Here is a 57,671-nt window from a genome sequence, read left to right on the forward strand (position 1 = left end):
GAAAAAGAATGCGAAAACTGCCAGGGCTGCCCGTTTGCTAAAAAATGTAAAAAATCTCAAACAGAAAACATAACTATCAGAATAAATGAAGTACTTGAACACTATAAAGAGCTGGCACGCAGGAATTTTGCAACAAAAACAGGCGATACATTAAAACGACAACGGGGGTAGAAATTGAATCTTGTTTTGGGTATATTAAGATGAATAATAGCTTCAGACGTTTTAATCTAAAAGGTATATTGAAGGTCCAGACAGCATTTGGGCTTGTTGCTATGGCACATAACTTAAGGAAAATCTGTATCAAACTCCATAACCAGACAATGGTTACATAAAACCCAGCATTTTGACTAAAATGAACTCATTTTAACAATAATAAAATCAAACTAAAAGGATATAAAATCAAAATGATCATAAAAATATCCAAACAGATGTTTTTATGATCATTTTTACGAAAAACAGGCTGACCAAATTTTTACTTTTTGGTCAGCCTGTTTTATATACTAAAGCAGTTATTTTTTAGGAGCTGGAGCAGCTACCGGAGCTTCAGGAGCAGTAGAACCCGGAACGATGTCTAATAATTGAACATCAAATACCAGTACTGAGTTAGCTGGGATAACCGGAGGACTACCCTGGAAACCGTAAGCTAAAGTAGAAGGAATGATCAAGATAGCTTTAGAACCTTTTTTCAGGCTGCTGAAACCAACGTCCCAACCTTTAATAACCATACCTTGACCAACTGGGAATCTGAGAGGAGTCAGCGGACCAGGGCGCATAGTTGAGTCGGTGCTGGAATCGAATACTTTACCATTTAACAGTTTACCGGTGTAGTGAACAACAACGGTATCGCCTTTATTAGGGGTACCACCGTTTCCTTCTTCGGTAACGGCTACGTAAACACCTTCAGCGTTTTTGGTAGCTTTAATTTTGTTTTTCTCGAGGTATTCCTTGATGAGTTTCTCATCAGTAGCCTGCTGACCAGCAGCAGAGTATTTATTTTCTACGACGAAAGTGATTTTCAACTTATCGCCACCTTTACCGAATGGAGGGCGTTGCTGAGCAGGAATTGAATCCCAAGGTACGATGAAAGTAGCGCTATCGCCTTCGTGGAGTTGAGCGATACCTTCCATCAGATCGTACTTACCTTGAGGTTTGCTAACTACGATAGGGAAAGCAGCACCCAATACTTTGCGGGATTCGCCGATGATAGAATCATTCAAACGTTGGGTAACGTTTACAAAGGCAGTATCCCCTTCTTTCAGTTGAGGGCCACTTCCAGACTTGTGAACGATATACTCGATACCGCCCGGTGTCTTTTTAACACCTGTACCGCAGCTGGCTATCAGTAAGCCGAATGCAGCAGTAGCAACTAAAAACTGATTGTTTTTTTTCATTTGATTGTATTAGTAAATTGAAATACTGTGGTTATAGTTTATTGCAACAGATTTTCATTTTCTTCGATAGCCTTAATGAAGCGCTCAACAGTTTTTTCGAGCGGATCGGTACTACGGCCACCGGAAGCATTAAAGTGCCCACCACCATCAAAGTATTTACGAGCAAAAGAATTCACATCAAAATCGCCTTTTGAGCGGAATGAGAGTTTTACCTCGGAATTACGGTCAATGATCAACGCTGCCAATTTAATACCTTGAATTGACAGTAAAAAGTTTACCAATCCTTCCGTGTCCCCTGTTTGGAGGTCGAATCTTTTGAGATCGGTATATGGGATAGCGAGCATGGCGGTATTGTATTCATAGAATACTTCCATTCGGTTGAGCAGGCTATGACCCAGGAATCGCAGACGATTTTCCAGGAAGTTGTCGTAGATCGCCTGATGAATAACCTCATGCTTCAGGCCTTTGTCCATCAGATCTGCTACCATTCTGTGAACAGCAGCGGTAGTAGATGCAAAACGGAAAGAGCCGGTATCAGTAACAGTGCCTGCGTAGATACACTGTGCAATATCCAGGTTGATATACCGTTCATCTCCCAGTTTATAGATTGTTTCATAAACCATTTGGGCGGTTGAACTGGCGCTGGTATCACTGATTCCATAATCAAAAACCGGTTGAGGTTCCAGATGATGGTCGATCAAGATACGGATACAATTCAGTTTTTCAAGATATGGAGCCAGATTTTTTGTGCGGTAAAACGCATTAAAGTCCAGGCAAAATAATAAATCAATTCCATCAAGAGCCTGTAATGCTTTGTCTGTAGAGGATTCAAAGTCAATAACCAGGTCGGCGGCCGGCATCCATTTTAAAAAATCCGGAAAGTTGGTAGGTGAAATAACGGATACCTGATGACCTTTCTGAATAAGATAATGGTACAACGCTAAAGAAGATCCCATAGCGTCTGCATCGGGTTTTTGATGCATTGTTATCACCACTTTCTTAGGGGTCTCAAGTAAAGGTTTAATTTCCTCGATCGGCTTCATTAAAAAACTGTAATGTTAAGAGTTGATTTCCAACCACAAAAAGCGATTGAAACAAAAACGAAGTGCGAAGTTCTTCATTTGGTGTAGAATTTCAAAATTTTTTACAGCTAAAGAAAATGTAATTACTTTTGCGGCCTAATCTGTAATTCGGAATACAACATATATGAGCAACAGAACATTTACTATGATTAAGCCTGATGCAGTAGCAAACGGGCATATTGGTGGCATTTTAAACATGATCAATGCGGCAGGTTTCCGTATTGTAGCTATGAAAATGACCCAGCTTTCTTCTGCAAAAGCTGGTGAATTTTATGCAGTACACAAAGAAAGACCTTTCTATGGTGAGCTGGTCGAATTCATGAGCAGTGGCCACATCGTCGCAGCTATCCTGGAAAAAGACAACGCAGTTGAAGATTTCCGTAAATTAATCGGTGCTACTAACCCAGCTAATGCTGAAGAAGGCACTATCCGTAAAAAATATGCTGAGTCTATCGGCCGTAATGCTGTTCACGGTTCCGACTCTAATGAAAATGCTGCTATTGAAGGTGATTTCTTCTTCAGCGGTCTGGAAAAATTCTAATTCAAGAATTTAAATCATCAAGGGCTGACCATTAAGTATGGTCAGCCCTTCTTTATTCCCCTAAGTCGAGCCCCGGGCATTACTAATGGCTATATTATACTTTTCCTTAGTTCTGATTGCACCATCTCACCAAGTCATCATTTTTCCTTTTCGTTTGACATAATTGTTCCTCCCAAATTGCGAAATATGCTATCATTTTATTCATTCTTTTATCCTTAAATCAAATTATGAGATTTTCTCAAACAGAAAGAGTCAAATTCAATATATAAAATTGATAATAAACATTTTATATCTATATATCTAAAGTATCACTCCAAATAAAAGCCTACGTCTGCCAAATTGACCTGTACACCTAAAAATTTTTATAATACATCAATAAAAAAATAACTAAAAACGCCTTCCGATATATAAGATTCAATCGAAAATATCATCAACTTAATAAATTGATTTAAAATAAATTATGACCATTTAATTAAAGTATTCTATTAAGTAATTCAGATAGATATTTTTAATCAATATATCTTCCTGCATTTTTAGACTTTTCAAGCAAAAAAACTATCTTGCTCCCCTATGTGGGAATCATTCAGAACCTTATTTAAGAATTACCTTAGACTGGAAAAATCACTCTCCGATCATTCCATTCAAGCATATATCAGAGATGTTGAAAAACTGGAACAATACCTCCAGGCAAATGGCAAAGAAAAGTTAAGACCTCAGGATGTTACCCTGGAAGATCTTCAAAAATGTATTCACTGGATTTTTGAACTGGGCATGTCGGCCACTTCACAAGCAAGAATTATTTCAGGCATTAAGGCCTTTTATAAATTTTTGATGCTGGAAGACATGATCAAAGACGATCCCTCCCAACTGCTTGAAACTCCCCGAACCACCCGGAAGCTCCCGGATGTGCTGACCTTCGACGAAATTGAACAGATGATTGCAGCTATAGACCTGATTGAAATGGATGCCAAAGGCCATGAAAAAGTGAGCCTGGAAGGTCACCGCAATAAAGCCATACTTGAAACCATGTATAGCTGCGGTATGCGCGTGAGTGAAGTTACCAGCCTCCAGATTTCACAAGTATACCTTGACGTTAGTTTTGTAAAAGTGATCGGAAAGGGCGATAAGGAAAGGATTATACCCCTGGGCAGTGCTGCCAGAAAAGAGATTATACATTATCTCGAACGGGTAAGACCCCAATTTCCGGTAAAATACGGGGATGAGGATACGTTGTTTTTAAATCGCCGTGGCCGGGCTTTAAGCAGGGTCATGATTTTCCTGATTATTAAAGAATTAGCAGAAAAAGCTGGTATCACGAAAAATGTTTCTCCACATACATTCCGGCACTCATTCGCCACGCATCTGGTTGAAGGAGGAGCTGATCTGCGGGTAGTGCAGGAAATGCTGGGGCATGAAAGTATTACCACAACAGAAATCTACACGCATATCGACCGGGAGTTTCTGAGAGACACCTTAAGGCAATTCCACCCCAGGTTTTAAAAAGCAAACAGCTACCGTAGAACCGGTAGCTGCCCTTTTTGCTATATCGGGTACAAACAAGAGAGGATCATCTTGCCATTTCGGGGATTGGGTTTTTCGAACTATGACTTCTTTTACAATAAGCTTGGATGTGTTAATAGTCTAAATGTGTCACTCTTCTTTTTCCGTGTACCTGTTAACGTAATAATTTCTGTTAACCAATTCCCTATTTGTCCTGAAGCTTTCCTGACTCTCGAAGGCTTACAAATTATATTTAGCTGGGCACAGTGGCCTACATCTTTACGTTCCGGCATATTGGCCATTTTCTCGTCTTCCTCCCAGATAAGCTGACCTTTCTGATATATTTTAAAATAAACATCCGGGCCCATGTTCACCCTTTCAGAACTTATCGGCTGCAAATTGCCACTGCTTAAGTGTTGTCTGGAAAAATACAGGTAATACCTCCCAACTTCATTTGTAAATCCATGCCCGATTACCTGTCCGTTTATTGCATTATAGGCCTCTACCGACAAATCGGGTAGTCCGGGCCCGCTTTCATGATTTTTTACCAGGCCTGTAATTACCCATGCACCGGCATTTGCATAAATCTGTTGCCAGATATCTGCAGGTATTACATAGGCGTAAGCGCCAACATACCCCATAGTATTTCTCTTCCAATGTAATACCAGCCTGCTCAGGTGAAAATTTCTTGGCTTTGTGGCACCATTTTTACCAGGCAATTGATCCAGGCAGAGATCCAACTCCAGTTCTTCTGTAAACAGATGGATCTCTTTCCACGACACGCTGAAATTACCTTTGCTATCGAGCGTTGCTTCAGCCAACAACCTATCTGCCTTCATCAGCACCTCTTTCGCAGAAAGGGGTACCATATCGTTAAAAATGCCTTTGGAGGCTGGCCGTATCACCTGAGCAGATAACTCTGGCAGATAAATTCTGACCCGTGCATTCACTAAAGGCTCAACGCAATCATGGCCAATTAGTGCTGAAATGTTTCCGATTAATAGATAGCTCATAAATTAATTTTTTAAAAATGGGTTAACTCGCATTTTCTGATGAACTATACTGCATTTTACCAGTCATTTTCAAACAAGGCAGAAAGGCCTCAACGATAACGTTTTCCAAAGCTCTACATACCAGTTGGTTGAGTTACAAAGGTTGGGAAGTTTTAAAAAGGAGTCAAGCGTTAAAAACCTGAAAAATTACATTCCGTATTTCTACGCACGATGCCTGTGGTTCCACTATTACGGCTAAACGCAAAACTTATCATGCGTATAAATACGCAATCCGATGGGGGAAACACTGAATTATTATCTCATGAAACTGATGAAAACCAAGGATAAAACCAGTATGACCAAAGGGGAAGTATTTACCGCATCAACAAAAAATAATATAGCTATTAATAGATGAAGCATTGCAAGTGAATTAATTTATAATAATTTTAACGGCATAATTTAAAATACTAACCTCTATGAGCGAATCCAAAAAAAGACCAATTCCCGCAGATACGGGTGCATTTATTTCTTTAGAAGAAATGAATGTTTTAACAGACAATCATGATGCTGAATTTGCAGCTCAGAAATCCTTTGGCCAGCATGTTAAAGCAATTTGCTTTGGCAGAGACAAGATCATTGAGTTATTAGATCAGCCAGGAGCAGTAGCCCTGAGAATCTATTACGGTCTGAAAATCGATACAGATGGCGATGGAATCAAAGAAAAGAAAATGGTCCTGGTAGCTGTGGATGAAGAAGGAAATGATATTTTACCTCCAAGCGCGGAACAAGCTAAAGCAGCAGCTGCTGCCGGAATTCAATCCAAAGAGCTTTCTGCAAAAATCCTGGACGCAGGTGTACCGTGTCCAACATTTTGTTCCGGTGGTAAAGGAGGAAAGCTCTAAGACTGGACAAACGATTCTGGCAAATAAAAACATCTAAGTGGAACTTTTCAGAATATTAGTCTATGTAATGATGGGGATCGAAGCGGCGCTACTGATCCCCTTTACATTGAAGTTTAACTCGCTCGATAAGGCTGGCAGAAGTATTTATTATTATATTGTTAGTAGTATAATTTTTGCAGTAGGTGCCGATGTAATTGAATATCTCTCAGTAGGAGGCAATAATATGTGGTTCTTTGCCATTATGTATTTCGTTCAATTTCTCATTCTCTCCTATTTCTATCATATCGTCATCAAAAACAAAAAGATAAAAACAGTAATAAAAATATTGCCGATTCCTGTGTTGATCGTTTTTATTCTGGATTTATTTCACATCGAAGGATTTGAGAACTACAACTCCCTGTTCACGACCCTGCGCTCCTTCATTTTATTGATTTACGCCATTATCTATTTTCTCCAATTGCTTAATGATAATGAGTTAATTGAGAATGCTATTTTTATTAACTCACTCCCCAACTTCTGGTATAATGCCGGATTGTTTATCTTCCTTTGCAGCTCATTCCTTTTTTCTCTTAGTTATAACTATCTTGCAGCACATGGACCGGTACCTCCGGCAACGTTATGTATTACCTTTATTGGGGGTATCCTGGAAATGATCCTTTTTTATATTGGTCTCCTGAAAATAACTAAACAGAGAAAATGAGCTTTGGAGAAATTGTTATAATTGGTGCTATAGCAATGATATTACTCGGTGCGTTGGTGGTTGGACTTGTGATTTGGCAGCAAAAACTAGTAATACAGCATAAACTTACTATGCAGAATAAGGACTTGCAACTGCAGCGTGAACGCCTGATTTCAGTATTGCAAGGCCAGGAACAGGAACGCAAACGAATTGCAGAAGATTTGCATGATGAAGTTGGCGCCCAACTTTCTGTATTGAAATTAAACCTTGGAGGACTACAACCACTACTCAAAACTGGCAATGGTGAAGCCGAAAGACTCAAAGAAACCAAAGATTTTACTGATACAATTATTCAGCAGTTACGCTTTATTTCCCAAAGCTTACATCCACAAGCTTTAGAAAATCTGGGTCTTTCCCATGCGTTAGACTCATTCTGTAACTTAATGAATAAGAATAAACAAGTTCAGATAACCTTTAAGACATCAGACAGTGGACAGGCAATCGATAAAGACAAAGCACTGAATATTTACCGCGTTGTGCAGGAGCTTATCAATAATATCCTCAAACATGCACAGGCAAAAGCCGTTACAATTACTTACCAATCTACCCCCAATAATCTTACTATCACAGTGGAAGATGATGGTAATGGCGCTTTAATTAATTCGTTGGCCGATTCCCGTAAGAAAACTGGCAGCCTGGGACTTAAAAATATCGAGAGTCGTCTTAATATTATCAATGGAAATATTAACTTCACCCCAAGAACACCACAAGGTACTATTGCTACGATCAGTGTAGATAATTACCAATCAGTACAGAATAGTTGATACTTATGTTGTTTTATTACTAAATTGCCGTCCGGTTGTGTTGAACCCGTCATAACGACATGACTTATAGTAATTTATTTAAAATAAAATAATAGCAATCTGCTATAAACTGTCCACCTATGGCACACATAAAAGTGGCTATTGCGGATGATCATAAGATTTTTCGCAGCGGAGTAAGAAACACACTTACTCCTTATGATAACATCAAATTCATTTATGAGGCTGATGACGGTCTTCATCTTTTGCAACTTATGGAAAAAGAGTTGCCAGACGTTATTTTAATGGATCTGAAAATGCCAAACTTAGATGGTATTGAAGCTACCATTAAGGTAAAGGAAAAATATCCTGAGGTAAAAGTTATTATCCTTACCATGTATGAGGATGATAATTTTATTGTGCATTTAATAGAAAATGGAGCTAATGCCTACTTATTGAAAAATGCAGAGCCGGAAGAAATTTATGAAGCTATTTGCACCAGCCACGATAAAGGTTTCTACTTTAATGAAAACGTAAACCTGGCCTTGTTAAAGAAAGTTCTTCATAAAAATAAACAGCAATTCAAGCCAACTCTCAAGAACGAAATTCAACTCAACGACCGGGAACAGGAAGTACTTAAACTTATCTGTAATGAGCTTACCACTCAGGAAATCTCTGAACAGGTATTTCTCAGCCCTCGTACAGTAGAAGGTATCCGACAAAAACTTCTTGAAAAAATAAATGTCAAAAATAGCGTAGGATTAGTGTTATATGCTTTCCGAAACGGTATTATCGAATAAACTATGTACTGTAGTAATATCTAATATTTAAACCAGACCTTCAATTATGAGAACTATCAAAACTTTCGCTGCTACTGCAGGCGCAATGTTATTGCTCTACGCTGGTAGCACCCTGGCACAAGGAATCAAAATGCCTGCTCCAAGCCCTAAGCAAACCGTGAAACAAGACTTTGCCCTTTCTTCTATTGAACTGAATTATTCCCGTCCTCAAAAAAATGGACGTACTATTATGGGAGATTTAGTTCCTTTTGGTAAAGTTTGGAGAACAGGTGCCAATGGCGCTACTACTATCACCTTCGGAGAAGATGTAAGCTTCGGCGGTGTTCCGGTTAAAGCTGGTCAATATGGCTTACTTAGTATTCCTGGCGCTAAACAATGGACAGTTATACTGACTAAGAGCCTGGATGTAACCAGCCCTGCTGCCTACAAAGAAGAAAATGATGTAGCTCGCGTACAGGTAACTCCGGTTGCTTTGCCTTTTAGCCAGGAAAGCTTCTTCCTGGGCTTCGACAATGTAAAATCTAATTCCGTGGAATTAGACATCATCTGGGATAAAACTAAAGTTCCTGTAAAAATTACTGCTGATATAGATGCTAGCATTACTTCTCAGATAGAATCAGCTATGCAATCAGATAAAAAGCCTTACTTCCAGGCGGCAGTTTATTATTTCGAAAATAATAAGGATCTGACCAAAGCTGTAGAATGGATTAATGAAGCTACCTCTCAAACTCCTGATGCTTTCTGGGTTTGGTACCAAAAAGCACGTATCAATGCGAAAGCAAAAAATACATCAGCAGCAAAAGAAGCAGCTCAGAAATCAATCGAATTAGCTACTGCAGCTAAAAACGATGATTATATTACTTTGAATAAAAAACTTCTGGCTACTTTGAAATAATCATTTTTGGCCTAAATAAAAAAGGATGTCTCTACGCTGTAAAGACATCCTTTTTTTGTGGGTATAAAAGCCCCAATATTAAACAGCTTTTCTCGAAGCTAAAAATTGTTGAAGTATATACGCTAATAACAACACCAGCAAACAGCCGATAGCGTTTAGCCAAAGGAATGAAACCCCACCTGTCCAATAAATAAGTAATACTACAGCTTCCGAAACAATTGCTGCCCAGAAGGTAGCCGTACCTCCTACTTTCTTCATGTAAAAGGCTACCATGAAAATACCGAGTATTACACCATAGAACCATGAGCCCAAAACATTTACCACTTCAATAAGGCTTCCCAGGCTTCCTGCAAACTGTGCTACCACAATGCAAAACACTCCCCAGATCAATGTCCATAATTTGGAGATCTTCAGATAATGCTCAGGTGTGGCATGCGGATTATATATTCGCTGGTACACATCAATGACGGTTGTTGATGCCAAAGAATTCAATGCGGCTGCAATACTTCCCCAGGCTGCCAGAAAAATTATCGCAATCAATAATCCAACCAGCCCCTTAGGTAAACTATTTACAACGAAGTGAAGGAAAATATAGTTGGTGTCGTTTGTATCGGCATTCGGATCTGCTTTTTTTATCAATGAAATAGCAGAAGCTCTGACCTCCTGGGAACGGAAATCTGTTTCCTGCAAAGCCTTTTTGGCCTGGCCAATACTTTGGTGGTTGTTCTGTTCCAAAGCTGAAGCCAGATCCTTTACCTGTTGTTGTTTTATTTTTCCTAAATCGTCGTACTGCTTTTCCAGTTCTTTCAATGCCGTTCCCTGTTCCGTGTTATGAACCCTGGCCAGCTGAGCCTCATTAAAAAATATAGGTGCTCTGAAATACAGGTAAAATACAAATACCATGGCGCCTATCAACAAAATCACAAACTGCATAGGTACTTTTACCAGGCCATTCATCAACAGCCCCAATCGACTCTCTTTTACTGATTTGGCTGTAATGTAGCGCCCTACCTGGGATTGGTCTGTTCCAAAGTAAGATAATGCCAGGAAGAAACCACCAATTATTCCACTCCAGATATTGTATTTATCCTTCCAGTCGAATTTTGTGACGATTACATTCAGCTTATCCATTTTACCTGAAACCTGCAGGGCCTGTTTAAACCCAATATCTGCAGGAAGTAAATGAACAACCATCCAGCCTGCCAGGAACATTCCTGAGAAGATGATGATTAACTGAATGGTTTGCGTATATGCTACGGCCCTGGTTCCACCAGCCACCGTATAAATAATAAGCATCCCTCCCATTATCATATTCGTCCAATAAAGGTTCCAGCCTAATAAAGAAGAAAGAATGATGGATGGAGCACAGATACTGATACCTGTTGACAACCCTCTTTGAATCAGGAATAAACTTGATGCAAGAGTACGTGTCTTCAGATCGAATCGTTGTTCGAGAAATTCGTAGGCTGTATAAACCTTTAATTTATGGAAGATAGGAACGAAAGTGATACACAACACTACCATTGCTAGCGGTAACCCGAAATAGTATTGTACAAAGCGCATTCCATCCGTATATGCTTGTCCGGGTGCTGAGATAAACGTTATTGCACTTGCCTGTGTTCCAATAATTGAAAGAAGTACTATATACCAGGGCATAGATTGGTTATCCAGAAAATAACTCTCCATATTTCGCTGGCCCCGGCTTTTCCAAACGCCGTATAGGATTATGATGGTAAGGGTGCCTACTAGAACCACCCAGTCTAATACACTCATGAATAAGTTTTGGTGAAGCAATAAAAAAGCACAATCAGTAATAGCAACCAACCTATTACCAATACATACCAATACGTCCAGCTAGGAAATAAAGGTGGCTTTTCGTCTGTATTGTGTTTATTTTCCATATCTCTAGTCGTTAGAACTACCTCTGGTCCACATTCCGGAAGTTAATAATCCCAGTGCAATACCTATGATTAATCCAACATGTACACGCTTAATACTAATACCCAGCAGCAAGCCTATTGCTATACATAAGCCTGCTGCTATTCTTAAGCGAGGACGGTTTTGTTGATGCCTCTTTGCCATTTATCGCTTTTTTAAAGAGAGCAAGTTTACGAATAATCTATACGCGCCCGGTACTCCGGCAGGTAATTGTCTGAAAAACGACAATCCGGTATAAACATAATTTCCCTTGCCATATTCTGCTATCAGCGTAGAACCATCCATAGATGCTTCTCCTTTATCATTCATCTTAAATACTTTACTATAGGCTTTATCTACACCGGATGTAAAGTATAATCCTCTTTCCTGTACCCAGCCGCCGAAATCAGCATCTGTGATTTCATTTGGATAATGCAGTACAGCATCTTTAGGATTAATAAAGCTAACAGCTGCATTTTCATCCGTTACCCGATCTCTCGACAAGGAGAAAGGATAAGGACCAAGATCATTAATGACCAACGGACTGTTTACATTATACTGAATTACCAGGTTACCTCCATTATGCACATATTCCATCAGTTTAGGTTGCCAGTATTTCATACGTGCATTTACGTTATAGGCTCTTACACCGGTGATAATCGCATCATACTTGCTTAAATCGCCAGACATAATTTCTTTCTCACCTAATTCAGTTACTTCATAGCCTACCTGGCGTAAAGAAGCTGCCACCATATCGCCAGCCCCCGGAATATAGCCGAGCTTATTACCATTATGTTTCAGATTCACGGTAACCAATCTGGCCTCGGCCTGTGGGAATAATGTGATAAGAGGAATATGATCGTAACGGATCTGTTGCATATTTTGGGTATAGGTTTTACCCTCAGTATTCATAACAACAGTGAAAGTATCAGCTTTATTGGTGGTAACAGCTTTTGCCGGTTTAATGCTAAACTGTAAAGTCATTTCATCGTTTTTCTGAGCCAGATGAAACTCCTGATTATTATTTGTTGATATAAAGGATGCAGGTAATTTAAGTTGAATGGTTCCCTGCACATTATCTTTCATTGCCCTGAGCTTTACTGCTACAGTAGCAGGATTTGTATCTGTGAAGATATATACCTGGTTGGCCACATCCGCCACTACAGGAGGTGCAATGATAAGCGGCTGGTAGAGCTCTCCCTTAACAGGATCGGTATATTTGTATTGTAGCGGACGATCTATTGAGAAATCCTGTCCGTCGATTGTCAGATTAATTTTAGCCTGTAATGCCGGTATATTTTCAGGATTTCCTACCAGTAATGGATCTGGAATATTGTACATGCCATACGGATGCTCACCTTCCAGCCAATATGGTTGGGAGAAAGGAGTGTTAGCAGGAATGCCGAGAGTACGATTGATGGTAACCAGCTTATTATCTTCCAGTATCTGAGGAGCTGAAACGCCCGTATTTCCGGGAAGCATTATATTTTTTAGGGAAACCTTTACATCACTTCTGTTAATCATTTGCACGCTGGCCTCCATATTAGTTCCAGGAACCACTACAGGAGTAGTACTGTATGCTTCGGCCCAGATGCCTGCGCAGGCAAAAATCAGTTGATCTGTTTCCTTGAGTTTCTGCGTCCGCCAGTATCCCTGGGGTAAAGCTATAATTGCCTTTCTGATTTCCAGGAGAGCAGGTACAGACGCCGCAGGATTTTCCATATTATAGGCTACTAAGGCTTTATCTACCATTGTACCAATGGCAGCTCCGCCCTGGATACGGCTCCAGGTAGTATTTACACCGTCCATCAGCCCTGTTTTAGGAGTGCTTCCTTTAATAGTGAGGAAATACTCCTGTGAGGCGCCACGGGTTGCAGCAACTCCAAATCCCTGGCTTTTATGCTGGGAGCGACTTTCAGCGGCAATTTCTCCAAATCCCTTACCCAGAAGAGGATTAAAGGCACCTACATCCATTTTGAACTGGTCGTCGGCAGTAGTGTTGATAGAGCCAAAGTTAAAAGTATTCCAAAGTATGCGTTTTGCCTGCCAAACCTGTACATATTTCAACTGCTCAGGAAATCTTTTGGGATCAGCGGCAGCGGCATATGCTTCTTCCGCCAGCATTGCAGATGCGGTATGGTGTCCATGTCCGGCTCGGCTATCTGCCGGGAAGCGGCAGATAATTACATCGGGTTGAAATTTACGGATCATATATACCACATCTCCCAAAATCTTCTCTCTATCCCAGATGGTAAAAGTTTCAGCCGGATTTTTTGAAAATCCAAAGTCCTGTGCCCTGGTAAAAAATTGTTCTGCCCCATCGATTCTTCTTGCCGCCAGTAGTTCCTGTGTTCTGATTAACCCCAGCAATTCAGCCTGTTCGTTGCCTATCAGGTTCTGACCACCGTCTCCACGTGTGAGGGAGAGGTAACCGGTTCTAAAACATTTCTCCCTGGCCAGAAAACCTAATAATCGGGTATTCTCGTCATCGGGGTGGGCAGCAATATATAATACGCTACCAAGCGTATCCAGCTTTCTCATTTGAAGTCTGATATCAGCAGCATTCCAGACAGGAGATGGCTGTGCCCAGGCATAGTGGCTGAATAGAAATATAAACAGCAGTGTGGTATAGTGTCTTAAAACCATTAAACTTACGTGATTTACAGATTTTCAAAAGTAATAATTAATTGGAGGGGGAAAAAGGAAATATGATGAGCGATAAAAAAATAAAAGGTTCCGGCGATTTACCGGAACCTTCCTCTTTTTTCATAAGCAAAAACCAACCAGCATAAGTGCAAAAACCAATTATTAACAAAGGCGGTTTAGATTTTAATTATATCCTTCGTTCTGCTGGTTGCGAATATTGGGGTTAGCATCCAGTTCTCTTTGTGGAATAGGCTGAATGACTTTCGTACTTGGCCATTCCACAGATATTATTTTGTTACTCGCCAGATATTTGGTGAATGAACGTTTATTTCTTATCAGATCAAATAAGCGATGCCCTTCAAAGGCAAGCTCTTTGCGTCTTTCAAGCAGGATCAGATCCAGTAGCTTAGCTCCGGTAGCAGTAACAGGTATAGCATTTACATCTGCTCTTTGTACAACTATGTTTAAATCTGCCCTTGCCTTATCTTCCAATCCCAGATGTACTTCTGCTTCAGCCTTAATCAATAGCAGTTCAGCATAACGCATTACTTTAATGGCTTCTGCAAATGTTGTTACATTACTATATTTAGTAATAATATTCGCTGGGTTCTCCCCTCCGTTTCCTGCTCTTTTTCCTTTTGTTAAAAATCCCAGTCTTACATCCGAGCCAGAATAAATATTAAATACATCGTTGGTGGCCAATACATCACCATATCCTTCCTGGCTGTATATATAACTTAGTCCGTCTGTATTTCGGTTATCAACTGCGGTATTAATTATTTCAAATATTGTTTCACCGTTCCCAATCATTTTAAAATCATTCACTAATTTCTCATTCGTTAGTAAGCTATATTTCTTACTATTCACTACCTCTTCAGCTTTTTCGAGGGCACCATTCCAATCTTCTTTATAAAGTAAAACTCTCGACAGTAGTGCTTTAGCACTGTAAATATTTATTCTTCCTGATGAAAATGCACTACTACCACTTTTTTCAAAATTTGAAATTGCATTATTAAGATCAGAGATAATCTGGTTGTAAGTATCTTTTACATTGCTTCTGGCTGGAGATTGAACGGAATCTATCTTCGTTATTGTTACAATTGGAATTCCCAAATGTAAAGCTCCGGCTGTATAATTATAAGGTTGTGCAAATAATCTGCAAAGGTCAAAAAACACCAAAGCCCTTAATGCATAGGCTTCAGCAACAATCTTGGTAGCTTCAATACTATCCTCCTTTGCAGGTAGCAGCGAGATATGCGGACCATGAGTGATAATCATGTTGGCATTGGCAACAACACTATACATCAAATTCCAGCTATCGGTTGTATAGCTATCGTTGGCAGTAACAATGTACTGATCATGATTTCTATATCTGTTACTATTAATCACGCTGATGAATTCATTATCGGCACGTAAGTCGGGTAGCAATGGCATAGTGCGACCATAATAGTTTTCATTCTGCAATAATGAATACACTCCATTAATTGCAGAACGTAATCCTGGCAGCTCTTTAATGGCATCATGAGTTTCAGTTGACTGAGGAGGTTTTAGCTCCAAAAAACCTTTACTGCAGGCCCCAAACAAATAGGCTAACAAGATTATTACAGCATATTTGAACACGGTACGCATGAAATAATTTAAAAGTTTACATCCAGACCTACTAAAAATGTTTTAAATACTGGTGGCCGTTGATCATAATCTCCTGTTACAGGTACTTCCGGGTCCATAATCAGGTATTTATCTTTAATATAGGTCCAGAGATTATTTCCTCTTAAATAAACCTTTACATCATTGATTGCTGCTCTCTTTAACCAGGGTTGTGGCAAAGAATAGGCAATCATTAGATCTCTGAGCCTTATAAAGCTACCGTCATAAAGGAATCTGGAAGAAGCCTGATTACTTAATCCTGATTGTGTTCCGCCAAATACCACTTTAGGTACGTTGGTAATATCTCCTTGCTGTTGCCATCTGTTTTCGTAGGTAATTCGCGACATTTTTGAACTTCCTCCAAAACCACCGCTACCATCTGATTCCGTAAATGGGCCCCAATTATCGTATACTTTGCTACCCCAGTTATAGTAAATCTGAAAACTCAATTCAAAGTTTTTATAGCTGAGAGAGTTTGTAACACCTCCAAAAAATTTCGGTAAAGCACTTCCCTGGTTAAAGCGTTGTGCTTCCCCATAAACGTTGGTAGTTTTAGTTTTGGTGGCATCTTTATACCAAAGTGCTTCTCCGGTTTTAGGATCTGCCCCTGCAAATCCAACCAGGAAAAACTGGTAAAAGTCGCTGCCTACTTCTCTTCTGTAAATCAGGTTCGTAATTGGATTATCCAATTTGGTGATCACATTTTTAAGCGTAGAGAAATTGGCATCAGTTCTCCAGCTAAATTGACCAGGCGCCTTTGCAATGATATTTCGTGTTGAGATTGAAGCTTCGATTCCACTATTCTTCATTTCCCCGTTGTTTTTGAAAATGGTGGTCACTCCATTTGAGGATGAAACCGGTACATTCAGCAAAAGGCGGGAAGTTACTCTATTATAGTATTCCAAAGATCCTGATATTCTATTATTCAACACAGAGACATCTACTCCAATATTAAAAGGCTTGTTTTGTTCCCAGGTAAGATAGGGATTGGGGTATTGTGTGAGCACATACCCCGGGCCCCCATCATAATCATTTGCCGGACTATACAGCGACAAGGAAGCATAGTTCTCAATAGCCTGGTTTCCGTTGCTGCCGTAGCTAGCTCGTATCTTTAATTCCTCAATAAAATCTAGTTGTTGCAAAAACGGCTCCTGGTAAATATTCCATGCTGCGCCAACTGACCAGAAAGTCGCGCTTCTTCTCTGGTTACCGAATCTTGAAGAGGCATCTCTTCTGATTGAAGTAGTCAGGTAATATTTTTGTCTGAAATCATAGCTATTGTTCAAAAACAATCCTGTCAATGAATTGGCAGTAGCGAGTGAGGCCACCTTTTCGGGTTTTGAAGCATCTGTTAACTGTTTTAATCCTGGTAACAGATTTGAAGCTTCTGCTGAGTTTCCAGCAGCACTTGTTTTCTGGGCTTCATAACCGATGAAGGTATTAATGCCATGATTTCGCCAATGTTTATTGAATCTCACGATATTAGTAGCTACCCAATTATTCCAGAGGTTATTGCTGGCGGATACCCAACCATTGGTATTTCTGCCATCGCCAAATCCCGGGGCAAAAAACGAGTTGCTGCTTGCATAGTTAAGATCCAGGCTGATCATGGATTCCAATGAAATGAAATCGGTGATCATATATTTTGCGCCAGCACCGCCCAATAAACCGTAGATGCTACCTGTACGGGAAACATCATTCAGAACAGCTACCGGGTTGAAGGTGTTATTATAGCTGAAATCGTAGCTTCCATCGGGGTTGTAAATTTTCAGCCAGGGTTGTAAACGTACTAATGATCTAACCGGATTGGCCATCAGACCAACATCTCCTACGGCATTTGCTTTCTGATAATTCAGGGAAAGGTTGACGTGAAAAGATAATTTGTCTGTTGCCTTATTGGTTAGGTTCAATCGCCCTGTCATTCTTCGATAATCGACGCCGCGAAGGGCAGACTGAGAATCATAAAAACCTCCTGAAACGTAAAATTTTGTTCTTTCTGATCCCCCTGCTGCAGATAAATTGGCCTGTGAATAGGCTCCATGGCGGGTTAATACATCAATCCAATTAGTATTTACCGTAGTATCCACGCCTCTGGATTTCAATTCCTGCTGGAAGCCAGCTTCTGTGCTGCCATCGCCTTTGTTCATCCATCCTTCCCGCAGCAGTTCTACCATTTCCTTTGTATTTAAAGGGTAATTGGCTTTAGGAATAGTCAGTTGATTACTCCCTCTTTGTATGCTTGCGGAAATTCTGGTTTTACCGGCAACGCCGTTTTTGGTAGTAATAAGAATTACGCCATTAGCGGCTCGGCTTCCATAAATTGAGGCGGAAGCAGCATCCTTTAATACAGTGATAGAAGAAATATCGGCGCTATTGATACCTGCCAGGGTATTTACATTATAATCTGTGAGGCTTTCGGTAATCACCGGAACGCCATCAACAACGTATAAAGGAGCACTTCCGGCGGTAATAGATCCGATTCCCCGAATATAAACACTTGGAATGGAACCTGGTTGCCCTGAACCATTGGTAGATTGTAAACCTGGTACGTTACCTTGTAAGCTTTCCTGGAAGCTGCTACGAGGGGCTTTATCAAATAAAGCCGTACTAATTGTAGCAGCTGATCCTGTCAAAGAACTTTTTGTTTGCACACTATACGCCACTACTACAACTTCATTTAGCCCGTGTGCATCATCTTTCAGTGTAATACTGAAATTAGTATTGTTGTTGACTGCCACTCTTTGTTCTTCATATCCTATAAAGGAGCAAAGTAAAACGGCAGTACTTTGAGTTTCCAATTGGAATAAGCCATTATTATCAGTAAATGTACCTCTGTTTTGTCCGGCTATTCTGATACTAACCCCAGGTAATGGTTGTCCGGTTCTGTCTTTCACTTCACCTTTGACCAGGATGGTGGTGGATGATTCAGTATCAGGTCCTATAGCTATCAAGTTGGCAGACAGTTGTTTAAAAGTGAGCCCCGTATTTTTGAGTACAGCTTTTAAGACCTCTTCAGCCGGCACATTTACCATGTTGGCAGTTACCTTGTTATCAGGAAGTTGATCATTTCTATAGACGAAACGATAACCACTTTTAGATTCCAAGAGTTTCAGGAACTTCCCAAGCGGCAAGGCATCTGCATGCACGGTGATAGTTGAGCCGTTTTGCCCAAAAACGTCAACAGTGCAATGCAAGCAGGTAATAAGAATAAAAAAGGACACCAGTTTCATCATCGATACAACTTTTCCTATTGATTTTTTAAAGCAAGAGGATTACTTAATGTATGATTTTTTTCCATACATTTAGGTTGTAAAAGGTCATAAAACTACGACAGACTTACATTACCACGATAAGCTACTGCCGTTTTGATCTCAATGAAAGGGGGTAAATGTTCCAGCATTTGCCCTCTTTTCTCATTTTGAGCGGTATCGATTTGTTGTTTGTTTTTATTATTGCGTAATAAAAACATCATTTCCTTCTATTCTCCAATGTAATGATGTTGTAACCTTCAGTGCTTCAAGGACTTCCCTGAACGATTCGTTTTTAAATGTTCCGGTAAAGGAATATTTTTTCAGGTGGGAATCAGTGATATGTATTTTAATACCATACCAACTTTCCATCCTGGGAATAATTGTAGCTAATGTTTCGTTGTCAAATACAAGATAGTTGTCGCACCATGCAGTTTCATAAATTAGATTATCCTGAGTATTCCTAATATTTTCGATCCTGTAACTGGCTACTAGTTTTGTGGGTATAACCTGGTTAACGTTAGTAGTATGTTCCAGAATAATTTTTTGATTGGGCAAGAGTTTTACATTGTGTTCCTTACCATCATTAACAGTGATTTCCACGGCTCCGGTAATCAGGGAAGCTTCTGTAGTAGCGTCCTGATTATAGGCCTTTATATTAAATGAAGTGCCTAAAACTTTCAGATCCATTTTGGCGGTATGAATATAAAATGGTTTATCGGCATTTTTAGCTACATCAAAAAAGGCTTCTCCTTCAAGTGTTACCTCCCTGGTATCCTGATTGAATTTATTTTGATCGTAAGTTAAGCGGCTGCCTCCATTTAACAAAACTTCCGTACCATCGGGTAATTGTGCACGGCTTTTGGAACCATCCCTGGTAAAAATTGCGGCCAAAGCAGGCTTTCCTTCTTGTGGGAGGCGCTTATTTACTAACAAATAGGTACAATATCCACCTAACATCAATACCAGCACAGATAATGCAGCAACTATTTTAAGTGATCGTTTCTGAACTTTTTTAACAGGCAGGTTTTCTTCTACAAAAACCTCCTTCATTCGAAGCATATGTTTATCCAATGCGGCTTCTGTTCTATCTTCCCATTTGGCATCCGGCTTGGTGGCAGGCCAGTTACTGAGAACAGAAAGCTTATACCTGAGGTCCGGATCTTTCTGCAACAGCTCTTCCAATTCACGGAGTTCCCCCATCGTGGCCTCGCCCGATACCTTTCTGCCCATCAAAAGCCATATTCTTTCCTGTTCCATGTTTTAATACTTCAAAAGCATGATTATAATAGAAGGACAAGTAAATTTTAAAAATCTACTACTCCGCTTTCAACTTTTTTTTTAATTTTTTTTATTTCGTAAAGGTGAGATTGATGCTTTCACTTATTTTTTTAAGTGCCTGGGCCATGTGAACATCAATTGTATTGACAGAAATATCCAGGATCTGGGCTACTTCTTTATATTTTAAGCCGTCTTCCCTGATTAATTTGAAGATCATTTTTCTTTTAGGGGGAAGATCGTTGACGGCGGCTTCAATTCTTTTAACCATTTCTCCTGAAATATAGATCTGTTCGGGAGTTGCATGATTTACGCTAATATCTACTTCCAGGTTATCCAGACTGAAATGTTGGGTTTTGGCAGCTTTATTTAAATAATTGAGGGCAATATTTTTTGTGGAGACGTAAAGATATACTTTCAAATTATCTACCTGTAGAAGGCGCTCCCTATGTTTCCAGATGTTTAAAAATACATCTGAAGCAATTTCCTCTGCTGATTCCCAGGATTTTATGATAGAAAAGGCAAATTGGCTTAGTGGCTTATAAAATAACCGGAATAATGCCTTGTAAGCCTGTTCATCTCCTAAAGACCCAATACGCTCAGCCAGGAGTTGAATGTTAGCTTCTTCCTTCAAGTGATTTTAATTTTGGTTGAATATCGACACCTAAAGGTATATGTTTTCATGCAAAAGCGCAAGACTTGTACTACTGCGGGTATACTTCACTTTTTAAACATGAAATAGACAGCTCCTATCAAAAAGGCAAAAGACACAAGATAATTCCAGCGCAATGGTTCTTTCAGGAAAACAACGGCAAAGATGCTAAAAACCGTTAGGGTAATGACTTCCTGGATCGTTTTAAGCTGAAATCCGGTGAATCCTTCCTGGGCACCAAATCTGTTGGCTGGTACCATAAAGCAGTATTCAAAGAATGCAATTCCCCAACTTATCAGTATTACCTTCCATAGCGCAACATTTTGATACTTCAGGTGCCCATACCAGGCGAATGTCATAAATGAATTGGAAATAAACAGTAGAATGATGGTCCGCATTATAAATTCGGCAATTTTACGCGGACAAATATAGGAGAATAATAGACAGAAATAAAAAGGGAAGCCGATTAGGGCCTCCCTGCATCAAACCAATGGAGCTTCCATTTGGATGTTTTGTGTTGTTGGTTGCTATTACGTTGTTGTATGAACAATACTATTGTTCCAATTTAATTTCGCCGAGATCAGTAGCTTTGCCCTCTTCTACCTTCACATCCTTAATGATGGCGTTTTTATAAGGGCTCTTACCTAAAATTGTTACTGTGTAAGTGCCTGATTTGGCAGCAGGGATGGTAAATGTACCTTCAGATACGGCCCCTTTTAATTTTTCCTCTCCCAGAGCTGCTTCTACTTCAGCTGCACCATCTCCCGGAACTATTTTACCAGTTATAGTGCCTCCATCTGCCACTACTACAGCTGCAGTGTCTATAGCTTTTACTGCTGCTGAATCAACAGCGTTTGAAATACGGGCATCTGCGTTGTTAAAAGCAGAAAATCCAATTACCATAGCGGCTAAAACGAGTGTTCCTACAATTGATTTTTTCATGGCTTTCAATTTTTGTATGGTTAAAAAAAAATAATAATCTAATACCCACCGGCCCGAATCAGCATGATTTTTGTTAAATGCCTGTTCGTTGGTGGCTTATACTTAGAATACATCCGATAATTGGTTTACCATTAGTCAAAGAAATGTTAAAGTGAAAAAAAGTAGGAATACCATTTAGTATTTTAAAAATTATCTTCGCACCACGGAACAAATACAAACGACTAAGCAATGTTGCAATTGAGTAATGATGAAATCGTAAAAGGCATCAGGAGTAGAAATAAAGATGTATTTGAGGCTGTTTTTAAACAGTACGCCCCTTCCATGTATAATATAGCCGTTAAGTATGTACAGGATACAGATGAAGCTAATGACATGGTCCAGGATGTATTCCTCAATTTGTGGAAAGGTGCTGAAAACCTTGACGATCGCGCTCCGATCAATCACTATCTGGCACGGGCAACTGTGAATACCTGCCTGAATAGAATTAAAAAAGAACAGCGCAAAGAGGCCTATACGAAAGAACAATTACATCAAAACGTTCCGCAAACCGATACTACTACCCTAATCGAAACCAAGGAGCTGGAAGCAAAATATCTTTCGGCATTGGAGAAGTTACCCGAACAGTGCAGACGTGTTTTCGAAATGAGCAGAGGCAATGGCCTTACCCCCGCCGAAATTGCAAAACAACTCAATATTTCCATTAATACCGTATACGCTCATCTTACCACTGCTCTAAAGCGATTACGGGTAGATCTCGTCAATAAATCTTAAAGAAAAGATTTTTTTTAAAACCTCTAATGGTAACCATTAATTCGGTTGTATTACTAATAAGAAGCCATGAATAAGCATACAGACATAGACATTGTAGTCCGTTATCTGGAAGATCCGGAAAATGAGCAGCTAAAATCTGAGCTCAATGACTGGATTGAGCAGGATAGCGCCAACCTGGATATATTCCTGGATATGAAAGCAATGTGGCAAGGTGATCCATTGCCTGCTGCTTCCTCCTACGATACTCATGGCCAATGGCAGGAATTGAACAAGCAACTGGTTACCCCGGTTACTACCTCCACTCCTGCTTCAGCTCCTGTAGTGCAAATGAAACGCCGCTACTGGTGGGCTGCCGCTGCTGTATTACTGATTGCCGCTACCACCTGGACATTCTTCTGGCCTGGCGGATATCAAACTTTTGCTACCAACCAACAGCGCGACAGTATCCGACTTTCAGATGGCTCCATGCTCTATCTCAATGCCAATACACGCGTACGATACGCAAGAGAATTCGGTAAAAAAAGCAGAAATATTAAAATAGATAAAGGTGAAGCATACTTCGATGTTACCAAACAACAGGATGTTCCTTTTATTGTAAATACTCCTGAAGTAGCCATTGAAGTACTCGGTACTTCCTTCAATGTAAAATCTGAAAATAATACCGTCAAAGTCTTTGTTGAATCAGGAAAAGTAAGCGCCTCCTACAAAAAATCCAATAAAAAGGTGATTCTTACCCCAGGAATGGAAGCCTCTCTGAGACTGCATCAAAATGAAATTGATACCAAAACTTACAATAAACAAAATAATGTACTGGCCTGGAAAACCAGAACACTAACCTTCGACGATACATCATTATCTGATGTAGCCGCCGCCCTATCAGATTTTTATCAAATCAAAATAAAAATAGACAATCCTAAAGTTGCCGATAAAAAACTGTTTGCAACCTTCCCGGATCTGTCTTTGGATGAAGTATTAGACATTATCCGTAAAACATTACAAGTAAATATTACTAAAACAAATGACCTGGTAGAAATCTACTAATACGCGCCTGTATATATGCCGCAATTATTGCTACCGGCGCGTTATACCAATACCAGGTCTGGTTACGTGCTTTTCCTCCTTTTAGTTATTATCCTGGTATCTGTCGCATCTCCTCTTGCGGCACAACAACCTATTCCCACAACTAATAACATTACACTACAGTTTAACAATGCAAGTATTAAAACTGTAATCAGAGAAATAGAAAGACAAACCAATTATACTTTCGCCATTTCATCAGATGAACTTGAAAACCGCAGGGGTATTAACTTACACGTCAAAAATGCGTCTCTCCCTGAAGTCTTGCCCCGAATATTTCCTCCTAATAAGTATAAAGTAGAGATAAAAGATAAACAGATCATCGTTATTCCTCTGAATGAAATTGCAACAGCCCCTTCTATCAATATCAATACCGAGACGGATAACAGGAAATGGACGATTACAGGGGTTGTGACAGATGGTTCCGAAGCATTGAGTGGCGTATCTATCCGGGAAAAAGGCACCTCCAACGGAACAGCATCAGGAGAGAGGGGAAGCTTCAAAATAGCCGTTACTAATGGTTCCGCAGTACTGCAATTCTCTCTGATAGGTTTTGAAACAAAAGAAATTCCCGTTAATGATCGCAAAAATATTCAGGTACAATTGCAACCCGATCTGCATCGCTTAAATGAACTGGTAGTGCTCGGATATGGCTTGCAGAAACGTGCAAACATCACTGGCTCCATTGCGCAGGTAGATGGTGTCAGGCTCCGAAGCAGGCCTGTTTCAAATGTTATTGCTGCTTTACAGGGAACAGCCACCGGATTAATTGTAACCAGGAGTAACGGACAACCCGGCAGGGAGGGGTTTAATGTGCAGGTCAGAGGTGTTAGTGCCGGAAGTAGCACCCCCGTGATTGTTGATGGTGTACCCGGTTCTCTTGCTGTGCTCAATCCTGATGATATAGAATCGGTTTCCATTCTAAAAGATGCATCCGCAGCCTCCATCTATGGCGCCAGAGGCGCTGGTGGTGTTGTATTGGTGACTACCCGAACCGGGCAACCTGGTAAATTAAGAGTAGACTTTAATATGATGGGTGGCTTCGAAACTCCGATCAGGCTTCCTAACAGAGTTGCCTCCTACACAGCTGCTTCCATGCAAAATATTGCGGCTGTAAATGCAGGCCAACCCCCTGTTTGGCAGGATGCAGAGATTGAGCTGATGAAAACAGGCAATCATTATATCATTGATTATAACAATCCTGATTATTATAAATACTATTACAATTTCAACCAGCTTACTACTATCACAAAAAGTAAAACAGGTATTAATAATTACAATGTATCTGTAAAAGGCGGTGATAGTAGTCATCAGTTTTCCGCTTCCCTGGGGTATTTTGGGAGAGAAGGATTACTGGCCATTGGGCCGGATCGTACTCACCGGATCAATGCCCGGGTTAATTTAAACAATCGTATCTCCAAACATCTGAGCCTTGAAACCAGATTGTCTTATGCCAATACCAATACACTTTCTCCTTCACAAAATGTAGAGGGCCCCAATGGCTTACTGGCCGGACTTTACAGAGGCCCTGGAAATGTTCCGGTATATGTTCCCGGCACTAATCATTATACTGTAGAAAGTGCTCCTGTTTATGCAATATTGAAAGATGGTGGGAAGCGTGATGAGAAGAATAATTATATCGATGGAGTATTTACCTTACGAATCGATAGCCTGGTACACGGACTAACGCTCAGGGCTATATATAGTCCGCAAAATCATACACTGCGCGACGATCTGGGAAGAAATACCATCGAATTGTGGAACAGGGTTGCACCAGTTGGAGCTGTTCAGGCGAATAACATGCTTCAAAAAAATAAGCTGGTTTCAAATGCAGGTAATCTTCAATTCCTTGCTGACTATGATCTGAAAGCAGGTTTACACACCCTTCACTTCCTTGGTGGTTATACGCAGGAAACCTATAACACCACTCAAAATACCGACGCTTCCTATGAGGTTACACAGGCTGAAATAGATGGTTCCTATTTCAATAACCCTCCTGCCTATACGCAGATTTTAAAAGCAAGCGGTACTCTATCTTCTTTGTTTGGGAAGGTCAACTACAATTATGATAACAGATATCTGCTGGAAGCCAATCTGATTAGCGCCAGGCTTGCTCAATACAGCACTTCATTCAACGGAGGAAAAGAATGGCAGATTTTCCCTTCGTTTTCAGCCGGCTGGCGTGTAAATAATGAAAACTGGTTTAATCACCTCCTCCCGGTATTTAATGATTTTAAACTTCGCTGGTCCTGGGGTCGCTTAGGAAATGTAAACAGCTGGAATAGTATTCCAAATGATGAAAAGTATCAGATCTTTAGTTTTGATAACTATCTCCGTTTTCTTCCTTTTGCATATAAGAACCCGATTCCACAGGCCCATGGATGGGAAGATATTACTACCAATAACTGGGGATTGGATATGACCTTACTTAGGGGTAGATTAACTATAGCTGCCGACTATTTTACCAAGCGTAATACCAATATGCAGATTCCACAGTTATCTGCATCTACAGAAGGAGCTTTACCATTGAGATTTCATCAGGGAGAAATGAAGACCTGGGGATGGGAATTCAATATCGGTTGGAGGCAGGATAAAGGGCCATTTAACTGGTATGTAAATGCCAACCTGTTCAACAGTCAGAATAAGGTTTTGAATAATGATCATGTACAGCCACAGGCCGGTTGGAACCAGGGTATTGCAGGCTATCCCTATTCTTCTTTATTCGGCTACCTGACCGACGGTTATTTCCAGAGTAATGCAGAAGTACAGCAGCATGCATTTCAAAGCAGTCATACCGGTGTTGGAGATTTAAAATATGTGGATGTGAACGGAGACCATCAGATTAATCAGGCCGACCTGGTATACCTGGGAAGTACAGATCCTAAAATCGCATATGGACTGGAAGCGGGCTTTTCCTGGAAAGGATTTGATTTTACTGTGTTTTTCCAGGGAGTAGGTAATAGAAAAGTAATGCCTGATCCGCGATATAATATTCCATTCACTGGTACCTGGCAGCAACCCTGGGATATCAACCAGGATTACTGGACCCCGGAAAATCCAAATGCGCTGTTTCCAAGGCTATATTTAAACGATCAGCATAATACACTGCCGTCAGACCATTGGGTCATGAATGGGGCTTATATAAGGCTTAAAAACCTCCAAATCGGCTATACATTACCAGCTGGCTGGCTGAAGAAGATTTTTATTGAACATCTGAGGGTTTATTTCTCGGGGCAGGATCTCTGGGAAACTACCAAGATGAAGATCAAATACTATGATCCGGAGCAGGCTGGTGGTTATAACGGAAATTTATATCCCTTCTTCAGATCCTATACATTGGGATTGGGGGTTAGCTTTTAAATAAAAAAGGATTATTCACTGGTGTAAATAATCCTTTTCTCATATTCGCCGGAAATGACCTTGCCATAGATCGTTCGTGTCCAGCCATTTTCAAAGCCATGATTATTGGCGATCAGATAGCCTTTACCTGCATCGCGCTTTACAATTTTATGTGCATCTATGTAATGCCCCTTTACCTTACAAAATACGATGTCACCCACTTTATATTCAGGTGCAGCTATGAAGGTGAGTAAAGTTCCGCTTTTTAGGATAGGCAGCATAGATGTTCCAAAGGCTTTCATTTTACCAGTGCCTTTTTCCTGAAGCTCAGACCTGAGCCTTTCATACTTGTTCATTTGTTTATGAATTTTTAAATATAGGGATTGAAGAATTAGATAGATGATGGGGAGAGATTAACAAACGGGGGTTTAAAATATTTATAAAAACAGGCGGGTATTACCCCGCCTTAGATAGGTAGATTAACTATTCAACTAATGATCTTTTTCTTTCACCAGCGAGGAGATACAGCGCTGCCATTCTGACGGCCACACCATTTTCTACCTGTTGAAGAATGATAGATTGTTTTGAATCGGCAGCATCGGAGCTAAGTTCCACACCTCTGTTGATCGGGCCAGGGTGCATTACTATTATTTCTTTATGCAGGCTGTCGAGCAATGCTTTATTCACGCCATATGCCAGCGAATATTCTCTTAATGAAGAGAATAGTGGTGTATTTTGTCTTTCGAGCTGAATACGTAATACGTTGGCAACATCGCACCATTCCAGGGCTTCTCTCATATTGTAGGTAACATTTACCCCCAGGGCAGCAGCCATGTATTTAGGAATGAGGGTTGGAGGACCGACAACAGTAACTTCAGCACCGAGTTTTTTCAGGCAATAGATGTTAGATAATGCAACTCTGGAGTGCATAACATCGCCACAGATGGCGATTTTCTTTCCTTCCACAGTGCCTAATTTTTCTCTGATAGAGAAAGAGTCCAGTAAGGCTTGTGTTGGGTGTTCATTGATTCCGTCTCCAGCATTCAGGATAGGAACATCAATGTGTTTTGAGAGGAAATGCGGAGCTCCGCTGGCCGAATGTCTCATCACCACCATATCTACTTTCATAGACAGGATGTTGTTCACGGTATCAATCAAAGTTTCGCCTTTTGAAACGGAAGAGCCGGAAGCAGAGAAGTTGATGGTATCGGCACCCAACCTTTTCTCCGCTAATTCGAATGAAATGCGGGTACGGGTAGAGTTCTCAAAAAATAAATTTACGATGGTGGTATCTCGAAGCGTAGGAACCTTTTTAATAGGCCTTTGTAACACCTCCTTAAACTGGTCGGCTGTTTGGAAAATAAGCTCTATATCCTGACGCTGCAGATCTCGAATTCCGAGTAAGTGTTTTACAGAAAGTGACATTAATGTGCAAATATAAAGGATACAATCTGAATTCTGAAATTCGATTCTTAATCAATCAATATAACTTCATCTTTACCATCCCGTTCCTGCCATAATACCCTTACTTTTTGAGAGATAAGAGCATCTATGGTTCTGCCGGTATAATCTGGCTGGATAGGCAATTGTCTGCTGAATCTCCTATCTATCAGTGTAAGTAATTCTACCGAAGCGGGTCTGCCAAAATCCAGCATTGCATCGAGTGCCGAACGGATGGTTCTACCGGTATACAATACATCATCTATCAATACTACTTTTTTATTCTCAATAGAAAAGTCGATACTTGTTTCACTAGGTACATGCAACGTTTTACTTTGATTGAAATCATCGCGATAAAAAGTAATATCCAGTTTGCCATAATCGATATGTGCGCCTGGTAGTAATTTCATTAAAGCTTGATGCATCCTGCCTGATAAATAGATCCCTCTTGGCTGTAGTCCTATCAGCACCGTATTTTCAAACTGTAAATGGTTTTCTATTAACTGATGACAGAGCCTGTCGATCGTAATAGCCATTTGCTTGCCGTTTAGTATAGTTTTCAAAACACAATGTTTTAGGAGCCAAAAATAATGATTCTCTTCGTACTTTAGTGTCGACAATACCATCATATGAAAATATTCAAGTTATTAATTACTATGGCGGCCTTCTTTCAGTTCTGGAGCCCAGATGCGGATGCTCAGATAAAGGTGGGGGATAAAGTTCCTTCATTTTCACTTCCTGATCAGGATGGAAAAATGTTTGATATCAATACGGTGTTGGGTAAGCAGCCATTGGTTATTTACTTCTATCCGAAAGATGAAACCAGTGTTTGTACTAAAGAGGCCTGTTCGTTCAGAGACAATTACCAGGATTTTCAGAAATATGGAGCAAAGGTAATTGGGATCAGTTCAGATGATGTTGCTTCTCATCGCAAGTTTGCAGACCATCATCAGCTTCCGTTTACGCTTTTGAGTGATACTAAGAATGATGTCAGAAAATTATTTGGAGTGCCTAAAACCTTTATTATTCCCGGGCGTGTAACCTATATAGTAAACAAGGATGGAGTTGTGGTACATACCTTCAATTCAATGAAGGATGGAGAGAAGCATGTACAGGAGTCGCTCGATGCTCTAAAGAAAATGCAATAATTTTTTTTCTCGCAAAGCCGTTAAGATTTGTTTAAGGTTTTTAAGATCTAAAATATTATTTTTAGTCATCTCTTAAGCTTCTTTACGATACTTATGGCTTTGCGGGAAAAAGATCCATATTAAGTTGAATTATAATCTTCTAAGTTCTCTGAAAGAGGAGATTTCTTCTTTCAGGGCAAAGAGTTGCATCCCCCATATTAACCCCTGCACCAGCGCAAAGGCAACCAAAGCAAGAGAAAAAGAAACCTGCATGAAGCTACTACCCTGCTGCTGATTGGTAAGAGTAATTACACGAATCAGCATAATTAATCCGATTCCGAAGAATAAACCGGCTTTAATGCCTTTGGATTTCATTTCTTTCTTAAAAAACTGTTGAAAGGCTTCAATAGCGAGCGTAGAAGATTGTGGTTTAGGAACACCTGCATTTTCCAATCGTTGTTCCAAAACGGCTATTCTAAATTGCTTATGTCTTTCTGCGAAGTAGGTTTTAATTATTTCTGCCTCCATAATTCAGTATAATGGACCGCAAGGTACAAAAAAAGGCGATGGAATCCGCTTCCACCGCCTTATTATAAATCATGAACATTTACTAAGCTTCATTCAGGAAAGGATATCTGTAATCCGTTGCCGGTACAAAAGTCTCCTTAATGCTTCTTGCACTTAACCAACGGTAAAGGTTAAGCATGGAACCTGCTTTATCATTGGTACCGGAAGCGCGGGCACCACCAAAAGGTTGCTGACCAACAACTGCACCAGTAGGTTTATCATTGATATAGAAATTACCGGCACTGTTAACCAGCTTATGAGTTGCCAGTTCAACTGCATAACGATCCTGCGCAATAATTGAACCAGTCAAAGCATATTCAGAAGTGCTATCCACCAGTTTGATGGTTTCTTCGAACTGTTCTGCATCGTATACATAGATGGTCAGTACAGGGCCGAAGATTTCTTCACGCATAGTTACATACTGCGGATCGGTAGTTACGATAACCGTAGGTTCAATAAAATAGCCTGTAGCTTTATCATAATTACCACCAGCAAGGATTGTAGCGGAAGCATCCTTCTTTGCATTATCGATATACTTTGCGATCTTATCGAAAGAACGTTCATCGATCACAGCATTGATAAAGTTGCTGAAGTCTTCTGTAGAACCCATTTTCATGGTATTCAGTTCAGCCACCAATTTTGATTTTATCTGGTCGGCAAGATTGCTTGGTATATAAGCGCGGGAAGCGGCAGAACATTTTTGTCCCTGATATTCAAAAGCACCGCGTGCCAGGGCGATGGTAGCAACATCTACATCAGCAGATTTGTGTACCAGTACGAAATCCTTACCTCCTGTTTCACCTACGATACGTGGGTAAGTTTTGTATTTGTGGATGTTTTCACCGATCGTTTTCCACATGGTTTGGAAAACGCCGGTAGATCCGGTAAAGTGAATCCCTGCAAAATGAGGATCTGCAAAGCATACATCACCGATAACAGGACCGTTTGCATACACCAGGTTGATAACCCCGGCTGGTAATCCTGCTTCTATCATCACCTTCATGAATACCTGAGCAGCAAATACCTGTGTGTTGGCTGGTTTCCAGACAACAACGTTACCACACATTGCAGCAGAAGTTGGCAGGTTACCGGCAATTGCTGTAAAGTTGAATGGCGTAACAGCCAGAACGAAACCTTCCAAAGGACGGTACTCAACACGGTTGTGCACCCCAGGAGAGGAAATAGGCTGTTGGCGGTAAATCTGGCTAAGGAAGTGAACGTTAAAACGCAGGAAGTCTATTAATTCACATGCGCTGTCAATTTCTGCCTGGTAAGGGTTTTTACTTTGCCCAAGCATTGTTGCAGCATTGATATGATAACGATATTTAGTAGCTAACAGGTCGGCTGCGCGTAAGAAGATGCCTGCGCGTGATTCCCAGTCCATTGCTGCCCATTTTTCACGAGCTGCCAAAGCGGCTGCGATAGCATCTTTAACGTGAGAGGCATCTCCCATATGGAAGTGACCCAATTTGTGACTGATTTCATGTGGGGGGCGGAGATCTACTGTATTTCCGGTACGAATTTCATTACCGCCGATGTACATTGGGATATCGGCTACTTCAGCCTTAAAAGCGGCTAATTGCTTCTTTAATGCAGCTCGTTCGGGTGACCCTGGAGCATAAGATAACACAGGCTCATTAGCAGGCGCTGCGTATTCGAAATATCCTGTATTCATTGTAAGCTTAATTTATATTTATCGACCTGATTATCTGTATAATAAAATTATTCAGATAATCAGGCCAATAAAGACCACGAAAATATGTTTCCGCTGCAAAATTAAGGCATACGAGGCCTACAGGCTTATTAATAATTAGTCGATACTTATTAATTATTGTCCTCTTATTTCAGCATCCTCCTAATTATTGTCTTCTTCTTTCTGCATCATGAGATAGGCTTTGATAAAGCCGTTCAGCTCACCATCCATCACGGGCCCCACGTTTCCGACTTCAAAATCGGTACGGTGGTCTTTAATCATTTTGTAAGGATGGAAAACGTAGGATCTGATTTGGGAGCCCCATTCGATCTTACGTTTGCTTGCATTTGCAGCATTCTTGAGTTCTTCACGTTTTCTCAATTCTTCTTCATAGAGTTGAGATTTCAGCATGGTCAGCGCCTTTTCACGGTTTTCACCCTGAGTACGGGCTTGCTGGCATTCCACGATGATACCTGAAGGAATATGTTTCAGACGCACGGCAGTTTCTACCTTGTTTACGTTTTGTCCGCCCTTTCCACCGGAACGATAGAATTCCCATTCAAGATCTGCAGGGTTCACTGCGATCTCGATAGTATTATCTACTAACGGATAAACATATACGGAGGCAAAAGAAGTATGTCTGCGGGCGTTGGAATCGAAAGGAGAAATACGCACTAATCTGTGTACTCCGCTTTCTGCTTTAAGATGGCCATAAGCAAAATCGCCATCAAATTCGAGTGTAGCAGATTTAATTCCGGCACCATCACCATATTGGGTATCTATTTCAGATACTTTCCAGCCTTGTTTTTCGCCATACATACGATACATACGTAACAGCATCTCGGCCCAATCCTGGCTTTCGGTACCACCTGCTCCTGAATTAATGGTTAATACAGCTGGCATTTCATCTTCAGGCTGATTCAAAGTTGATTTGAATTCGAGATCATCTAAAGCTGATAATGCGGCTTCATAAGCTTGTTCTACTTCCTGTTCTGTAGCTTCTCCTTCTTTAAAAAAGTCGTTAAGTACAGCGCTATCATCGATAGCAGCATTCACCTGATTATAAAGATCAACCCAGTATTTATTTACTTTGATTTCTTTCAGAATCGCCGTGGCCCTGCTATTATCATCCCAGAATCCGGGGGATAGACTTAATTGCTTGTCATTTTCTATTTTGGATAACCGGTCCTGGACGTTAAAGAAAACCTCCCAGGACAAAAAGACGGTCCCTCATAGCTTTTAATTGCTCTGATGTCATAGCCGGCAAAAGTAGTTAAAAATGTAGTAATCTGCTAATGTATTATGTATTATATATGTGTTTTCATCTTTCATTTAGCATAATTTTTGTGTTGTAACATAAGTAACCATGTCATAAACCTTCAAAAAACCATCGTTCCGCTATGGCGAGCCACGAGACCCTTCAATTGAAAAACAAATCTATATTCAACACTATAGGTTATTTATTGATGCTTGGAGCTAATATGCTGGCTGTTTTACTTCCTATAAACGGTAAAACAACAGCAGAGATTTCGGATGAATATCCAACCCTCTTTACTCCTGCCAATTTCACCTTTTCGATCTGGGGATTAATTTATCTCACACTATTAGGTTTTATAGTATATCAACTTAGGTTAGCTTTTGCAGGTAAACAACCCGAGAAGCTAAATAAACTGATGAGTGGAATTAAGGACTGGTTTCTGGTGTCGGCAGTTGCAAATGCCTGCTGGCTCTTCGCCTGGCATTATCAGCTAATCCCGGTAAGTATGGCGCTTATGCTTATTTTGCTGGTATCACTAATCATTATTCATCTTAACCTACAAATTAATATAGTAAAAACATCTATTACGGAGCAGGTCTTCATTCAATTACCCTTTAGCTTGTATCTTGGCTGGATTGTAATTGCGGCCTTAGCCAATGCTGCTGCCCTACTGGTTTTTGCAGGATGGGAAGGAGAACATCATGCACAGGTAATCACTACAACTGCCTTTATCGGAATAGGCACATTAGCCAGTATACTTATGATATTGCTGCGAAACAATATTATTTATGCACTTGTTAGTGTTTGGGCATTTTATGGTATTCTGATAAAAAGAAAAGCAGCGGATGTAATGGATGAGAGCAGCATTATTCATGCATGTGTGATCGGAATAGGGCTGATTGCAATAACAATTTCCTGGCAATTTTATAGGAAACAGAAATCATAAATCTAAAAGATTATTTTTGACCCGCATTTTAATATTAACAGACTACTATGTTTCCTTCTATTAATCCAACAACCACCAAATCATGGGCTTCTCTAAAGCAACATGCTGAAGAAATGAAAAAGCAGCATATGCGTGCCCTTTTCATGGAAAACAGAGAACGCTTCAGTGAATTTTCCCTGCAATTGGAAGATATTTTATTCGACTATTCGAAGAATCTTATTACCGAAGACACCCGGCAACTATTGCTAGACCTGGCCAATGAATGCCAGGTTGCTCCTGCTATAAAGGCGATGTTCGGTGGTGAGAAAATCAATGCTACAGAAAATCGTGCAGTGTTACACGTAGCCCTGCGAAATACCTCCGACAAACCAGTTATGCTGGATGGCAGAGATGTTATGCCGGATGTAAAGGCTGTACTGAATAAAATGGATCACATTTGCAGACAAGTACATTCTGGTGAGTGGAAAGGTTATACCGGAAAGCCTATACGCTATATCGTAAATATTGGTATTGGTGGTTCTGATTTAGGCCCGGTAATGGTTACAGAAGCCTTAAAACCTTATTGGAAAGAAGGAATACAACCTCATTTTGTTTCTAATGTTGATGGCACTCATATCGCCGAAACACTGAAACTGGTTACTCCGGATGAAACATTATTCCTGATTGCCTCCAAAACATTTACTACCCAGGAAACCATGACCAATGCACATACTGCACGCGAATGGTTCCTCTCCCATGCCCACGACGAAAAGTTTATTGCTCAGCACTTCGTAGCCTTATCTACCAACGAAAAAGCAGTAACAGCTTTTGGAATTGACCCTAAGAATATGTTTGAATTCTGGGATTGGGTTGGTGGACGATATTCTCTTTGGTCTGCCATCGGATTATCCATTGCACTGACAATCGGCTTCGATAATTTTGCAGAACTACTCCAGGGAGCTCATATAGTTGACAGGCATTTCACCGAAACTCCTTTCGAACAAAATATACCGGTTATGATGGCGCTGATTGGCCTTTGGTACGGCAATTTCTTTGATACTGCCACCGAAGCCATTTTGCCATACGACCAATATATGCACCGCTTCCCTGCCTATTTCCAACAAGGAAATATGGAAAGCAACGGTAAATCTGCCGACCGCACCGGCAAACCTGTTAGTTATGAAACCGGACCAATTGTTTGGGGAGAACCCGGGACCAATGGTCAGCATGCTTTCTATCAACTCATCCACCAGGGAACTAAAATAGTACCTTGTGATTTTATTGCTCCTGCAATCAGCCACAACCCGATTGGAGATCACCATGTAAAACTACTCTCCAACTTCTTTGCTCAAACCGAAGCATTGATGAATGGTAAGACTGCTGATGAAGTTAGAGCTGAATTGAAAAAAGCCAATACTCCGGAAGCAGAAATAGAAAAGTTGGTACCATTTAAGGTATTTACCGGTAACAGGCCTACCAATTCATTCCTGGTGAAGAAAATCACTCCACATTCCCTTGGCTCACTTATAGCCTTATACGAACACAAAATATTCGTACAGGGTGTGATCTGGAATATCTACAGCTTCGACCAGTGGGGAGTTGAATTAGGTAAACAATTAGCCAGCAAAATTTTGCCGGAACTGGAAAATAACGAACCTGTAGCGAATCATGATGCCAGTACAAATGGCCTCATCAATGCATGGAAACAGATGAAACAGTAATAGTTTCGTTAATAAATAAAACCAGAAAGGATTGTAGAAAGTATTTCTCTACAATCCTTTTGTTTTTGGGAAAAATTTCTGAGGCTAACTATTTATGAGATTATTGCCCTCTTCTTACCCTGAATCTCCCCGATACATTCCTATAATCAAGCACACAATTCTCCAATTTAAAAAGCTGTCCTTCAAAACTTCCCTGAACAAGTCCTCCAACCGTATCGGAAACCATATCATAAATAATAGAACCACTGGCATATACTTTATTATAGGTATCACATTCTGTATACTTACTTTCATAAGTTTTATGCTCATAGGTAGCAGTTAAATCTGCCATTTTAGGTTTGCTCATATCTCCAACACTAAATTTCCCAATTACATATGAATTAGTTTGGAAAGAAACAGACTCATTGGTTGCTGTTGCTGAAAGGATAGCTTTTCCGTTAAACACGCCCATACTAAAGAACATAGCCTTTTGTTCTCCACCGGAAATCTTCCATACTACATACTCCTCTGGTAATACAGTAATAGTTCTTCTAACGATCACAAGTCCACCATTCCCAGGGCGTTTAGGGTCCGATTTTTTTACTACATTCTTTACCGTCACTTCAACCATCGCCTCAACTTGAGCACTTGTATTAGGGGCTTTATAAGTTACTATAGGGTTCTTTCCTCCGGATATTGTTCCACCCCCAACAACAACCTTCCATTCTACAATTTGTTCCGGTTTCAGCCCTATGAATTCAGGAATTGTTCCGTCTTCATCTTCATCTATAACATAAGCTTCCAGTGTGGCTTCCTCACCCGATCCCAATGCATTTTTTGTAGTCTTAATAGCAACATCCCGCAATAATGCCCAATCACTAAAGTGAGTGGTAGATACTTTTAAGGTTTTCTGTGATTTATCTAACGTACAGTCCATAATCTTATGCCACCCTCCTTCACTGTTCTGATAACAGGGATATAAATAATCTTCGTTAGATCCTTCAATATCCGTATCTGTATAATGGAAAGTAATTTCCACCGGTTTTTTTAAGGTAATTCCTTCTGGAAGTATTCTAAACAAGCGACCTGTTTGGATACCTGCATTTGCCTGCACTTCCTGAATTGAAAATTCTGTGTTATTATCTACAGCCCCTGCAGGAACCTGAATAGAAATATAATTATCGGGCATGGCTATACTACCTCCATTGGCTCCGATAGTAACTTTTTTAGGGGTTCCGACTACCTGGCCACGTGGAGTTTTCAGAGGTACTGAAGGTTTGGAGTTATCTGGTTTATCGGTATTACTTTTCTTACAGGCAGCACCAAGAATGATTAAACCCGCGATAAAAAATAGCTGAACTAATTTATTTGTATTCATATTGCATTTATTTTCTTTGGATAATCAAAGAATACTAAGCGCCTGGCTGGCGCTTAGTAATAGGTTGTACTATTTAAAATAAAGATCCAGGGTAATTTCTACATCCGGTAAAATATATAGCGTACCGTTAGGATCATTAAAACTATTCATTCCCCAATTCAGGCGATTTATTTTAAAACTCCCTTCAGCAGAGAATTTACCATTCTCACCTTTTACCAAAGCTGGTATATTAATGCTATGTGTTTGCCCCAGCATTGTGAAATCAGCAATAATCATGGTATTAGCTGAAGATATTGCATCACTGTACTCTTCTACTTTTTTAATTACAAGTTTTGCTTCGGGATACTTAACTAAATCAAAAAATTCATCACTCAATAGATGCTCCAATAATTGTTCTTTCAGAGCCTCATCGGTAAGATCAAAATTGGTGATGCTTCCAATCGGAATGGTAAAGCTACCGCCAGTAATTTTGCTGTTCTTATTGGATTGAAGACTTCCGGAAACTTTAAAAGCGCCTTCATGAGAGTGAGTGGGAGCACTACCCGTCCATTTTATAGACGAAAGGCTTTCGTCTACGGTTGAATTAATTGTAAGATTCGAATCTTTTCGTGAACAGGAACTAAATATGGTCAGTACAGCAAGAACGAAAAACAAGGAATAAATCTTCTGAATCATTATCTGGTTATAATTAAGAGTTAACAAAATCCAATTGGTATTTATTGACCATCACGCTCTGCAGTGCCTGTAATATCTCGATTGGCGGAGGTCCTGGAGCCTGAATTTTTTCCGGGAGTACAGACAATGGCTGGCTAAATTCCATAAAGAAATTCCAAAGCGTACCTGGTGTTATCAAATTCATAATGGTAGCTCTTTCAGTGAGTATTTCAAAAGAATGTGGCACTTTACGGGGAGCAAACATAGCATCGCCAGGCTTAAGTACGGTTACCTTATCGGCAATTCTAAGGCTTATTTCACCATCAACAATGTAAAAGGCTTCATCTTCATTGTTATGAATATGAGGTGGCGGTTCTGCCCCTTTAGGTAAAGTAATTTCGAGTAGGGCCAACGCATTGTTGGTTTGTTCCGGTGCTATCAGCGTTTTAAAATATCCTCCCTGGTAGCTTCTGAATGGAGAAGTTTCTACTGTTTGCATTTTTGAAATTGTTTTTGATTATAAACTTGATTGGGTTCTGAAATGCAAAGTTCAATTGATTTTGGGGGCATCCCAAGCGGTAGCGATATACAGCCGGATTTATCGTCCAACAACCATTTTATACTGCTTAATACCGCATAGGGTCGTTTTTGGTTGTTGGTCTATCTTGAGGGATTAATTCGTATTAATTCGAATATCTGATCCGGAATTATGGGGTAACAATTATTTAGTTTGATAAACAGTTTGTAGATAAGATAAATTAAAGTAAGGTAACCTAACTTAAATCTGAATAAACTATGAAAATATACTTTTTCTATTCAAGTTCTGAAGAGAACCAAACATTCATCACAAATGATGTCTGGCGCTTAAACTACCATTAGTTTCTCAAAAAATTTTGACAAAGAGATTATTGTAAAGATAATTTAAGGATAATTGCAATAATTTCATTTACGATCCATTTGGTTTGAGAAATTTATTTGGCTATGAAAAACATCATAATTACAGGAGCCAGACAGAATAACCTGAAGAACATATCATTAGAGCTTCCTAAAAATCAAATTACCGTTTTCACTGGCGTTTCAGGTTCTGGTAAATCGTCCCTGGTTTTTCTTACTATCGGGGCTGAGGCACAACGACAGATAAACGAAACCCACAATAGTTTTGTAAGGAACAGGCTAACCCATCTGGGGATTGCAGATGTAGATAAGATTGAAAACCTTAACGTTCCCATTATCATTAATCAGCAAAAGATTGGTGGAAATGCACGCTCTACCGTTGGTACGGTAACGGATATTTATGCACAACTCAGACTGCTATATTCCCGCATTGGGCAGCCATTTGTAGGGTATAGCAACATCTTCTCATTTAATAATCCCGCTGGCATGTGCCCCGAGTGTGAAGGGTTAGGGTACGTGCAATCTATCAACCTAAATAAACTAATCGACAAATCGAAATCACTGAATGAAGGAGCTATCAGGTTCCCTACTTTTCAACCCGGGGGATGGAGATTAACAAGATATACTCAATCGGGGTATTTCGATAATGATAAAATACTGAAAGATTACAGTAAGCAGGAATGGGATCTTTTATTGTATGCCAAAGAGCATAAACCAGCTAAACCTTCGGAAAACTGGGGTAAAACAGTGTTGTATGAAGGCATAATTCCCCGGATCGAAAAGGCTTTCCTAAAGAAAGACTCAAAGGAAACGGATATACGAAAAGACACCCTTTCTGATTTGGTAACAGCAGCTACCTGCCCTGTTTGTAATGGTCAACGCCTCAATGAAAAAGTGCTTTCCTGTAAGATTCAGGGAAAAAATATTGCAGATTGTTGTTCAATGGCGATAGATGATTTGCAGGTATTTTTAAAAAGCATTCATGCAAAAGGTTATGAAACATTACTGCAGGAATTAATCAAACGGTTACAAAATCTTATTACGATTGGGTTGCAATATCTAACCCTCAACAGAACTACTGCAACCTTGTCTGGTGGCGAGTCGCAACGGATCAAAATGGTGAAGCAACTTAGCAACAGCCTGATCGACCTGTTATACATACTCGATGAACCCAGTGTTGGCCTGCATCCTGCAGATGTAGATAATATCATCAACATCATCAAGCAGATCAGAGATAAAGGCAATACTGTTTTGGTTGTAGAACATGATCCGGATATCATCAGTATTGCGGATCATATAGTAGACATGGGGCCAGAAGCGGGTAAGCAGGGCGGGCAAATCGTTTACCAGGGCACGTTTTCAGGATTGAAAAATTCAGCAGGAAAAACCGGCAGATACTTTCATACGCACCCTACCTATAACCAACATCCCAAATCGTTTACCGAATCTATCCAACTTTCAGATGCCAGTATGCATAACCTGAAAGATGTTAGTGTATCTATTCCCTTAAGCGTGCTTACTGTAGTAACGGGTGTTGCAGGTTCAGGCAAGAGCACATTGATCAGTGAAGTATTACCTAACCAGCATCCCTATACGAAGGTAATTGATCAATCTCCTATTATCGGAAGTATCAGATCAACACTGCTAACTTATTTAGGAGTGGCAGATCAGATCAGGCGATTCTATGCAGAGGCCAATCATGTTAATGCATCCTTGTTTAGTAATAACAGTGAAGGGGCTTGCCTGGCTTGTAATGGAACAGGCATTCAAAAGATTGATCTGGCATTTATGGATGATATAGAGCAGGTATGTGATGTATGTGATGGCAGCGGTTTTAACCCTGAAATGCTGAAGTATACCTATCGGGGTAAGAATATTGTAGAGTTAATGCAATTAACGGTATTGGAGGCAATTGAGTTTTTTGATGAGCGTAATTTGTTGGCCGATTTTGAAACACTCACAAAACTAGGATTGCATTACATTACGCTTGGCCAACGTTTATCCAGTTTTTCAGGGGGAGAAAGACAACGATTAAAATTATCGAAGGAGTTGAAAGAACAACCGGCAGTATTGGTATTGGATGAACCCAGTACAGGCCTCCATCCGTCAGATACTGCGAAATTACTTCAGGTAATGCATGAGTTGGTAGATGCAGGTAATACACTGATTGTAATTGAACATAATCTTGATATCATATCGCAGGCAGACTGGATTATTGATATGGGTCCGGGCGCTGGAAAGTATGGGGGTAAGATAGTATTTGAGGGCACTGTGGCAGCGTTATTACAATGTGAGGGATCTATAACCGGCAGATATTTGAATGCGTATTTGAGGCGATAAATTTCAATAAAAAACCCCTGGAAAAATCCAGGGGTTGACCAATTATTTCAAGTAAAATTTTACCATTTGTCTACTTCGTCTGAGCTATGAGAACTGGTAGAAGCGATAGTAGCCTCTACTGGCGCGGCAACTTCAGAACGACTTTCTGATCCATCAGTCTCAGCATCATCCTGATCCTCCTGCACATAGTCATGGTTGTAGGCATCAAAGTCGAAATCGGGCATCAACTCAGTCTTAACGTAGTTGATAGTTTCTGTCAATGCATTCAGGAACTTGTTGAAGTCTTCCTTATACAGGAATACTTTGTGCCTGTCATAGCCATTGTCATTAAAACGCTTCTTACTTTCTGTGATAGTAAGAAAATAGTCGTTTCCCCGAGTGGTCTTTACATCAAAGAAGTATGTCCTTCTTTTACCCGCTTTCAATCGTTTAGAAAAGATGCTATCATTGTTTCTTTCCTGTTGATTGTTGTTTTCGTACGCCACAGTTGATAGATTTAAGTGTTAACGAATCAAATCCTGTTACAATAAGAGACAAATATACTATTGTTTTACAAATATCAAAATATTTTTAAATGATTTTGAAAAATCATAAAATCTCTTGCATAACTGTTGAAAACAAGCTCTGATAAGCATCTGAAAATTAGGAATTTACTTCTTCTTCTTCGTTTCGTTGCTGCCTTGCGTAAAGTTCAGAATAGTATCCATTCAATGATAATAATTCTTCATGCGTTCCTGATTCAACAATACGACCTTCTTCTAATACGATGATTTTATCGAATTCGAATAGTGCAAAAATCCGGTGTGTAATAATGATAGCGGTCTTATCCTTGAGATAGGCGTATAGGTTACCAATGATTTCTTTTTCGGTTCTTGCATCAACGGCCGACAAGCAATCATCAAAAATCATGATATTAGGATTTTTAATGAGTCCTCTGGCAATTGAAATTCTTTGTTTCTGGCCTCCACTGAGTGTTACACCTCTCTCTCCTATTTCGGTTTCGAATCCCTGGTTGAAAGAAAGGATATCCTTTTCAACAGAAGCCTGACGGGCTGCCAGTTGTACCTTCTCTATATTCGCCGTAGGGTCTCCGAACCTGATATTGTTTGCAATAGTGTCTGAGAACAGAAATACATCCTGAGGAACATAGCTGATTTGTTCTCTGAGTCCATCCAGTGCTAACTCTCTGATATTCTTATCACTCATTTTCACTGCACCTTCCTGAGGATCGTACATGCGTATCAGTAATTGAGCCAGGGTACTTTTGCCTGAACCTGTTCTGCCAATCACGGCTACTTTTTCGCCTTTTTTGATATGCAGATTGAAGTTTTTGATAGCAGTGATACCGGTATGCGGGTATGTAAAACTCACATTTTCCAGTTTAATATCACCTGTCAACTGCGATGATTTCGCACCCGGAGTATTTACAATTTCCGGCTTGATTTGTAAAAATTCGTTTATCCGTTGCTGTGAGGCAGCAGCACGTTGTACCATTGTTGCAACCATTCCAACTGATGCGAATGGAAACATCAGCATATTCACATAAATAACGAACTCGGCCAGGTTACCTACCGTAATATTACCTTGAATCACCTGGATACCGCCGACAAAAATGGTTAGAATAACGCTAAGGCCTATCATCAGCGCCATGGCTGGTTGAAATAAGGCATCGGTTTTAGCAAGACTGATAGAGCTTTCCTTGTAAGCCTCACTGGCCTCATCAAAATGTTTGGTACTTGCGTCTTCCTGAATATATGATTTTATTACACGAATACCGGAATATGATTCCTGGGCAATGCTGGTAATATTAGATAATTGAGACTGAATTCTCTCGCTTTTACGATGTATTACTCTGTTAACAAAGTAAATAGTAAGCGCCAGCAAAGGCAGTGGTGATATAGTATACAAGGTTAGCAGAGGATTTACCTTCAGCATCAGGTAAACGATAATTACCATCAGGAATAAAGTGCGGCTTGCATACATAATAGCAGGGCCCACATACATCCTTATACGTGATACATCTTCAGTAATTCTGCTCATCAGATCACCAGTTCTGTGCATCTTGAAGAAGTTCAGATCCAGCTGTTGATAATGCTGATAGATCTCATTCTTCAGGTCATATTCGATATGCCGGCTCATTACGATTAGTGTTTGCCGTTGCAGGAACAGGAAGAAACCACTGAGTAATGCGAATATCAGAATCGATATACCATAGAATGCCAGAACATGAGTAAAGTCTGAACGAAAAATGCCGACTAAGCCTGTATGAGCCAATATTCTGTATTCATCAATATTATGGGAAAGCAGATCAAAGATCTGTCTGACCATAATAGGTTGAAATACGCTAAATACAATGGAAATAGCAGTAAATAAGAGCCCTAGTATTAATCGCCATTTATAGGAAATGAAGTATTTATTAAGCGCGGCCAAATGTTTCACAAACGAATACGATTTGACGCAAAGATACGGTTTTGCGACATCATAACCTTTCGTGTAGTAATAACGTTACTGGGCTTCGAATGAATCCAGGATTTCGTCAAGAGCCGGTGTATATTCATCCAGTTCATTGGCCAGGGTAGTCATGGTTATTGCGTATGCAATATTATTTTTTACCAGGATGGTAATTTGGCCATTGAGCAGTGTACCGGTTTCTTTATGAATGTATTGACATCTCATCCATTTTGCCTTTACACCGGTAACGGTGCGGGTACCTTCTTCCAACAATTTAAAGTCGGCAAAAAAGCTTTCCATTTCCTGCCTGGTACTTTGCATGTATTTATCTACAGTAAAGCCTTCTTTGATTTGTTGAGTAACGATATTGACATTAGTCTGAAACTGACTGCCAGGAGAGGCTGGTGCCAGCATAAATGTATATTCGATACGACTGATAACCGTATCGGTTTTAGTCCAACCGGCGGGTGTTTTAACCGTAAATTTTCCATTTCCGGCATTCATACCCGGAGCTTTACCAGCTCTTTCCAGTAGTTCAGAACTGCTTAATGCCTGAGGAGATTTATCGGCATTATGACAAGCAGTAAAACTTAACAAACAACAACTAATAGCTAAAACAAATTGAACTTTCATCGCGCGCACAAGGGATAAATCAGCCTCTACTGAGTAGAGGCTGATTAAGTATTATAAACTTTTCAATGCAGCAATAATTCTTGCTTCTGCTTCCGCAGGTGCCACATCTTCTTTCACGAATTTCTGACCAGTGATATTTTCGAACAGTTCGATATAACGTTCGCTCACGCTGTTTACAAATTCGTCTGTCATTTCCGGTATTTGCTGACCATCTTTACCCTGGAAGCCATTTTCCATCAGCCATTCTCTTACGAATTCCTTACTTAACTGACGTTGAGGTTTTCCTTCTTTCTGGTTTTCTTCGTAACCTTCTGCATAGAAGTAACGGGAAGAATCAGGAGTATGGATTTCGTCGATAACGTAGATGGTATCACCGATTTTACCGAATTCGTATTTGGTATCAACCAGGATCAGTCCACGTTCTGCAGCCATTTCCTTACCTCTTTGGAAGAGAGCAAGCGTATATTTTTCCAGCTGTTCGTAGTCTTCTTTACTAACCAGACCTTGCGCGATGATTTCTTCACGGGAAATATCTTCGTCGTGACCTTCATGAGCTTTGGTGGTTGGAGTAATGATCGGAGTTGGGAAGAAATCATTTTCTTTCAGTCCATCTGGCATTGTAACACCACATAAAACGCGTTGACCGGTTTTATAGGTTCTCCAGGCGTGGCCAGTGAGGTTTCCACGAACTACCATTTCAACAGGGAAGGTTTCACACTTCAAGCCAATAGTTACATTTGGCAACGGAGAAGTTTTTACCCAGTTAGGAACGATATCTTTGGTAGCTTCCAGCATAATAGCTGCCACTTGGTTCAACACCTGACCTTTGTAAGGAATCGGGCGAGGCAACACCACATCAAAAGCTGAGATACGGTCACTTACAACCATCACCATCAGTCTGTCTTCAATAGTGTAAACGTCTCTTACTTTTCCTTTATAAAAGGCAGTCTGACCTGGTAATTTGAAATTTGACTCTAACATGAATAAAAATTATTAGTAATTAAAGATGAATCATTCATTTTGAGGATGCAAAAGTAATCACGTTTCACCTCATTTTAATAAATGAACAAATGAATTTTTTTGAATTATGATTTTTATACCCCTGAGAGTTGTCTGCTGTTATTTGCATACGGCCTTAAAAGGCTGATTATAGTTTCATTTTCAGCATACTCGGTCAGGTAAGACTTCAGTACCTCATCCTGTGTAGTATCTACAGTTACCGGAATATAGCCCATACCGTAGAACCGGCCTTTTTCCATCAGAATACAGCTTTTTTCACCAACATTTCTTCCTTTATCTATGATCGTTACAGAAGGTTGCTGTTCCTGTAAAAAGGTGATTGCAGCTTTTACCCTATCATTATAAAGTTCCGGGAGTTCCTTTTGTTCACAGGCGCCCTTACAAATTTCGGCAGTAATGCCCGAACAGGTACCATTGCCCTTCTGTAAGAAGCACAGCTTGGGGCAAAGCTCAAATTGCCGGATCATAGACCTAAGTAACTGCTGCCCCTGTATCAATAGCTGAAAACTATGAACAGGACTGGAATACTTCCGTTTCTTCTCAATAGCCAAACGTAAATACCCGGATTGGTCTTCAAACAGATAAAAGCCGTATTTATACTCGATCCGCTTCTGGGAGTAGTTAAAAGCCGGCCATAACCGCTTAATCTCAATCGACTCCAAAATAGCAGCCATTAGTTCAGTGGCCGTTTCCTGATAGGAAATCCGGTGAATTGTACGCAGGAAGTTCTGGCGTTGGCGGCTGGTACTATTTCCTGTAAAATGGCTATTGACCCGGTGGCTTAAATTCTTAGCTTTCCCAACATATACCACTTTATCTTTCTGGTCATGGAAATAGTAAACCCCAGAACCGGAAGGTAGCAGCTTAACCTGTTCCGGAGGAAGGTTCGGAGGAAGAAATTGCTCTTTAGACCCACCTTTCAGGGCAGTAGCTATCACTTTAGCTGTATCGTTGGCCAATAGGAGTCCAAACAGCTGAGCCGTGGCTTCCGCATCACCACCTGCCCGGTGGCGATCCCGGATGGGGATTCCTAGATGCCTGCAAAGATTACCCAGGCTATACGAAGGCAGGCCCGGGAAGATTTTACGCCCAAGCCTCACAGTACATAGTTTCTTTGATCGTAACTCAAACCCGGCACTGGCCAGCTGGTGCTTCACAAAGGAGTAATCGAAGTTGACATTATGGGCAACAAAGATTCTGTCTTTAAGCAAATCATTTATTAAAGGAGCTACAGCTTCAAAAGGAGGAGCATCTGCCACCATTTCATTACTGATGCCAGTAAGGGTAGTGATATAATATGGAATTGGAATACCCGGATTTACCAGGGTTTGATAATGTTGGGTAACTGATTTTCCATCATATAAATAAATGGCAATCTCGGTAATGCCATTTGCGCTGGCGTGACCGCCGGTGGTTTCAATATCTACAACTGCATACATGCATCACAAAGATAGGGATTGTTGATTTTTATTCAAGCGCCTGATTCCCCAAATTGCTAACAATGCATATAATCCACATAACATAATCAGATGTATAATAGCCTCCACATTGTCTGACAAGGTTCCCCCCATTTGTACGATTGAGATATACACTTTCATAAATGGAGTGGTTGGGATCAGAGATGAAAGCCCTTGCATAAATACCGGCAAGGCTTCATACGGCCAGGCATAACCAGCAATAAGGAATACCGGATAGGTGGAAAAAACCATTATCTGGGCCGCCATCAGCTGATTAGGGATAATGGTTCCCAACCAAACACCCAGAGGAATTAGGGTCAGGAAGAAAAGAAAGAAAACAAAAGCCACATCCCCCACATGCCCCCTAAAAGGAATTTCGAGGATGGAATAGTTAACATTCAAAAAAAATAGAGTATAGCAACCATAGAGCAACAGGTAAAACAAGCCTTTCCCCCATAAAGCAGCAGAGAAACTCCCCCCTGCCAACTGAATTACCGATGGAATAAGCCCTCTTTCCTTGTCCAGGGCCACACTTTCTGCCAGCCCAATCAATAAAGTCTGCTGTAATATTAAGGCCAGCAAGCCTGGTAGAAGAAAAGCCCCGTAGCTTGATCTGCTGTTAAAGACCGGGCGATAATCCAGGTTTACAGGTTGGGTTTCCTGCATGGCCATTTGGGTATTATAACCCTGCATTTCATTATATTTTAGCCGAACTCCCGCTCCTACTGTTAAGGCAAGCGTTGTAACGGCTCCTGCCAGCTCACTGGAAGGTAAAAACCTGGCAGCATTTACTGCCAATACTATATCTGCCTGTTGTAGCCCCAGCACCTTTTTCTCGAGCCCCGAAGGGATATAAAGAAACCCCTGGCAATCGCCATAATACATTTTCTCTTTTGCATCCTGAAGTGAGGTTGCTCCCACTACCGATGCAATCTGCATCTTGTTTAACTCCGAAACGAATGTTCTGGAAAGCTCACTTTTATCGTCGTCGGCCACCGCCAGCAAGACTTTCTCTTCAACCTTAAATTTATAAATACTACCATAGAAGAATGCATAAAATACAGGGGCCAGCAGCAGCGTAAGCAGGAGACTATGATCTGTACCTACCAGTTTGATTTCTCTCAGAAAAACCTTAATAATATTTCTAAAAGTATTAAACATGCTGCAATGACAGTTTATTGAGTTTATGTTGCAAAACGAATAGCCCTATGGGAAAGGCAATGATGGTATACAACAGCAATACCCCCATTTCATGATGTAAATATTTTAAAGGGAGTTCCATAAAAAAAACCTTGAAGAAGCCATCTACAAAAGGAGCAAAAGGCATAATCCATGCATAAAACTGATCGTACCACGGCATCCCCCATCTTGGAAACGTAAATCCACTGAAAACAAAAGCCGGTGAAGTATAGAAAACACCCAGATCACAGGCCACCATCACATCACTAACAAGTATTGAAATCATCATCCCAATACTTATACAGGCTATTATCAATAAATTAAAAAGAATAAACAGTGAAACAGAGCCTCCAATCTGTCCCTGCGCGAAAAAGGGATAAACGATACAAGTAGCCAGCAGATAGTGTAACCAGCTGGCTCCAAGATAGGCCAGCCCCTTACCTATCATGATATTCGATGCCGCTCCTTTGGCCATTACCTTCAACTCCCCTATCGTTCCATCCTTTTCCTCTTCATTAATTACAATAACGGTTACCATTAAAATAATCATTTGTAATCCCATGGCTATAAGTCCGGGTACCAGATACTTCATGTAATTATATTGCGCATTATATAAGAAGTAGGTAGTTAACCTGATGGGCTGTACTAAGGCCATCGCCTTATCCTCTGCCATACCGGTTTTCACAAATTTTTGTAATATAACTCCCGACCCGGCGGTGATAAGCACTTTTGCAGCATCCTTATAGATTAGTTTGCCTGTTACCACCATGGAAGTATTTGTATAAAGAGTAATATATACTGTTCGCCTGCTCTTTATATCATCATCCATTCTCTTAGGAAAGTGTATCCCGGCCTGGATTTCGCCTCTTTCCATCAGTTGTTTTAATTCTACAGCACTATGCACCTGTCTCGTAATATGGATGCTTTCAGTTTCTTCAAGCATAAAAGTAAATTGCCTGGATAATGGGGAATTAGACTCATCCCAAATGGCTACAGGCAAGTCTCTTGCAAATTCTTTCTCATAAATAAATCCATACAGGAAACAGATCACGGGGGGCACTATAAGTAATACAACATAAAGCTGTGGACGCGATAAAATGCGCTTCCATTCCCTGATCGTTATATTGAAAACTGTTTTTATCATGGTAGATTCATAGAGGCGGTCATACCAGGGCGTAATCCTTTGATGGATGCCTGATTAACAGGACGTAATTCTACAGTGAAAGTTCTTAGTTCAAATTTCCCCTGTTCTTTTACAGGTACCCAGTTTGCAAATGTCAGAGAAGGTGAAACCTTATGTACATCTGCTTCAAATTTTTCGGGTTCACAACCTGGAATAGTAACAGTATACTTCTTTCCTAATGGAAAATCCTGCATATCATCCTGTCTTATATTGAAAGTTATATGGTAGGTTGATGGTTTTTGGATCGTTAAAAGTGGATATCCGATTGCCACAATTTCGCCCTGGGAAATCACCATAGAGGAGATTATTCCGTCGTCGGGGGCATGGATATACGTATTATCCGAAAGAGCTTTTGTGAGTTCATATGCTTGTTCGGCTTGTCGAACTATTGCAGAAGCAGTGGTAATTAATTCAGGTCTGGAACCTTGCTGTAACATATCCATGTTTAGTTTTGCCGTTTCCATCTCTTTTTTTGCAGCCTGTAGTTTGAAGTATACCAGATCTTTCTCCTGGCCTGAAATCACTTCATCATTAAAGAGGTTTTGCATTCTTTTATAGGTTTTCTGCATCAGGTCATATTGCTGCTGAGTGATGTTGTATAAATTATCGGCTGCTTTAATAGCCTCCGGCCTGGCACCTTTTTCCAAAAGGCTTAGCTGGCCTTTAGCCGCATCAATAGCAGCCAATGCCTGGTTACGGATAGCATTTATTTCAGTAGATCTTAAAACGCCCAGAAGCTGGCCTTTTCTTACAGTATCACCTTGTTTAACGAGCAGGCTATCAAGTCTGCCCGGGAATTCGGCGGCAACATCTACATAATCAGCATCTACCATTCCAATAACCGACTTATCGGTTGCCGGTGGTTTTTTAATGAAAAAGAAGAGGGCAATAACCAGTATTATTACAGGAATCAGCAAAGCCCAATAATTTTTAAATACATCTTTCATGAAAAAGCTGTTTATCTATCAATGTATGTAGCGAATTGTTCTGGTGTACCGATAACGTTGTAATATTCTGCCATAGCCAGATAATAGCCCATTACAGCCGTGTAGTATATTTTCTCCATTTCTTCCTGTAGCAGTAAAGCATCGTTTACATCCTTGACAGAAGACAGTTGATTTTGCATTCTGTCTGTTACAAGTACAGTAGTAATGCGGGCCTGTTGCCTGGCACTGTCGAGTGATGCAACATCATTCTGCAATGCCTTCATTTTATTGAGTGATACCTTAAGCTTAAGTTCAAGAGTTGTTTTGGTGTTTTCAGCAGCCATCCGGGCTTCTTCTACCAGCATTTTAGTGGCTTTAGTACGCTTGTATTTCTGAAAACCGTCGAAGATGTTCCATTGCATTTCTACACCTACCAACCAGGGAGGAATTGTAATTGGTAAATCTTTCTGATAAAGATTAAGGCTACCAATTGCAAAGATATTGGGGAGGGCTAAGGAGCGGGAAGCCTTTACAGCAACGTTTGCAAGATCTGTTTTATTGGTAACCAATCTATAGGTTGGGTTATGCTGTAATACATCCGGCTGCTCTGTAGGGGGAGCCGTAGTTACTTCATAACCTAAAGTATCAGTTATTATAAGCGGGGCGTCGATAGGCCGACCCAATAGCTGATTGAGTTCGAGCATTGCATTCTCCTTTTCCAGTTCCAGGTTATTATACCGGTTAGTTGCCTGAACGTAGGATACACGTGCCCAGTTGAGGAGATATGGAGGAAGGATTTGATTATCTTTTAAAGAAGTAGCATAGTTTCTGTTTTTCAAAAATGCATCAACTATCACTGCTTCATGGGCCAAAATGGTGTTCAGATACATGATCCGCAGATACTGAGCACTGATAGCGAAATACAATCCTTTCTCAACTACCTCCTGATTAATTTCTCCTGCTGCCACCTGGGTTCTTGCCAATTGTTGAGCTGTATTAATTTTTCCACCCAGATAGATTGGTTGCCGTAGCGCTAAAGCTGCAGTAAAGTAGGATTGTTTGGAGAGTTCGGGATTATAATCAGGATATAACGCATTAATAATTCCTTTCGATGCATTATAGATAGCATCCTGTACATTCTGAGGAAGAGGCTGACCTGTAATTTCCTGGAACACGGTATTGGCAGTATTTACGCTTTGAGCAGAAGAGCCATTTACTACCCCATCTTTCACCTGTTGCAGATTTATTTTAAGGGGTTTGCTAAGATAATTGTAGCCAGCCAGCAAATCGAGATTAGGGTAATATGCCCGGTTTTCAGCCTGGAGGGAAAACTCTCTGGCTTGTAGGGATTTTTGAGCCTGTTGAACTACCGAATTGTTTTGTTTGGCCAGTTGATAACAATCTTTTAAAGTAAGGCTTTTACCTGTTTCCTGAGCTTGGGTTGATATGGCCAATTGAAAGGATAAAATAAATAAGAAATATCTCATACCGGTTCATTTCATCTGAAAGGCTTATGGCTTCAACACACCCAAACAATTTTTCATGAATAATGTTTGAAGTATTTAAAAAAACTCTCACATTATATGATAATAAATCTCTTACCGTTAAAATCGTTATATTTAGAAACCGCCAAAAATTGTACACCATTAACTGTAAATCATCCATTTTTACCCAACTGAGCGCGCACGATATTTGTGGTATGAAAAGAAATGAACAATCAGTACTAAATCTTGTTAGAATATAGTCCTGAAGCGACTTTCGAGGAATTTTAACACAATTAATCACTTATAAAATCTCAATTATTTATGGCTAAGCAACAATGGGTACTGGACCCTAGTCACAGTGAGCTTGGATTTAAAATCCGTCACCTTATGATTACCAATGTGAGTGGTAAATTCAACGACTTTACTGTGGAAGCAGAAACAGAAGAAGAAGATTTCATGACTGCCAAAGTTAAAGCTTCCATAGATGTGGATTCTATCAGCACAGGTAGTGCGGATAGGGATAAACATCTAAGGTCTCCGGATTTCTTTGATGTAAATGCTCATCGCAATATCACCTTTGTTGCAACGAAATATGAGAACATTGACAACGATGGATCTTATGAACTATATGGGGATCTTACCATCCGGGGTATAACCAAAAACATCAAGCTGCATATTGAGTTTGGGGGTGTAGTAAAAGATCCATGGGGTAATACAAAAGCCGGGTTTACTGTTAATGGTAAAATCAGCAGAAAAGAATTCGGTCTAACCTGGAATGCTGCCACTGAATCCGGAGGAGTAATGGTAGGTGATGATGTGAAGATCAACGGTGAAGTGCAACTGATTAAAAAGTAATAGATGCACGAATGGCGGGCACTTTCGTCATTCGTGCAACCTAAAAAGTTCGATATGGATAAGATAACAGGGCTGCATCATATAACAGCAATATCAGGCAATGCGAAAAAGAATTTTGATTTTTATACCAGAGTGCTGGGCTTGAGGTTTGTTAAAAAGACAGTGAATTTTGATGATCCTCTTACCTATCATTTTTATTATGGAGATGAAAAAGGAACTCCGGGTACTATTCTTACATTTTTTCCTTGGGAAGATATCATGACAGGCCGCCGGGGTACACATATGGTAACCGAAATAGGTTATGCTATACCTGAAGGCAGTATTGATTTCTGGATTAAACGATTTGAAAAGGAGAATGTACTTTATAACAAACCTGCCTCCAAATTTGGAGAGGTGTATCTTACTTTTTTAGATCCGGATGGATTAAAAGTGGAACTTACTGTTCCTGAGTACCCTGATTCCCGCGTTCCCTGGGTTACAAATGAAGTAAGCGAGGAACATGCGACCAGGGGTTTCCATCATGTAACCCTTACACTTGAAGATATTCAGCCGACAGCCGATATATTGGTTTCGGTATTCGATTATAAACTGGTAAAGAACCATGTAAATCGATACAGATTTGCCAGTCCGGCGGGCGATACAGCCAATTTCATTGATTTGGTTGAAGCGAAGGGAGAAGCACGCGGGCATGTTGCCGGAGGTAGTGTACATCATATTGCTTTCAGAATGAAGGACGATGAAATGCAAAAACATTATCGTCAGCTGCTGGAAGACCGTGGCCTGGAAGCAACACCACAAATGGATCGTAAATATTTCAGGTCTGTTTACTTCAGAGAGCCCGGAGGTGTGCTTTTTGAATTGGCAACAGATACTCCGGGTTTTACGGTAGATGAACCGGTGAATGAATTGGGTACGCATCTGATGTTACCTGCACAGTATGAACCAATGAGGAAAGAGATTGAAGCGAAACTGGTAAAATTAGGTTAATATGGATTTTAAACCAATGAAATATATTTATCAGCCCATTGGCAACAATAACGACTATACGTTGCTATTGCTGCATGGAACAGGAGGTGACGAACGTGATATGTTGCCATTGGCTGGTGAATTAGGGAATAAATACAATATTCTGAGTTTGAGGGGAAATGTAAGTGAGCATGGAATGCCTCGTTTTTTCCGTCGCTTAGCTATGGGAGTTTTTGATGAAGAAGATGTTCATTTCAGAACACATGAAATGGTTCATTTTTTAAAAGAACTTTCAACCAAAGAAGAATTTGACATAAACAAACTAATTGCAGTTGGCTATTCCAACGGAGCCAATATTGCAGGAGCCGCTTTAATCCTATACCCTGAACTACTTGCAGGCGCCATTTTATTCAGACCTATGCAGCCGTTAACAGGGCTTGAAGATAGCTTTGAAACTGAGCGTCAGCAACCTGTATTTATGAGCTCAGGAACACAGGATGGTACTGTAAATCCGGCTGCTACAGCCGCGTATGCTACATTACTTAGTGCCAATGGTTTTAAAGTAAGCAACTACAATATTCCTACCGGGCATAATCTGGTGCAACAGGATATTACCTTAGCCGCACAATGGCTAAAAGACAATTTTTAGTAAAACAAATATGGATCAGGAAATTAAAGTAACACTCGGTGGACAGCACTATCAGGCTTCCATCGAAACAAGAGGCCATAGATGGCTGGCAGACGAACCTATTGAAGTTGGTGGTGGAGATACCGGCCCTGCCCCAGGTGAATTGTTGTTAAGCAGCCTCGGTACCTGTACGGCTATTACCGTTAAAATGTATGCCGACCGTAAGAAGTGGCCACTGGAAAGCATAGAAGTGGAAGTTAGATTTAACAGTGCGGCCAAACCCGACCCGCTTACAACTGTCATTGATCTGGATATTCATTTTAATGGTAACTTAGATGAGGAGCAAACAGCCAGATTATTGCAGATTGCAAAGTCCTGCCCGGTGCATAAACTACTAAGCAACCCCATTATTATGAATAATAAATCTGTTTAAAAATGGAAAAAGACATCACTAAGCATTATAGTAACGGTGAAGTTACCATTGTATGGAAGCCAAATGTTTGTGTACATTCTGAAGTATGCTTTCACGGGCTGCCAACAGTGTTTGATCCGCATAAAAAACCCTGGATCAATGCTGAAGGAGCCGGTACCCAAAACATTGTTGACCAAGTAAAAAGATGTCCATCCGGCGCTTTAACCTATTTCATGAATAAAGAGGTTACAGCAGCTCATGGCACTGAACCGGAAATTACTGCCGAAAGTATAGTTGAACCCTTACCCAACGGACCGTTGCTGGTATATGGCAACATCGTTGTGCGAGATGCAAACGGAAAAGAAACCCATAAAAATAAGGTAACGGCATTTTGTCGCTGTGGAGAATCCTCCAATAAACCCTACTGTGACGGAACCCATACAAAAATCAATTTCTCTGATAAATCCTAACTAATAATGGAAACATTAACGATTCTAAATAACACCGAGCAACATCGCTTTGAAACTGAAGTAGACGGACAAAAAGCATTCATTGTTTATTCCCTGTTTCCGGGTGGTATTGCGTACATTCATACAGAAGTACCAACAGCATTGGAAGGAAGAGGAATAGCCGGTCAACTGGCTAAATATGTGTTGGAATATGCAAGAGAAAATCATTTAAAGGTGAAGCCCTTATGCCCCTACGTTCATGCCTATATGAAAAGGCATCCTGAATATAACGACTTGCTTTAATTTTTTACGGATAACGAAACAATCGTTGTCCGTTTTTTTTATAAATCAACCTCTATGCAACATTTATTAAATATTATTCAACGCCCCTGGCATTGGTCGATATCCGGCTTTTTGATAGGGCTAACTGTTCCGCTACTATTACTTCTCGGTAATAAAGCTTTTGGAATTTCTTCTTCTCTGAGGCATATATGTGCTGCCTGTTTGCCTGCTAATATTTCCTTCTTTAAATACGACTGGAAGAAAGAAGCATGGAATTTATTCTTTGTTGCCGGAATAATAATCGGTGGCTTCATTGCAGCAAATTATCTTCAGGATGGCAGTGATATTACAGTTGCTGCACCTACTAAGGAAAGGCTTGCTAATTATGGGATTCGGGATTATAGTCTCCTATTACCTCATGAGATATTTGAATGGTCTAATATCTTTACCTGGAAAGGACGATTCTTCTTTATGATAGGCGGATTTCTTGTAGGGTTTGGTACAAGATACGCTGGTGGTTGTACTTCAGGGCATTCTATTATGGGTTTATCTAACCTGCAATGGCCATCACTTGTGGCTACCTGTTGTTTTATGGCCGGAGGGTTCTTATCTGCCAACATTATTATTCCTTATGTATTTAAATTATTCAGCTAATGAAATATCTCAAATATTTACTTGCCGGAACCTTTTTTGGAATTGTGCTGGTTAAAGCACAAGTGATCAGTTGGTTCAGAATTCAGGAAATGTTTCAACTCACCTCCTTTCATATGTATGGAGTTATAGGCACAGCTGTGATTACCGGAATTATCTCCCTACAAATAATAAAGCGTTTTAAGATCAAATCATTTAACGGAGAGCCTATTAAAGTTGCTCCCAAAAGCTTTGATAAAGGTCAGATCTTTGGCGGGCTTATTTTCGGTATTGGATGGGCTATTACAGGAGCATGTCCGGGGCCTTTGTTTGCACAGATTGGGAGTGGATTTACAGTGGTGATAGTTACGCTATTCTTTGCGATTTTAGGCACCTGGGTATACGGATTATTTAGTGATAAGCTTCCTCATTAAAAAACCGATAATACAGCATTTCTTCAGCTTAGTGAATAAAGCAGGGCTGACCATTAAATGATCAGCCCTTTAATTGTATTCTCTGCATTCACTAGTTAATCACTTCATTTTTTTCAGTGCTTCTTTCACTGCCTTGGCAGAATCGAGATGCATTTTTAGTGTTGGTAATGTATTTCCAGCCCAGGCTTTCAAATCTACATCAGTTAAATCTTCTGATGCTTTTTCAAATGCCTTCACATCTTTTTCATGGTCATCAACCATCATATCTATATATGATTTATCGAAGTCTTTGCCTGATTTCTTACCTAATTCCTCCATATGCTTTTTAGTTTCTTCAGATAAATCGGCTGGCAATGTAATATTTTTTTTGCTCGCTATAGATTTTATTTCGTCTTCAAGTCTTGAATGATCGTTTACCATCATAGCCCCAAAAGCCTTAACACGCTCATTTGTAGCCTTTTCCTGGGCTAATTTACCGAAAGCAACTTCCATCATACTTCCGGTAGCTGCTTCAACAGCAAATTGTGAGGAATGCTCATCAACTGGCTTAACTACTTCGTTAATATTTTGAGCGCTGTCTGCAGGTGTTTCTGACTGTTTGTTACCACCATTGCCACATGATTGAAGGAACCATATCGACAAACAAGCAACAGACAGAATAATTAGCTTTCTCATTGTATTGAATTTTTGGGTTTTAAAATAAAGAATGATTGCGTTGCACCATTCTTTACAAAAAGGATACCCAGGGATAGCCTAATTAACAAAACACAATACCATAGGGGAAATAGACGGATATACGAAGAAAGGGGATTACCAAAAGGGTTGTAGATAATTTTTCCCAGAAAGGAGATTGAGGAGATCGTTAGCAATCTCCTCAATAGTAATTTTATTTTTGTGAATATTGATAGATCAGTGCGATGATTACAATAATTGCAATAACCAAAGAAGCAATCTTTATCCAACTATAAGGTCTGTCGCCCGTTACTTCACCAGTACAAGCATTAACAACGAAATGATAGAGCTTATCGTTATACTTGTATGCGCTAATCCACACGGGTAAAAGCAGATACTTTACACCCAGTTTGTTGTAGGTAACCTGATAACGGTCTATTCGCTGTTCATCTCCCCCAATATCGCTATAGATTTCCTGGCATATTACAGGGTCCATTCGTTTTTTGGCGGTTACCAATGCCTGTTCAACATCTGTTTGATAAACTTCCGCTCTGAAACCGCTCAGATATCTGCCATCGTATTTCTTCAATTGATCCAGTAGCCAGGGTTCCAGGATCTGAGCCATTTTTAAGGGCAAAGAAGGACTGGCAGAGACCAATACATCTCTAAAATCATAGGCTACTCTACCAGAAGCCGGATACCAGGCTGTATGTCTTACTTGTCGTGTACGCGTTTCCGTTCTACCATTAACTTGTTCCGTATAAGTTTCAGTTGTATAGTAGTACTCGCCCCGTTGACCAACATAAGAGGTGTCTGTATCAGTATCGTAGCTCCAGTGCGGAATGTATACCCCTTTAAGTTGCTGGGATGCTCCGCTCCTTACCTTTTTCACCAGATCAGAAGGAGCAAACCATAATTTGCTCATCCAGTTTCTG

Annotated in this window: 55 protein-coding genes and 1 pseudogene (1 of these 56 running past the window's edge); 23 read left to right on the plus strand and 33 right to left on the minus strand. The window is 40.3% G+C overall.

The window, feature by feature from the left end; all coding sequences use genetic code 11:
- Positions 1 to 332: pseudogene (locus tag DVR12_RS28195) on the plus strand (transposase); the annotation flags it as partial.
- 177 nt (positions 333 to 509) lie between these two features.
- Here the strand turns inward: DVR12_RS28195 and DVR12_RS25975 are convergent.
- Both DVR12_RS25975 and DVR12_RS25980 read right to left on the minus strand, forming a co-directional pair.
- Positions 510 to 1,391: an FKBP-type peptidyl-prolyl cis-trans isomerase gene (locus DVR12_RS25975; RefSeq protein WP_116978734.1), complete on the minus strand. Its 882-nt coding sequence runs from the start codon at positions 1,389 to 1,391 to the stop codon at positions 510 to 512.
- Positions 1,392 to 1,429: 38 nt separating this feature from the next.
- Positions 1,430 to 2,434: a DHH family phosphoesterase gene (locus DVR12_RS25980; RefSeq protein ID WP_116978735.1), complete on the minus strand. Its 1,005-nt coding sequence runs from the start codon at positions 2,432 to 2,434 to the stop codon at positions 1,430 to 1,432.
- A 163-nt stretch (positions 2,435 to 2,597) separates the two neighbouring features.
- Between DVR12_RS25980 and DVR12_RS25985 the strand changes: the two genes are divergently transcribed.
- Together DVR12_RS25985 and xerD are read left to right on the plus strand one after the other, a co-directional pair.
- A complete protein-coding gene (locus tag DVR12_RS25985) occupies positions 2,598 to 3,014 on the plus strand; it encodes a nucleoside-diphosphate kinase (RefSeq protein WP_116978736.1) in 417 nt (138 codons plus the stop codon).
- Positions 3,015 to 3,584: 570 nt separating this feature from the next.
- Positions 3,585 to 4,514, plus strand: a complete 930-nt coding sequence (gene xerD / locus DVR12_RS25990) for a site-specific tyrosine recombinase XerD (RefSeq protein ID WP_116978737.1) — start codon at positions 3,585 to 3,587, stop codon at positions 4,512 to 4,514.
- Between the two features lie 113 nt (positions 4,515 to 4,627).
- Here xerD and DVR12_RS25995 read toward each other — a convergent pair whose 3' ends face one another.
- Positions 4,628 to 5,527, minus strand: coding sequence for a hypothetical protein (locus DVR12_RS25995; protein WP_116978738.1), 900 nt, complete (start codon positions 5,525 to 5,527; stop codon positions 4,628 to 4,630).
- A gap of 455 nt (positions 5,528 to 5,982) precedes the next feature.
- Here DVR12_RS25995 and DVR12_RS26000 point away from each other — a divergent pair, with 455 nt between their 5' ends.
- The 5 genes from DVR12_RS26000 to DVR12_RS26020 all read left to right on the plus strand — a co-directional run bounded on the left by DVR12_RS26000 (position 5,983) and on the right by DVR12_RS26020 (position 9,582).
- Positions 5,983 to 6,408, plus strand: coding sequence for a hypothetical protein (locus DVR12_RS26000; RefSeq protein WP_116978739.1), 426 nt, complete (start codon positions 5,983 to 5,985; stop codon positions 6,406 to 6,408).
- Between the two features lie 37 nt (positions 6,409 to 6,445).
- A complete protein-coding gene (locus DVR12_RS26005; RefSeq protein WP_116978740.1) occupies positions 6,446 to 7,108 on the plus strand; it encodes a hypothetical protein in 663 nt (220 codons plus the stop codon).
- On the plus strand, positions 7,105 to 7,911 hold the full coding sequence (locus DVR12_RS26010; protein ID WP_116978741.1) for a sensor histidine kinase: 807 nt from the start codon (positions 7,105 to 7,107) through the stop codon (positions 7,909 to 7,911). Before DVR12_RS26005 ends, DVR12_RS26010 begins: the two co-directional genes overlap by 4 nt.
- A 119-nt stretch (positions 7,912 to 8,030) precedes the next feature.
- Entirely contained in the window at positions 8,031 to 8,687 is a 657-nt protein-coding gene (locus DVR12_RS26015) for a response regulator transcription factor (RefSeq protein ID WP_116978742.1), read from the plus strand.
- Between the two features lie 46 nt (positions 8,688 to 8,733).
- The gene (locus tag DVR12_RS26020) at positions 8,734 to 9,582 is read left to right on the plus strand and encodes a DUF2911 domain-containing protein (protein ID WP_116978743.1); all 849 of its coding nucleotides are present in this window, start codon (positions 8,734 to 8,736) and stop codon (positions 9,580 to 9,582) included.
- A gap of 78 nt (positions 9,583 to 9,660) precedes the next feature.
- Here DVR12_RS26020 and DVR12_RS26025 read toward each other — a convergent pair whose 3' ends face one another.
- From DVR12_RS26025 to DVR12_RS26060, 10 genes are all read right to left on the minus strand, one after another.
- Positions 9,661 to 11,355 carry a sodium:solute symporter gene (locus tag DVR12_RS26025; RefSeq protein ID WP_116978744.1) on the minus strand — a complete coding sequence of 565 codons (1,695 nt, stop codon included), beginning with the start codon at positions 11,353 to 11,355 and terminating at the stop codon, positions 9,661 to 9,663.
- 132 nt (positions 11,356 to 11,487) lie between these two features.
- A complete protein-coding gene (locus tag DVR12_RS27680) occupies positions 11,488 to 11,664 on the minus strand; it encodes a hypothetical protein (RefSeq protein ID WP_158563377.1) in 177 nt (58 codons plus the stop codon).
- Positions 11,665 to 14,145: a PIG-L family deacetylase gene (locus DVR12_RS26030; RefSeq protein WP_116978745.1), complete on the minus strand. Its 2,481-nt coding sequence runs from the start codon at positions 14,143 to 14,145 to the stop codon at positions 11,665 to 11,667. It abuts the gene before it with no gap.
- A 183-nt stretch (positions 14,146 to 14,328) separates the two neighbouring features.
- Entirely contained in the window at positions 14,329 to 15,774 is a 1,446-nt protein-coding gene (locus DVR12_RS26035; protein WP_116978746.1) for a RagB/SusD family nutrient uptake outer membrane protein, read from the minus strand.
- Positions 15,775 to 15,782: 8 nt separating this feature from the next.
- Entirely contained in the window at positions 15,783 to 19,025 is a 3,243-nt protein-coding gene (locus DVR12_RS26040) for a SusC/RagA family TonB-linked outer membrane protein (RefSeq protein WP_116978747.1), read from the minus strand.
- Positions 19,026 to 19,117: 92 nt separating this feature from the next.
- Positions 19,118 to 19,264: a hypothetical protein gene (locus DVR12_RS27685; RefSeq protein WP_158563378.1), complete on the minus strand. Its 147-nt coding sequence runs from the start codon at positions 19,262 to 19,264 to the stop codon at positions 19,118 to 19,120.
- Positions 19,242 to 20,300: a FecR family protein gene (locus DVR12_RS26045; protein ID WP_116978748.1), complete on the minus strand. Its 1,059-nt coding sequence runs from the start codon at positions 20,298 to 20,300 to the stop codon at positions 19,242 to 19,244. The genes DVR12_RS27685 and DVR12_RS26045 overlap by 23 nt, the downstream gene beginning before the upstream one ends.
- Positions 20,301 to 20,391: 91 nt before the next feature.
- A complete protein-coding gene (locus DVR12_RS26050; RefSeq protein WP_233522467.1) occupies positions 20,392 to 20,952 on the minus strand; it encodes an RNA polymerase sigma-70 factor in 561 nt (186 codons plus the stop codon).
- Positions 20,953 to 21,038: 86 nt separating this feature from the next.
- The gene (locus DVR12_RS26055) at positions 21,039 to 21,368 is read right to left on the minus strand and encodes a DMT family protein (protein ID WP_116978749.1); all 330 of its coding nucleotides are present in this window, start codon (positions 21,366 to 21,368) and stop codon (positions 21,039 to 21,041) included.
- A gap of 154 nt (positions 21,369 to 21,522) precedes the next feature.
- Positions 21,523 to 21,912 carry a peptidase associated/transthyretin-like domain-containing protein gene (locus tag DVR12_RS26060; RefSeq protein WP_116978750.1) on the minus strand — a complete coding sequence of 130 codons (390 nt, stop codon included), beginning with the start codon at positions 21,910 to 21,912 and terminating at the stop codon, positions 21,523 to 21,525.
- A 228-nt stretch (positions 21,913 to 22,140) separates the two neighbouring features.
- Here DVR12_RS26060 and DVR12_RS26065 point away from each other — a divergent pair, with 228 nt between their 5' ends.
- The 3 genes from DVR12_RS26065 (at position 22,141) to DVR12_RS26075 (ending at position 27,120) form a co-directional block, all read left to right on the plus strand.
- The gene (locus DVR12_RS26065; protein WP_116978751.1) at positions 22,141 to 22,683 is read left to right on the plus strand and encodes an RNA polymerase sigma-70 factor; all 543 of its coding nucleotides are present in this window, start codon (positions 22,141 to 22,143) and stop codon (positions 22,681 to 22,683) included.
- 66 nt (positions 22,684 to 22,749) lie between these two features.
- Positions 22,750 to 23,724, plus strand: a complete 975-nt coding sequence (locus DVR12_RS26070; protein ID WP_116978752.1) for a FecR family protein — start codon at positions 22,750 to 22,752, stop codon at positions 23,722 to 23,724.
- A 15-nt stretch (positions 23,725 to 23,739) separates the two neighbouring features.
- The gene (locus tag DVR12_RS26075) at positions 23,740 to 27,120 is read left to right on the plus strand and encodes a SusC/RagA family TonB-linked outer membrane protein (RefSeq protein WP_116978753.1); all 3,381 of its coding nucleotides are present in this window, start codon (positions 23,740 to 23,742) and stop codon (positions 27,118 to 27,120) included.
- A gap of 11 nt (positions 27,121 to 27,131) precedes the next feature.
- Here the strand turns inward: DVR12_RS26075 and DVR12_RS26080 are convergent, their stop codons facing one another.
- The 3 genes from DVR12_RS26080 to pyrR form a co-directional block, all read right to left on the minus strand.
- Complete coding sequence (locus DVR12_RS26080; protein ID WP_116978754.1) at positions 27,132 to 27,455, minus strand: S24 family peptidase; 324 nt, start codon at positions 27,453 to 27,455, stop codon at positions 27,132 to 27,134.
- Positions 27,456 to 27,582: 127 nt separating this feature from the next.
- Entirely contained in the window at positions 27,583 to 28,524 is a 942-nt protein-coding gene (locus DVR12_RS26085) for an aspartate carbamoyltransferase catalytic subunit (protein WP_116978755.1), read from the minus strand.
- A gap of 47 nt (positions 28,525 to 28,571) precedes the next feature.
- A complete protein-coding gene (gene pyrR / locus DVR12_RS26090; RefSeq protein ID WP_116978756.1) occupies positions 28,572 to 29,102 on the minus strand; it encodes a bifunctional pyr operon transcriptional regulator/uracil phosphoribosyltransferase PyrR in 531 nt (176 codons plus the stop codon).
- Positions 29,103 to 29,168: 66 nt separating this feature from the next.
- On the opposite strand from pyrR, the gene DVR12_RS26095 reads away from it, so the two are divergent.
- A complete protein-coding gene (locus tag DVR12_RS26095) occupies positions 29,169 to 29,687 on the plus strand; it encodes a peroxiredoxin (RefSeq protein ID WP_233522468.1) in 519 nt (172 codons plus the stop codon).
- 129 nt (positions 29,688 to 29,816) lie between these two features.
- Here DVR12_RS26095 and DVR12_RS26100 read toward each other — a convergent pair whose 3' ends face one another.
- The 3 genes from DVR12_RS26100 to prfB all read right to left on the minus strand — a co-directional run bounded on the left by DVR12_RS26100 (position 29,817) and on the right by prfB (position 33,184).
- The gene (locus DVR12_RS26100; RefSeq protein ID WP_116978757.1) at positions 29,817 to 30,194 is read right to left on the minus strand and encodes a hypothetical protein; all 378 of its coding nucleotides are present in this window, start codon (positions 30,192 to 30,194) and stop codon (positions 29,817 to 29,819) included.
- 82 nt (positions 30,195 to 30,276) lie between these two features.
- Positions 30,277 to 31,908, minus strand: coding sequence for an L-glutamate gamma-semialdehyde dehydrogenase (gene pruA / locus DVR12_RS26105; protein WP_116978758.1), 1,632 nt, complete (start codon positions 31,906 to 31,908; stop codon positions 30,277 to 30,279).
- A 180-nt stretch (positions 31,909 to 32,088) separates the two neighbouring features.
- Positions 32,089 to 33,184 (minus strand): peptide chain release factor 2 gene (gene prfB, locus DVR12_RS26110; protein WP_116978759.1). Its coding sequence is split into 2 segments (ribosomal slippage): positions 32,089 to 33,123 and positions 33,125 to 33,184, totalling 1,095 coding nucleotides; the frame shifts between segments, so codons are not numbered across the junction.
- Positions 33,185 to 33,326: 142 nt separating this feature from the next.
- Between prfB and DVR12_RS26115 the strand changes: the two genes are divergently transcribed.
- Together DVR12_RS26115 and pgi are read left to right on the plus strand one after the other, a co-directional pair.
- Entirely contained in the window at positions 33,327 to 34,130 is an 804-nt protein-coding gene (locus DVR12_RS26115) for a hypothetical protein (RefSeq protein ID WP_147323545.1), read from the plus strand.
- 47 nt (positions 34,131 to 34,177) lie between these two features.
- Positions 34,178 to 35,830: a glucose-6-phosphate isomerase gene (gene pgi, locus DVR12_RS26120; protein ID WP_116978761.1), complete on the plus strand. Its 1,653-nt coding sequence runs from the start codon at positions 34,178 to 34,180 to the stop codon at positions 35,828 to 35,830.
- 100 nt (positions 35,831 to 35,930) lie between these two features.
- Here pgi and DVR12_RS26125 read toward each other — a convergent pair whose 3' ends face one another.
- The 3 genes from DVR12_RS26125 to DVR12_RS26135 all read right to left on the minus strand — a co-directional run bounded on the left by DVR12_RS26125 (position 35,931) and on the right by DVR12_RS26135 (position 38,340).
- Positions 35,931 to 37,187, minus strand: coding sequence for a hypothetical protein (locus tag DVR12_RS26125; RefSeq protein ID WP_116978762.1), 1,257 nt, complete (start codon positions 37,185 to 37,187; stop codon positions 35,931 to 35,933).
- 69 nt (positions 37,188 to 37,256) lie between these two features.
- A complete protein-coding gene (locus tag DVR12_RS26130; protein ID WP_116978763.1) occupies positions 37,257 to 37,862 on the minus strand; it encodes a YceI family protein in 606 nt (201 codons plus the stop codon).
- A 13-nt stretch (positions 37,863 to 37,875) separates the two neighbouring features.
- Complete coding sequence (locus DVR12_RS26135; protein WP_116978764.1) at positions 37,876 to 38,340, minus strand: cupin domain-containing protein; 465 nt, start codon at positions 38,338 to 38,340, stop codon at positions 37,876 to 37,878.
- 482 nt (positions 38,341 to 38,822) lie between these two features.
- On the opposite strand from DVR12_RS26135, the gene DVR12_RS26140 reads away from it, so the two are divergent.
- Positions 38,823 to 41,075 (plus strand): ATP-binding cassette domain-containing protein, encoded by a 2,253-nt coding sequence (locus DVR12_RS26140; RefSeq protein WP_116978765.1) that lies wholly within the window; start codon positions 38,823 to 38,825, stop codon positions 41,073 to 41,075.
- A 59-nt stretch (positions 41,076 to 41,134) separates the two neighbouring features.
- Here DVR12_RS26140 and DVR12_RS26145 read toward each other — a convergent pair whose 3' ends face one another.
- The 9 genes from DVR12_RS26145 to DVR12_RS26185 all read right to left on the minus strand — a co-directional run bounded on the left by DVR12_RS26145 (position 41,135) and on the right by DVR12_RS26185 (position 51,411).
- Positions 41,135 to 41,560, minus strand: coding sequence for a DUF3276 family protein (locus DVR12_RS26145; protein ID WP_116978766.1), 426 nt, complete (start codon positions 41,558 to 41,560; stop codon positions 41,135 to 41,137).
- A 157-nt stretch (positions 41,561 to 41,717) separates the two neighbouring features.
- Complete coding sequence (locus DVR12_RS26150) at positions 41,718 to 43,514, minus strand: ABC transporter ATP-binding protein (protein WP_116978767.1); 1,797 nt, start codon at positions 43,512 to 43,514, stop codon at positions 41,718 to 41,720.
- A gap of 66 nt (positions 43,515 to 43,580) precedes the next feature.
- The gene (locus DVR12_RS26155; RefSeq protein ID WP_116978768.1) at positions 43,581 to 44,159 is read right to left on the minus strand and encodes a DcrB-related protein; all 579 of its coding nucleotides are present in this window, start codon (positions 44,157 to 44,159) and stop codon (positions 43,581 to 43,583) included.
- 51 nt (positions 44,160 to 44,210) lie between these two features.
- Positions 44,211 to 45,140 carry a phosphoribosylaminoimidazolesuccinocarboxamide synthase gene (locus tag DVR12_RS26160; protein ID WP_116978769.1) on the minus strand — a complete coding sequence of 310 codons (930 nt, stop codon included), beginning with the start codon at positions 45,138 to 45,140 and terminating at the stop codon, positions 44,211 to 44,213.
- A gap of 113 nt (positions 45,141 to 45,253) precedes the next feature.
- Positions 45,254 to 46,618 (minus strand): exonuclease domain-containing protein, encoded by a 1,365-nt coding sequence (locus DVR12_RS26165; RefSeq protein WP_116978770.1) that lies wholly within the window; start codon positions 46,616 to 46,618, stop codon positions 45,254 to 45,256.
- Positions 46,619 to 46,621: 3 nt separating this feature from the next.
- Positions 46,622 to 47,797, minus strand: a complete 1,176-nt coding sequence (locus DVR12_RS26170; protein WP_116978771.1) for an ABC transporter permease — start codon at positions 47,795 to 47,797, stop codon at positions 46,622 to 46,624.
- Positions 47,790 to 48,959: an ABC transporter permease gene (locus tag DVR12_RS26175; protein WP_116978772.1), complete on the minus strand. Its 1,170-nt coding sequence runs from the start codon at positions 48,957 to 48,959 to the stop codon at positions 47,790 to 47,792. The genes DVR12_RS26170 and DVR12_RS26175 overlap by 8 nt, the downstream gene beginning before the upstream one ends.
- Entirely contained in the window at positions 48,956 to 49,945 is a 990-nt protein-coding gene (locus DVR12_RS26180; protein WP_116978773.1) for an HlyD family secretion protein, read from the minus strand. Before DVR12_RS26180 ends, DVR12_RS26175 begins: the two co-directional genes overlap by 4 nt.
- 11 nt (positions 49,946 to 49,956) lie before the next feature.
- Positions 49,957 to 51,411, minus strand: a complete 1,455-nt coding sequence (locus tag DVR12_RS26185; RefSeq protein WP_116978774.1) for a TolC family protein — start codon at positions 51,409 to 51,411, stop codon at positions 49,957 to 49,959.
- Positions 51,412 to 51,729: 318 nt separating this feature from the next.
- Here DVR12_RS26185 and DVR12_RS26190 point away from each other — a divergent pair, with 318 nt between their 5' ends.
- Genes DVR12_RS26190 through DVR12_RS26225 form a run of 8 tightly spaced genes read left to right on the plus strand, consistent with a single transcriptional unit; the run spans position 51,730 to position 56,064 of the window.
- Positions 51,730 to 52,263: a YceI family protein gene (locus tag DVR12_RS26190; RefSeq protein ID WP_116978775.1), complete on the plus strand. Its 534-nt coding sequence runs from the start codon at positions 51,730 to 51,732 to the stop codon at positions 52,261 to 52,263.
- A 3-nt stretch (positions 52,264 to 52,266) separates the two neighbouring features.
- The gene (locus DVR12_RS26195) at positions 52,267 to 53,250 is read left to right on the plus strand and encodes a ring-cleaving dioxygenase (RefSeq protein ID WP_233522469.1); all 984 of its coding nucleotides are present in this window, start codon (positions 52,267 to 52,269) and stop codon (positions 53,248 to 53,250) included.
- Between the two features lies 1 nt (position 53,251).
- Positions 53,252 to 53,878 (plus strand): alpha/beta hydrolase, encoded by a 627-nt coding sequence (locus DVR12_RS26200; protein WP_199417210.1) that lies wholly within the window; start codon positions 53,252 to 53,254, stop codon positions 53,876 to 53,878.
- A 10-nt stretch (positions 53,879 to 53,888) separates the two neighbouring features.
- Positions 53,889 to 54,290: an OsmC family protein gene (locus DVR12_RS26205; protein WP_116978776.1), complete on the plus strand. Its 402-nt coding sequence runs from the start codon at positions 53,889 to 53,891 to the stop codon at positions 54,288 to 54,290.
- A 2-nt stretch (positions 54,291 to 54,292) separates the two neighbouring features.
- A complete protein-coding gene (locus tag DVR12_RS26210) occupies positions 54,293 to 54,739 on the plus strand; it encodes a (4Fe-4S)-binding protein (protein ID WP_116978777.1) in 447 nt (148 codons plus the stop codon).
- Between the two features lie 6 nt (positions 54,740 to 54,745).
- The gene (locus DVR12_RS26215; RefSeq protein ID WP_116978778.1) at positions 54,746 to 55,021 is read left to right on the plus strand and encodes a GNAT family N-acetyltransferase; all 276 of its coding nucleotides are present in this window, start codon (positions 54,746 to 54,748) and stop codon (positions 55,019 to 55,021) included.
- Between the two features lie 54 nt (positions 55,022 to 55,075).
- Complete coding sequence (locus DVR12_RS26220) at positions 55,076 to 55,654, plus strand: YeeE/YedE family protein (protein ID WP_116978779.1); 579 nt, start codon at positions 55,076 to 55,078, stop codon at positions 55,652 to 55,654.
- Positions 55,654 to 56,064: a DUF6691 family protein gene (locus tag DVR12_RS26225; protein WP_116978780.1), complete on the plus strand. Its 411-nt coding sequence runs from the start codon at positions 55,654 to 55,656 to the stop codon at positions 56,062 to 56,064. The genes DVR12_RS26220 and DVR12_RS26225 overlap by 1 nt, the downstream gene beginning before the upstream one ends.
- Positions 56,065 to 56,163: 99 nt before the next feature.
- Here the strand turns inward: DVR12_RS26225 and DVR12_RS26230 are convergent, their stop codons facing one another.
- Both DVR12_RS26230 and DVR12_RS26235 read right to left on the minus strand, forming a co-directional pair.
- The gene (locus tag DVR12_RS26230) at positions 56,164 to 56,739 is read right to left on the minus strand and encodes a DUF4142 domain-containing protein (RefSeq protein ID WP_116978781.1); all 576 of its coding nucleotides are present in this window, start codon (positions 56,737 to 56,739) and stop codon (positions 56,164 to 56,166) included.
- Positions 56,740 to 56,950: 211 nt separating this feature from the next.
- Positions 56,951 to 57,671: the 3' portion of a zinc finger domain-containing protein gene (locus DVR12_RS26235; protein WP_116978782.1), read on the minus strand. Its footprint extends 401 nt past the window's final position; only the last 721 of its 1,122 coding nucleotides appear in the window; the start codon falls outside the window, past its right edge — the gene reads right to left on this strand; its stop codon occupies positions 56,951 to 56,953.

It is taken from the genome of Chitinophaga silvatica (assembly GCF_003419895.1).
Classification (GTDB): Bacteria; Bacteroidota; Bacteroidia; order Chitinophagales; family Chitinophagaceae; genus Chitinophaga; species Chitinophaga silvatica.

Bases quoted from the DNA above. Each gene is read 5' to 3' on its own strand.
- DVR12_RS25975 (WP_116978734.1), bottom strand. From the start codon at position 1,391: ATGAAAAAAAACAATCAGTTTTTAGTTGCTACTGCTGCATTCGGCTTA.
- DVR12_RS25980 (WP_116978735.1), bottom strand. From the start codon at position 2,434: ATGAAGCCGATCGAGGAAATTAAACCTTTACTTGAGACCCCTAAGAAA.
- DVR12_RS25985 (WP_116978736.1), top strand. From the start codon at position 2,598: ATGAGCAACAGAACATTTACTATGATTAAGCCTGATGCAGTAGCAAAC.
- xerD (WP_116978737.1), top strand. From the start codon at position 3,585: ATGTGGGAATCATTCAGAACCTTATTTAAGAATTACCTTAGACTGGAA.
- DVR12_RS25995 (WP_116978738.1), bottom strand. From the start codon at position 5,527: ATGAGCTATCTATTAATCGGAAACATTTCAGCACTAATTGGCCATGAT.
- DVR12_RS26000 (WP_116978739.1), top strand. From the start codon at position 5,983: ATGAGCGAATCCAAAAAAAGACCAATTCCCGCAGATACGGGTGCATTT.
- DVR12_RS26010 (WP_116978741.1), top strand. From the start codon at position 7,105: ATGAGCTTTGGAGAAATTGTTATAATTGGTGCTATAGCAATGATATTA.
- DVR12_RS26015 (WP_116978742.1), top strand. From the start codon at position 8,031: ATGGCACACATAAAAGTGGCTATTGCGGATGATCATAAGATTTTTCGC.
- DVR12_RS26020 (WP_116978743.1), top strand. From the start codon at position 8,734: ATGAGAACTATCAAAACTTTCGCTGCTACTGCAGGCGCAATGTTATTG.
- DVR12_RS26025 (WP_116978744.1), bottom strand. From the start codon at position 11,355: ATGAGTGTATTAGACTGGGTGGTTCTAGTAGGCACCCTTACCATCATA.
- DVR12_RS27680 (WP_158563377.1), bottom strand. From the start codon at position 11,664: ATGGCAAAGAGGCATCAACAAAACCGTCCTCGCTTAAGAATAGCAGCA.
- DVR12_RS26030 (WP_116978745.1), bottom strand. From the start codon at position 14,145: ATGGTTTTAAGACACTATACCACACTGCTGTTTATATTTCTATTCAGC.
- DVR12_RS26035 (WP_116978746.1), bottom strand. From the start codon at position 15,774: ATGCGTACCGTGTTCAAATATGCTGTAATAATCTTGTTAGCCTATTTG.
- DVR12_RS26040 (WP_116978747.1), bottom strand. From the start codon at position 19,025: ATGATGAAACTGGTGTCCTTTTTTATTCTTATTACCTGCTTGCATTGC.
- DVR12_RS27685 (WP_158563378.1), bottom strand. From the start codon at position 19,264: ATGATGTTTTTATTACGCAATAATAAAAACAAACAACAAATCGATACC.
- DVR12_RS26045 (WP_116978748.1), bottom strand. From the start codon at position 20,300: ATGGAACAGGAAAGAATATGGCTTTTGATGGGCAGAAAGGTATCGGGC.
- DVR12_RS26055 (WP_116978749.1), bottom strand. From the start codon at position 21,368: ATGCGGACCATCATTCTACTGTTTATTTCCAATTCATTTATGACATTC.
- DVR12_RS26060 (WP_116978750.1), bottom strand. From the start codon at position 21,912: ATGAAAAAATCAATTGTAGGAACACTCGTTTTAGCCGCTATGGTAATT.
- DVR12_RS26065 (WP_116978751.1), top strand. From the start codon at position 22,141: ATGTTGCAATTGAGTAATGATGAAATCGTAAAAGGCATCAGGAGTAGA.
- DVR12_RS26070 (WP_116978752.1), top strand. From the start codon at position 22,750: ATGAATAAGCATACAGACATAGACATTGTAGTCCGTTATCTGGAAGAT.
- DVR12_RS26075 (WP_116978753.1), top strand. From the start codon at position 23,740: ATGCCGCAATTATTGCTACCGGCGCGTTATACCAATACCAGGTCTGGT.
- DVR12_RS26080 (WP_116978754.1), bottom strand. From the start codon at position 27,455: ATGAACAAGTATGAAAGGCTCAGGTCTGAGCTTCAGGAAAAAGGCACT.
- DVR12_RS26085 (WP_116978755.1), bottom strand. From the start codon at position 28,524: ATGTCACTTTCTGTAAAACACTTACTCGGAATTCGAGATCTGCAGCGT.
- DVR12_RS26095 (WP_233522468.1), top strand. From the start codon at position 29,169: ATGAAAATATTCAAGTTATTAATTACTATGGCGGCCTTCTTTCAGTTC.
- DVR12_RS26100 (WP_116978757.1), bottom strand. From the start codon at position 30,194: ATGGAGGCAGAAATAATTAAAACCTACTTCGCAGAAAGACATAAGCAA.
- pruA (WP_116978758.1), bottom strand. From the start codon at position 31,908: ATGAATACAGGATATTTCGAATACGCAGCGCCTGCTAATGAGCCTGTG.
- DVR12_RS26115 (WP_147323545.1), top strand. From the start codon at position 33,327: ATGGCGAGCCACGAGACCCTTCAATTGAAAAACAAATCTATATTCAAC.
- pgi (WP_116978761.1), top strand. From the start codon at position 34,178: ATGTTTCCTTCTATTAATCCAACAACCACCAAATCATGGGCTTCTCTA.
- DVR12_RS26125 (WP_116978762.1), bottom strand. From the start codon at position 37,187: ATGAATACAAATAAATTAGTTCAGCTATTTTTTATCGCGGGTTTAATC.
- DVR12_RS26130 (WP_116978763.1), bottom strand. From the start codon at position 37,862: ATGATTCAGAAGATTTATTCCTTGTTTTTCGTTCTTGCTGTACTGACC.
- DVR12_RS26135 (WP_116978764.1), bottom strand. From the start codon at position 38,340: ATGCAAACAGTAGAAACTTCTCCATTCAGAAGCTACCAGGGAGGATAT.
- DVR12_RS26140 (WP_116978765.1), top strand. From the start codon at position 38,823: ATGAAAAACATCATAATTACAGGAGCCAGACAGAATAACCTGAAGAAC.
- DVR12_RS26155 (WP_116978768.1), bottom strand. From the start codon at position 44,159: ATGAAAGTTCAATTTGTTTTAGCTATTAGTTGTTGTTTGTTAAGTTTT.
- DVR12_RS26160 (WP_116978769.1), bottom strand. From the start codon at position 45,140: ATGTTAGAGTCAAATTTCAAATTACCAGGTCAGACTGCCTTTTATAAA.
- DVR12_RS26165 (WP_116978770.1), bottom strand. From the start codon at position 46,618: ATGTATGCAGTTGTAGATATTGAAACCACCGGCGGTCACGCCAGCGCA.
- DVR12_RS26170 (WP_116978771.1), bottom strand. From the start codon at position 47,797: ATGTTTAATACTTTTAGAAATATTATTAAGGTTTTTCTGAGAGAAATC.
- DVR12_RS26175 (WP_116978772.1), bottom strand. From the start codon at position 48,959: ATGATAAAAACAGTTTTCAATATAACGATCAGGGAATGGAAGCGCATT.
- DVR12_RS26180 (WP_116978773.1), bottom strand. From the start codon at position 49,945: ATGAAAGATGTATTTAAAAATTATTGGGCTTTGCTGATTCCTGTAATA.
- DVR12_RS26185 (WP_116978774.1), bottom strand. From the start codon at position 51,411: ATGAGATATTTCTTATTTATTTTATCCTTTCAATTGGCCATATCAACC.
- DVR12_RS26190 (WP_116978775.1), top strand. From the start codon at position 51,730: ATGGCTAAGCAACAATGGGTACTGGACCCTAGTCACAGTGAGCTTGGA.
- DVR12_RS26195 (WP_233522469.1), top strand. From the start codon at position 52,267: ATGCACGAATGGCGGGCACTTTCGTCATTCGTGCAACCTAAAAAGTTC.
- DVR12_RS26200 (WP_199417210.1), top strand. From the start codon at position 53,252: ATGGATTTTAAACCAATGAAATATATTTATCAGCCCATTGGCAACAAT.
- DVR12_RS26205 (WP_116978776.1), top strand. From the start codon at position 53,889: ATGGATCAGGAAATTAAAGTAACACTCGGTGGACAGCACTATCAGGCT.
- DVR12_RS26210 (WP_116978777.1), top strand. From the start codon at position 54,293: ATGGAAAAAGACATCACTAAGCATTATAGTAACGGTGAAGTTACCATT.
- DVR12_RS26215 (WP_116978778.1), top strand. From the start codon at position 54,746: ATGGAAACATTAACGATTCTAAATAACACCGAGCAACATCGCTTTGAA.
- DVR12_RS26220 (WP_116978779.1), top strand. From the start codon at position 55,076: ATGCAACATTTATTAAATATTATTCAACGCCCCTGGCATTGGTCGATA.
- DVR12_RS26225 (WP_116978780.1), top strand. From the start codon at position 55,654: ATGAAATATCTCAAATATTTACTTGCCGGAACCTTTTTTGGAATTGTG.
- DVR12_RS26230 (WP_116978781.1), bottom strand. From the start codon at position 56,739: ATGAGAAAGCTAATTATTCTGTCTGTTGCTTGTTTGTCGATATGGTTC.